Here is a 42,692-nt window from a genome sequence, read left to right as displayed (position 1 = left end):
CGTCGCGGCGCAGGGCGACCGCGGCTGGCGGGCACACGGTGTCAGACGAGCGAGACGCAACCGGCGCGCGTGGCCGCCGTCGCGGCGGCCACGTGGCGTCCCAACCGGAGAAAGCCGATGACCGAACGTCAGTCCCCCGACACGACGCCTCCGCACGCGGAGCCCAGCGCGCACGACGCGCTCGAACATTTGCTCGGCAGCCTGCACCGGCATGGATTCCTGCATCTGGCGACCGAGGTCGTCAGCGCGAACGCGCGGCTGGCCGACACGTTCGTCGATGCGCTCGACAAGCCGGGCATGCAGAGCGGCATGCAGAATCTCGCGGTGCTATTGATGGCGCTGTCGCGCATTCCGCCGGAGCAGTTCGGCAAGGCCGTGTTCGCAGCCGCCGACGCGCTGCACCACGTCGGCGCGTGGCAGCCCGCGCAGCACGAGCATGTCGCACCCGGCGTGCGTGGCGCGTACCGGCTGCTGCACGACGAAGCGCTGTGGGACGCGTTGACGCCGTTGCTCGAAGGGTTGAAGGTGTTCGCGCAAGGGCTTGCGCGCGATCCGGAGACGCCCGTTACCGCGCTCGGCGAGAAGACGACGGGTACGTGACGGTGTCCGGTTGTCGACCTGCACGAACCCGAATGGTCGCGGTCGCAGGGGCGGGTGGGCAGCCGATCAACGCGTGACGTTGTGTGCCACGACAGGTCGCACGCCATACAGCGCGTCACCGCGCATGCCGCATCAATCCCATGCGTGCTTGCTGAACTGATAGCCCTTGCCGCGGATCGTCTTGATTCGCTTCGGTTCTGTCAGGTCATCACGCAGCTTGCGGCGCAGCTTCGAGATGCGGCCGTCGATCGAGCGGTCGAAGCCGTCGAACTCGATGCCGCGTAGCAGCTGCGTCAGGTCTTCCCGGCTGACCACCTCGCCGGCTTGGCAGACGAGCGCCCACAGCAGGTCGAATTCGGTCGACGTCAGGCGAGGCGCGCTACCGTCGGGAAGGCGAACCTTGCGATCCGCCCGGTCGATCGAAAACTTGCCGAACTCGAAACGATGAGGCGATGCCGGTGCGGCATCGTCCGGGCGCATGCGTATCCGTCGAAGGTGGGCCTTGATCCGCGCGAGCAGGATGCGTGGCTCGATCGGCTTGTGGAGAAAGTCGTCCGCGCCGAATTCCAGGCCGAGCAACTCGTCGAACTGTTCGTCGCGGGCCGTCATCATGATGACGATGCCGTCGTATCGCATGCGTGCCTCGCGGCAAATCTCGAAGCCGTCCTTACCCGGCAGGTTGATGTCGAGAAGCACCAGGTCGGGGCGACACGCGACGATCGTGGACACGGCGTCGGTGCCGTCGACGAGTGTGTCCACCTCGTACTGATGCATGCGCAGATAGTCTGCGATCAGCGCGGACAGTTGGACGTCGTCTTCGACGAGCAGGATTCGGATGGGCATCGCTAAACGAGGGGATGAGACGGGAAAGTGGCGAGCGCTCAGGCCCAGTCCGAACATGAGGGAGCCGAAAAGACGCGCATGATACTGCGAAACATTCCGGTGGAATGTGGCGAAATCTGAATCGTTCGGCCCACCCGCCGGTACGCCAATCCATTCCCGCCGTGCAGCGAAGCGAACGGACGAAAGTGTGGAATCGTGTCGTCGTGGAACGGGGCGATGCTCGGGGGAGAAGGCTCGGCATGATGTCCGATGCATGGCTGGCAGCGATGCCGGACAAGGTGTCGTTTGCGCGAAAACGTTTGCGGAAAAATTGTGCGTGCAACGGACACCCGCCCGAGCCGCATTCCGGTAAAGATTGCTCGACATATCATTACAAAATATTACCAAAGGAGTGGGGTCCGGCTCCTTACAATTGTGGAAATTCAGTGGCGAGCGTGATCCACGCCGGCATCCGGTCGGTTGCCGACGAGAATGCACATGCGAAGGCGGGGCCGATGGCGTGCAGTTGCTCCCTGGGTCGCGACCATGCGACAAGCCACGGCACGGTGCTCAACGCGTGCAGATCGGTGTCGACGTTGCCCTGGCCTGCCAGGCGCCAACGTGCGGCCGGTACGATGTTCTGATAGGAATGCGAAATGACGCCGCTTCAAATCATCCGGAATCTCGATTCACTCACGAACGCGATCGAAGTCGCGGTCGCCCGCGCCGACTGGAGCGAGGCCGTCCGGGCCGCCGAAACACGTTCGATGTTCCTGATGACGCTGGTGCCCGATCAACCCGACGAAGTTCACGCGGCCATCGGGAAGATGCGGGAGATCGATATCCGGATCTCCACCGCCGCACGGGAAACGCTGGAAGCCCTCGTCGCCGAGGGCCGGCAGGCGTTGCACGACACCCGGCTGGCGGCACGGCAGCTGTCGCTCGGGGCCGACGCGATGACTTCCCGATCCTCTTCGTGGCTCTCGTGAGTATCACGGTCCCTCGCGACACCCATGCCCAATACGCGGACACGTCTTTGGAAGTGCCTGCCAGTTCTCAACGTTTCGGTGGCGGTATGCGATTTCGAAAACGCGTCAGTTATGTCGATGCAACACGGTGGTTCGTCGATGGCGACCATGATCGGGTGGAGGCCCGCGAAGGCGGCCGGGCGGTCGCTACGCCGGAAGGCTGGCGTTCGGTGAAGTCGGGTGACTGGATCTTGCTCGATGATTGCGGCAACTGCTGGCCGATGGACAACGGGCTCTTTACGAGCCTTTATGAGCTGGCGGTGGAATGAACAGCGAGGGCGCGCCGGCGCCCGCAAGTTGATGCGGCACGCCGGCGATAACCTGTCACTCGACAACAGCCTGTCGGCTCGCGCGCGAAAACAGTAATGACTCGGTGTCGTTGAACCGGATCTGCACCGGCTCCCCATAACCTGCCTTTTCGGCCACGCGGATCGACGCGACGTTGGTCGGCGCGATCAGGCACACGCTGCGCTCGAACCGTTGTTGCCCGTCGAGCCATGCGAGCGCAGCCGAGAGCGCCTCGGTCGCATAACCCTTGCCGTGCGCCCACGTCGCAAGTGCCCAGCCGGCTTCCGGCACGTCGCGAATCGACGGCTCGATGAGCCGGTGGAAATCGGCGAAACCGAGATCGCCGACATAGCGGCCCGATGCCTTCTCGCGAATCGCCCAGTAACCATAGCCGAGCAGCGGCCACAGCCCGCGATACGCGAGCATGCGCATCCACGAGTCGCGCGGCGCGGACGGCTCGCCGTTGAAGATGTGCTCGACGACCTTTGGCTCGGCCCACATCGTGGCGAGCGCGTCGAAGTCGCCGAGCGGATGGCCTTCGAGGATGAGACGCGGTGTGTCGAGAACGGGCGGGGACGAAATGACTGGCATCGGGGTTTCCGGAAAGGAGGGGGCATGGGACGGCCTGGCCGTCAGCACGTCGATGCCGCGCGGGTTGGGTCCCGTTCACGCACCCGCAGGCAGAGCGGGCGGCGATGTTTCTCGGCGAGCGGTGGCGTGCGATTGACGGCAGGCGATGGCGACACTCTGCGAGCGGGCATGTCCATTTCGGCAAGACGGGGAGCCGGAATGATAGCAAAACCCTTACCCGCACTGGTGACGCGGCAAGTGGTCGGAAGCGACGCCGTTGCATCAATGGCGCCGAACAGGAAGCGAGCGCGATGAGATCGACTTCCCGCGCGATAATCGGAACTTCACGCGATGCGCGCCGCACTTCCGATGTGTCTCCACCACCCGACATGACGCTCGAATCCGACTGGCTGAGCCGCTTCATGGCGCTCGTCACGGTCACCGGGAAGCTCGAAATCCGCTGCGCGTTCGGCGCGCCGTGGGCGATTACGTATGAGCGATCGCCTGCGTGCGAGATCCCGTATCACGCGGTGCTGCGCGGCCGCGCGATCCTCGAGAATCCCGACGACGGTACGGTGCGCGAACTCGGCGGCGGCGATCTCGTGCTGTTGCCGCACGGCTCCCCGCACGTGCTGCACGACGGCAGTGGGCTGTCGCCGGTGCCGGCGGTCAAGCGGCCCGGCGGGCACGTCTTCATCGGCGAGAACGCGGGCACCGGTGAGCGGCTGGACATGCTGTGCGGGCGCTTCGTAGTGGCGCCGCCGCACGACCGGCTGATCCGGCGCCACCTGCCGGCCGATCTCGTCGTGCGCGCGGCAACGGACAGCCGTACGCCGGACGCGCTGGCGGCCACCGAGCGGCTGACCGCCCTCGTCGAATTGATGCGCGCGGAATCGCTCGAGCAGCAGCTCGGCGGCCTCGCGATCCTGAACGCGCTGTCGGCGGCGCTGTTCGCGCTCGCGCTACGCGCGATCAGCGAATCGGGGCAGGCGCCGACCGGCTTGCTGGCGCTGGCCGGCCAGCCACGCCTCGCACCCGCGATCGTCGCGATGCTCGACGATCCGGCGAAGCCATGGACGCTGCCCGAACTCGCCGCACTGTGCAGCATGTCGCGCGCGACCTTCATGCGTCATTTCCAGTCGAAACTCGGGCACTCGGCCGCGGACCTGCTGACGGACATCCGGATGAGCCTCGCCGCGAATGCGCTGCGCCAGCCATCGGCCAGCGCGGAGGCCGTGTCGGCCGACGTCGGGTATCAGTCGGTGGCCGCGTTTCGCCGTGTGTTCACACGCTGGGCGGGCATGACACCCGGTGACTGGCGGCGCCAATCGCTCGGCGGCCCGCGCGACGCAACCGCATCGGATGACGGCGAGGCCGGCGACGTCGAGTAGGTGCGAAGACGGCGCCCGCGCCGGTTCCATGCAATACATATTGATCAGCCCGAGGCGCGATGCGCGGTTCGATGCCGGCCCCATCGCGACGATTGTCCAACGCGATCAACAGCGCGGCAGCCGCCAGCGCGTATTGCCCCGGATCCTCCCGAGCGGGTCTGCGACCGTGATCAACGAGGAACGCCCGTCGCGGCAACGAGGCCGGCGACGGGCGCGCTCGAAACACGGACGCCGGCCGGCAGCGGGACCGCATGCCGTCCCGCATACCGGCATTGCCGCGGGCTTTACTTCACAGGCGGGAAATCGACGACCGTGTCGTTGATACGGTTGAACGTGTTGGTGAAGATCGTCAGCGCGATCGCGAGCGAGATTTCCGCGAGTTGCGTGTCCGTGTAGCCGGCTTCGCGGATCGCCGCGAATTCGTCGTCGGTGATCGTGCCGCTCGTCCGTTGCAGGTTCAGCACGAAGCGGATCAGCGCGTCGCGCTTCGCGTCGCCGGTGTTCGGCTCGCTCGAACGGATCGCGCGCAGCGCGTCGGCCGACAGGCCCGTCATCTTGCCGAGCAGGTTGTGCGCGGCGACGCAGTAGTCACACCCGGTGTCGGCGCTGACGAGCAGCTTGATCGTTTCGAGATCCTGCTTGCTCAGCGTGCCGCCGGCGAGCACGCCTTCGGCGTTGAGCACGGCCGCGAGCGCGTTCGGCGCGAGATGGCCGACGGCGGCGAACAGGTTGGGGACGGTGCCGCCGGCGACCTTGCGGACTTGCGCGTACACGTCGGCGGTTGCGCCGGTGGCGGTTTCGATGGCGGGGATGGCGATGCGGCTCATGACTGGCTCCTGGATCGGAAAGTTGACGCCCGTTCGTTCGGGGTGACTCCACTTTAGAAGCGCAGAACGATCCTCATAAGACGCAAAATCGCCAATGTGATGCTCAAAAGGATCAAGCTGACGCGCCGCCGCTGGCGATCTACTTCCGGCTTTTCAGGAAAGTCCGCCCTTCGGCCGTGATCGACGCGCCTGAGCGGCCGTGTGCGGAATGACTGACGAAGCCCGCGCTGACGAGCTCACGCGCGATCGACCAGCCGAGCGCCGGCGCGTCGCGCCCGTAGCGGACATCGGCGAGGCGCTCGAGCGCCCAGATGGCGGAGGCCGACAGGTTCGGGGTGTGGGACGTGAAGTTGTCGCTCATCGCTTCCTCATGAAAAGGGGATTCGGGGTGGGCGGGATGCCGTGACATCGGGCGGCGCGCGGGTCAGCGCGCCTGCAGCACGGGCAGCAACGCCTGCAGTGCGGCCTCCTCGTCGGGGCCGGTGGCCAGCACTTGCGCGGACGTGCCGCCGTGCACCTGCAGCGCCACGATGGCGGCGCTGTCCTTCGCATCGCTGCTGATTCCGTTCGCGATCAGCAGGATGTCGCTTTCGAAACCGCGCGCCGCGTTGGCAGCGGCTTCTCGTGCGGCGTAGCCGCGGTTGCGGTTCCACGCGGGGCCGATTTCAACGTACACAACGGTTGCCACGATGTCGGAAAGCCTCTGGACGGAACGTCGAAATCGGTGTGCGGCGCCGGGCCGGCGGTGCGCCCGGCACGCTGGAAACGCGCTTTCCCGCACGACCCAGGGAAGCCGGCAGCGCGGCCGGGGTGTGCCATCCTGCGTGGATGTGTCGGCATTCTCGTTGAAACGGGCCGCAAGTCCGGCGAACGGCGCGAAAACGCTGATTATAATACAGCGTTCAAGATATGTGTATTGCATTATAATGTCGTGTGCGCCGAAGGCGGCCCGCCGACCCGTCGGCGGGCACCTGCAGGCCGGCCGGGCGACGCTGCCAGCGCGCCCGGCATTTTTATCGACGACCCAACTCCCCCTGAATGGAAGCTGCAATGAACGCCGCCCCCGCCTGCCCGCAATGCGCGATGGAAAACACTTACCCGGACGGCACGCTGACCGTATGCGCGGATTGCGGCCATGAATGGTCGGCCGGCGCCGGCGCCGAAACGGGCGACGAACCGGCGGGCGATGTCGTCAAGGACGCCAACGGCAACGTGCTGTCGGATGGCGACTCGGTCGTGCTGATCAAGGATTTGCGCGTGAAGGGCTCGTCGATCACGCTTAAGATGGGCACCAAGGTCAAGAGCATCCGGCTCGTCGGCGGCGATCACGAGGTCGACTGCAAGACCGACATGGGCGGCTTCATGCTGAAGGCCTGCTATCTGAAGAAAGTCTGAGCGCGCACGCTCCAATCGACCGTTTGCAATCGACTGCCCGTTCATGGCCGAGGATCGAATTTCCTACGATGCGTTCGTCAGGCTCCTGGCGACGCCGCTGAACGACGGCCGGCCGTTCGTGCTGGAGACGCAGCACGCGCTTTCGCTGCACTTCGACCATTTCGGCACGCAGAGCTTCATGTCGCTCCGGGATCCGGGGCGGCTCGAGCTCGGCTATACGCGCGTGATGATGGGCTTTCTGCTGCTGCAGCCCGAGCCCGCGCACATCTGCATGCTCGGGCTCGGCGGCGGGTCGCTGGCGAAGTACTGCTACCGGCACTTGCCCGGCACGGCGATCGACGCGGTCGAGATCAACCCGGACGTGATCGCGCTGCGAGACGTTTTCAGGATTCCCGCGGATGACGGCCGGTTCAGGGTGGTAAGCGCCGACGGCGCGGATCATCTGGAAAGGGCGGATGTCAGGACGGACGTGATCCTGCACGACGCGTTCGTCGCCGACGGCATGCGGGGCCGCTGTGCGGGCGCCGCATTCCTCGCTGCATGCCACGAGCGCCTGAGCGAAACCGGGGTGCTGGCAATCAACTTCATGGACGACGACCCGGCGCTGCCGGCGCATCTCGAGCAGTTGCGCTCGGTATTCGGTGCGTCATATACGCTGGTGCCGTGCGGCGACGACAACAACTTCATCGCGTTCGCATGGAAGGGCGGCAACCGGCTGCCGTCGCTGCGTGTCCTGCTCGAACGCGCACTCGCGTGTGCACGGGCCGGCGAGCTCAAGCTGGCGGCCACGGCGAGGCGAATGAAGGCCGGGGAGGGTGTCGACCCGCAACGGCTGGTGATGCGTGCGCAGCCGCACGGGCGATGGGAAATCGGCGGCGCAACCGCCACGTAGGCGCCGCCGGCGCCGCCGGCGCGGCCTGTACGGCCGCGCTTACTTCACGCGCTTGCCGAGCGCGCTCTTGGTCTTGTACGTCACGCCGTGGCGGTCGAGATACTCGCGGATCAGTTGCCGCACGACTTGCGAAGGCGTGAGATCCTGCTCCGAGCAGAGCATCTCGAAGGCTTCCTTTTTCGCGGGGTCGATCAGGACGGTCAGGCGGGCGGTTTTCGTTTCCATTGCGGGGCGAGGGTGGTCGGTATGTTAATCAAATTATAATCGATCCATCTTCGGCGCCACCGCCGAAAATACGCGCCTGGTGCGCGATCAGCGTCTGCTCCTGCTGCGGAGCAGCGCGAGCAGGTCGTCGATCACCGGCACGATCGCGAGCGTGACGAGCACCGCGGCAAGCGGCACGGTCGACACGTAGCCGACATGCTTGAAGCCGATCGCGCCGGCCAGGCCGCCGATGAAGAACGACGTGAGCATCGTCGCGTGAATCCGCAGTTTCGAGCGGTTGGCGACCACCGCATGCGCGTCGACGTCGACCGCCGACCGGTTCCAGTAGAACAGCTTCCCGAGCTCGATGCCGAGGTCGGTCACGATGCCGGTCATGTGCGTCGTGCGGATCTCCGCGCCCGACAGCTTCGTGATCGTCGCGTTCTGCAACCCCATGATGAAGCACAGCAGCGTCACGGTCACCGGCACGAAGAAGGTTTCCCACAGCGCGAGGTGGCTGCCGAGCAGCCCGAACAGGAGCAGCAGCGCGGCCTCGACCAGCAGCGGCAGCATGAACTGGCTGTGCAGGCCGCGGCGGCGGCCCCAGTTGACGAGGATCGCCGAGCAGCTGGCGCCGATCAGGAACGACCCCAGCGAGCTGATGCCGGCCAGCACGAGCCGCACGTCGCCGAGCGCCGTCTGGTCGGCGATCGCCGACACGATGCCGCTCATGTGCGACGTGTATTGCTTGACCGCAAGGAAGCCGCCGGCATTGGCCGCGCCGGCGACGAACGCCAGCGAAAACCCGAGCTGACGGTTCGCGGTCGCGCTGCGGTGTTTTCCCGTCAGGTTTCGAAAGTACTGCGCTGGCATAGGGGCTCGGGGCTTCGCTCAATCGCCGCGGATCGCGGGCGCGGACGTGCAGGCCGGCACCGGGCGGCAGGGCGGGCACGCCGCCTGCGCACAGGTGCCGGGTCTGTCGAATCATGTGACGAACATGATAATGCCATTATCATACTCTGTTAGCCGGATAGGGCTTTCAGTACAATGTCGTCCGACGCGGCCGGACTGCGGTTTCGCTGCCGCATGGCCGCGCCGCCCGCCTTCGCGATCCCTTCTGCCCACCGTTTCATGACCCCGATCAAGTTCATTCTTCGCTACACGGCGATCCCGTTCACGGCCATCGTGGCTGTGGTGATCTGGACTGTCATACCATCGTCGAAAGAGATCGATGCGAGACAATATGCGGCGCTGTCGCGCGCGTACGCGAGTTTCCCGCTGCCGTTCCGGCGCGAGATCTCGGAAACGATGGACCACGGCCGGATCAACGACCGGCGCTACCAGGCGCTCGTGCGCGATTCGCTGGGCAATGGCGTCGCGCTGGACTGGCCGGCGTCGGGCGTCGGCGGGCTCGCCGACGAGCGGCAAAAACTGGCCGAACTGATTCAGGCCGATTCCGATCTTCAAGGGCATCACCAATGAAAACTCTGCTGGTTTCCGTGGCATTCGCGATGATCATCGCGAGCCTGATCTTCGCGCTGTATTTCATGAATCACGATCGCGGCAAGTCCAAGCGGATGGCATGGTCGCTCGCGGCGCGCGTCGGGCTGTCGGTCACGCTGTTCCTGTCGCTGCTGATCGCTTACAAGCTGGGCTGGATCGAGCCGACCGGGTTGCCGATCGGGCGCTGAACGACGGACGCCCCGTTGCATGCGGGGCATTCGCGAAAACACGAGTTTGGTTCAATGATCGGGCTATTGTGATAAGAATACTTATCCTGACGTCGTGGATGTGTGATCAAAAATCAGGTTTCGTACAACGCGCGACAGAGGCTGCCAACGCTGCAACCACCGCAGGGGAGTTGCGCGGGTCTTCGCAAGACCACGGCCAGTGACAACGTGAGCTCGCGACGTGCAACCTCATGAATTCACGGGGATTTCGCACCTTCCGGCCAATGTGGGCCGGCGAGGTGACAACCTTGCTTCGCAAACGGCGACGAGTTTGTTTTGGCCTGCGCTACCCGGCGCCCGCGCGATCAACCATTCTGATGCGCGGAGGCGCCGCGGACAAACCCGCCGCGCTCGCCCGCCTGCCGCGGCGTGCTACTCTCGCAAATGGCACCGGCCAAGGCAGTTCAGTGGTGCGCGACCAGTGAACATGGTGGATTCACGCATATGTACTCGATCTTGCCCGCGTTTGTATCTGCGTTGTTTCTCGGGTTTGGCCTCTACGTGCTGGCCACCAAGGGTCTCACGCGGATATCCGTCCCGTTCGCCCTGATGTGCGCGACGACCTTCGTCTGGCAGGGAACGTGGGCCTTCCTGTTCCAGACGACCGACGCGGACGTCGCCAACGTGTTGGTCAAGGCCGGCTATCTGTTCATCCTTTTTCTGCCGACGACCTTCTATCATTTCGTGACGGAGGTCGTGTCGCGTCGGGACGAGCGGCCGATCATATTCGCCTCCTACGGACTCTGCGTCGTGCTGGCCGTGCTGCTGGTCACGAGCAATGCGGTCGTCGATGGATTCCGCCTGCATTTCTTTGGCCCGTATCCCAAGGCGGGCCCGCTGCATCCGGTGCACGTCGTGCAGACGGTATTACTGGTCGGCCGCAGCGCTTGGCTCCTGATCGAGGCGCGGCGGCAGGGGCTAGCGCGAGACGTCCGGCAGTTGCTCACTCAATGTCTCGTCAGCCTGGGCCTCTACTCGCTCGCGGCGACCGACTATGCGGTGAACTACGGCGTCGAGTTCTATCCGGTGGGCGTGCTGTTCATCGCGATCAGCCTCGGGATGCTCGCGACGTCGATCGTCCGCTATGGCCTGATGGGCCCCTATCTCCTGGCCGCGACGGTCGCGCACGAAGTGGCCACGCCGCTGGCGGCGATCGGCCTGCACGCGGACGAGCTGCGCAACGTCCTGCCGGTGCTGCTGCGCGGCTATCGGCTGGCGGTGGAGCACCGGCTGTGCGCCGACGGGTTGTATCCCGGACAGCTGGAGCGGCTACCGACGCTCGCGTCGTCGATCCGGCGCCAGGTCGACACCACGAGTACGGTGGTCGAGATGTCCCTGGCGTCCTTTACGCTGGACCGGCTCGATCGCCACAGCTTCGCGGCCTATCCGATACGGGCCTGTGTCGACGCCGCGGTGGATCGCTTTCCGTTCCGTCCGGGTGAGCGAGACCGTGTATCGGTCGACGCGATCGATACGGACATCCGGTTTTTCGGATCCGACTCGCTCGTGATCTTCGTCATCTTCAATCTGCTGAAAAACGCGCTGTACGCGATCCACGCAAGCGGCAGTGGGCAGATCGAGATCGACGCTCATCGCAGCGACGGTTACTGCGTGGTGCGTTTCAGCGATTCGGGCCCGGGCATTGCCCCCGATGTGCTCCCTCAAATCTTCGACGCCTTTTTCTCAACCAAGTCGCACGGTCGCGGCGCCGGCATGGGCTTGAGTTTTTGCCGCCGCGTATGTGAAGCGCTCGGTGGCACCATCACGTGTGAATCCGTCCCCGGCGTCCGGACCACGTTCACGATTCGGCTGCCGGAGCCCGGTTCGCCGGCGGATGACACATTGCGCGATCCGCCGGCGCTTCCCCGGCGCTATCGCATCGGGTAAGTCGGTCTCACATTCAGTTCGCGGTGGACGGCAGGATCAGTTCATACGCCTTGACCCGCTCGATGATGCCCGGCGGAAACCGGCGAATCCGCTTGTCGGAACCGGCAAACACGATTTGCTGATACCCCAGCGACACCGGTCGTCCGTCAACGTAGAAGCGAAACAGCAGATAGGCAGAACATTGCCGAACCTCGAACGTATTGAGAAAGCAATCGACACGCTGGAACGGAAACGTTTCCTGGACGTATTCCTGATGCGCGCGCTTCGTCACGAACGCCCCGCCGGCTGCCAGCAGGTTGTTGTGGATGCATTCGTGAAACCAGCGTTCACGGCACACGCCCTGCCATTCGAAGTAGCGTGCAAAATAGGTGTTCATGAAGGCATTGGAATCCTTGAGGTAAATGTCGACCACGTGGTGGAAGGTTTTCTCGGACTGATGTGCCGTTTCGTTGGAAAGGACGTGAAGAATCGCGTCTCGCGTCAACATGGATAACTCCTTGAATCGCTACTGGCGGTAGCTGCGCATTCCTTCAACGAGAAGGAATGGCCCGATTCTCCCCGTGCAAATCTGATGAGCGGCGCGTTTGAAACATGCCGAATTGGCAAATGACGAGCAGTTGATGTGCGTCCCACTTTCGCCGGATAATTGCCGCGATCGTCATTCGCGGTAAAGCGTCTCCCGTACCGCATCTTTTTCTGCTGATTTATCGAGATTCGTATGCAACCCTTCGTTAGGCAGCCGGTGCTTTATCCCGTGTCCGTGGTATTCGTCGACGACAATCCGGATTTCCTGCAGGCGCTGCGGGGCGCATTTCCGGACGAACGCCTGAACCGCTTTTTTTCGCACCCCCAGGCGGCGCTCGACTTCGTGTCGTCGCGTGATGCGGAGACGCCCCCCATGGCTGCGGACTATTTCGGTGCGGAGAAGACCGGCGGGAATGCGATCGGCGAGGATGCGCTGGCCGATCCCGCCCGGTTCGAGGCGGTGGGCGCGGTGGTCGTGGACTATTCGATGCCAGAGGTCGACGGCATCCAGTTTCTGACCTCCATCCGCAACGCGAACTGCACGAAAATCCTGCTCACCGGCATCGCCGACGAGCGCGAGGCGGTGGCCGCGTTCAACGCGGGGCTGATCGATTGCTATCTGAAGAAGACCGACGTCGAGATGGCGCGCAAGCTGGCAACCGCGCTGGACAACGCGAAACGCAAGTGCTGCGCGGCCCGCGGGCACATCAGCCTGCATGAAGCGGGGGCGACCTACCGGGATCCACGGATCGTCAAACTGATCGATGAGGTGGCCGCGCGGGAAGGCATCGTCGAATACTACTGGCGCCCCAATCAGGACGCGGTGCTGATGTTCGATGGCGCCGGCGCGCCAAGTGTATTTCTCGCCTGGAGCGAAGAGGACTGGTCGTTCCACTGCGATATCGTGTCCGACGCGGGCGGGCCGGCCGAATTGCGCCAAGGCATGGAAGCGCGCCGCATCATGCCGCTATTCTGGCCATCCCAGGCCTATCGGCCGGGCCGCGCGGACATTCGCTGCGCGGCCCCGCTACCCGTTCCGGAATGGCCCGGCACGTCTTATAGCTGGATCCGTCTGGATGATCCGGCCACCGAGCGCGAGTTGCCCACATGGGCAAAATGGCGTCATGCGTAAGCGATCATCCGCCCATTTTCAAACGAAAAGGATCGGCGCGGCGATGCTGTCGTCGACTCGGTAGCCATTCGAATTGAAATAATCCCTGTCAATGTTGACAGTTATCGGCGGCACGGGATTTTGTTCTAATTGCACCTTATTCCGAGGGCCGCCCATTTTTCCATTAGACGGCACATCCGTTCCGAGCAGACCGTTGACCAACGGTCTGCTCGCGCTCCCAATATCGATCGATTCTCGATCTGATGTTGTCATTGCGCTTCACGCAAGCCGCTGCGACAAACGATCCATAAATTTCAGACTGTTCGGCGTGAAACGCTGGATCGGGCCTGCATCCGACCGACAGGGTTTTCAACGCCCCGCTAATCACCCGACTCGCTCGCGAAGTCATGGCGATACGCGCGGGGAGAGCAACCTGCGATGCGCTTGAACGCATGTCCGAACGCGCTGTCCGAGTCGTAGCCCAGCCTCTGCGCGATCGCCGAGATCGACGCGTTCGAGCGCCGTAGCTCCCGCATTGCGAGCTGCACGCGCCAGCGCAGCACATATTCGAGCGGCCCGAATCCCAGCCGCCGCTTGAAATGCAGCGCGAACGTCGAACGCGATACATGGCAGCAGGTCGCGAGTTCGTCGACCGTCCAGCGTCGCGCAGGCTCCGCATGAATGGCGACGAGTGCCGTGCTCACCCGGGCGTCCGCGAACCCGGCAAGCCAGCCGACATCGCTGTTCGCGCCGTCATCCACGTAACGCCGCAGGATCTCGACCAGCATCATGTGACCGAGATGTCGAACCATCAACGACGCCCCCGGCGATGGCTTGCCGAATTCATGTGCGAGCCGCTGCAGCGCCCAGCGCAATACCGCCGCCTGCTCGGAGTCGCCGCTTACGATGACCACGGGCGGCAGGCTGCCCAGCAGCAGCGGCATGCCTTCCTCGTACGAGAAGCGGCCGCCGATCAGGAAGCAATTCACCGGTTCGCCATGGTGCGCGATACCGCGTTCGACGTTCCGGTACACGTCGGCGGCAGGCACTGGCGGAACCGATGGATCGCTCGCCAGCGAAAATGACCGCGGCGATGCGAGCAGGAAGCAGTCTCCCGTGCGCAGCTGGATCGGCGGCCCGGCGCCGTCGACGGTCAGCCAGCAACTTCCTTCGACGACCGCATTGAACTTGATTCCCTCGGGCGGCGGAATGGCCACCGCCCACTCGCCGCCTGCTCTCAGACCGGTGAAATACGAGTCGCGCGTTTCCAGCAGCGACAGCACTTCCGATAGCGGATCCACGCTCAAGCTCCGGACGATCTCGACGAAAAACCGGATTCTATTGCATTCACAGTCCGGGGGCATCGTCGGAGAATGACTTCGTGCAGTGACGCGGCCGACAGGCGGGCGCGTGCTTCACGCATCGTTCCAGGAGCCTTCAATGACGAGCAGGCAACACCCCCTTCATTCCGGATTCGGCGCCGCATCGACGGCAAGCGACGTACTGGTCGATCTCGACCTTCACGGCAAGACCGCGATCGTCACGGGCGGCCATTCGGGTCTCGGCCTGGAAACGACGCGCGCGCTGGCGCAGGCTGGCGCGACCGTCGTCGTCGGCGCACGGAGTGCCGATGCCGCACGCGAAGCAACGCGTGGCATCGCCGGTGTGGAGATCGCGGCGCTCGACCTAGCCGATCTGGCGAGCGTGGCGGCATTCGCCGCGCGGTTCGTCGACGCGCGCCGCGACGTGGACATCGTCATCAACAGCGCGGGCGTCATGGCGTGCCCGGAGACGCGTGTCGGCGACGGCCGGGAAGCGCAGATGGCCGTCAATCATCTTGGCCATTACGCGCTCGTCAACGGACTGTGGCCCGTGCTCGCGCAGGGCGACGGCGCCCGCGTGGTTGCGGTGTCGTCGCTCGGGCACCGGCTGTCACCGATTCGCTGGGATGACGTCCAGTTCGCGCACGGCTACGACAAATGGCTGGCGTACGGGCAGTCGAAGACCGCCAACGCGCTGTTCGCGGTGCAACTCGATGCGCTCGGCGCCCCGTTTGGCGTGCGCGCCTATTCGTTGCATCCGGGCAAGATCGCGACACCGCTGCAGCGCCATCTGACACGCGAAGAGATGATGGCGCAGGGCTGGGTGGACGAGCACGGCGAGCCAATCGATCCGACCTTCAAGACGCCTGCCCAGGGTGCGGCAACCCAGGTCTGGGCGGCAACGTCGCCGCGTCTTGCCGGGATCGGTGGTGTCTATTGCGAGGATTGTGACGTCGCGGTTGTCACGCAGGGAAACGAGGAATCGGGTGTGCGGCCGCATGCGATCGATCCGGAGGAGGCGGCGCGTCTGTGGGCATGGTCCGCGGAGTTGACCGGGATCGATGCCTTTGCGGCGCGGCGTTGACGCTCGAACGCTCACTGAAAAATGCACGGGTGCCGGCGGAGACAGGGGCATGCGGCCGGCGCAAGATCCGCGCGCGGCCGCTTATCCGCGCATCGGGCGAAGCGCGCGACTCGTCTCTGCGATCGGTAATCGCGGCAATCGAGTTCAGCAGGCGGATTTCGCCGGCGGCGGGGCCCGCGAGATCACGCACTTCGTCGATCGTCAGCGTTGGCGAGTGCGCTGATTGTGCCGACGAGCAGGATCTCCTGCATGACGTCGTCTGTGCTTCATACCTGATCGGGAACAGTCTTGCACAACTCGACAGTGCAGGCACTGATCTGATTTTTCGACTTGCCGCGCCGCGGCGACATGACGTTCGCGGCCCCATGCCCGTGCTGTGTTATCGGCTCGTGGTCACTACGTTCTGCCGACCTGCCTATGTTCGATCAAAGGTCGTGCCCGAAATTTAGGCTTGATCTTATGGTGCTGAACCGCCTCGGTTGAGATACTGCGTCCGCCTTTCAGCGAAAGGCAAATGAATGGTTCGCGTGGAGCGTGAGGCCTTGTATTTCAACAAAGGCGCCAATTTCATATGGCGTCCTACACACATTGATAAATCGATGAAAGCAAAAAAGATTCTCGCTGGTGCCGCAATGGTAGCGTTCTCTTCCGCCGCGATAGCCGCCGGTAGCGAAAGCGTCGACGGCATGATCAGCTTCCAGGGCACGATCGTCAACGATACCTGCAAGGTGAGTTCGGCCACAGGGGATGCACGTTCGATCATTGTGAACATGGGCACGATCGCCGCCGACGAGGTCGGTACCGTCGCGGCGCCGAGATTCTCCGCGAATGGTTCGAGTGCGGTCAAGTTCGCCATCATGTGTAAGAAGGGCGGAAAAGTCAGCATGAAGTTTGCTGCTCAAGGCGCCGAGCTGGACGCCGACAACAAGTCGATTCGCGTGAACAGCGGCTCGCCTGCCCCAGGTTATGCACAAAACGTCAGTATCGCAGTGTACAAAGACACGAGTGCCGGCGAACCGGCGTTCGACCTGAGTAATGGCGATCTGCTTGCTGAAACCAAACTGCCGGACGAAGGCGGCTCGGTCAACGTGAGTTTTGCTGCCGCTTACGTTGCGCAAGATCCGTCGAAAGTCACTGCCGGTATCGCGAACGCAAGCCTGCCGTTCACGCTGAGCTACGAGTAACTCGGATATCGGCCTTCTGGTCGCCGTCAATGAGCAGCGGAGATCCTCGCTGCTCCTCTCCGCATTATTTCCCGCTATGAAAACACGATACCTCGCCGCCGGCGTGGCGCTCGCGTGCGCGTTGATCATGCCTGCGAGTCACGCCTCCATTTCCCTGAGCGCTACGCGCGTTATTTTTGACGGCAAGAACAAGGAGGCGTCCATTGTCGTCAATAACGACGGTTCGGAAGTCCTTATCCAGTCCTGGCTCGATCCGCTCGACGACGCTAATAGCAAAGCGCCGCCTTTCGCGGTGACCCCGCCGCTTGCCAAAGTGCCCGCGAAACGGCAGCAACTGCTCCGCGTGCTTTATGAGGGTGTCGGCGTGCCGCCCGATCGGGAGTCCGCGTTGTGGTTGAACGTTCAGGAAATTCCACAGGATGCTGCTGCCGAAAACGTCCTGCAACTGGCGGTGCGTCAGCGAATCAAGGTCTTCTACCGGCCGGCCGGCCTGAAAGCCGATCCGCAACAAGCGCCTTCGAGCCTGCAGTGGCGCCTCGAACGCGAATCGGGCAACGCCGTGCTCCATGTGACGAATTCGAGTCTGTACCACGTTACCGTGGTTGACGCGAAATGGCGCTCAGGCGGTTCAGACACATCCGTCATCGAAGCAAGAATGGTTGCGCCGGGCGGTACAGCGAGCATCCCGGTCAAACTGCCGGCCACTGCCACTGCTCCCGAATTGCGCTACGAAATCGTCAACGATTTCGGCGGACGGGAGCATTTCCGCGTCACGTTGCCTACCGGTCAGTCCGCCGCACCGGTAGCCGTCGAAAAGTGAAAGTTGATATGCCCGCAAGGCCGTCGAATATCGCCTCCGAATGATTCATCCGCGTTAGCTCCGATTCTTCCGCCTGACTCAAGAACGACCAAAGTGTAACCCCGATGCTCGACCGATCGCCCCAATCGCTGCACCGTAACCCCGCCGGATCGCTTGCGTTCGCCGGGATGCCGCGCGCAACGCCGCTCTATCTTGCGATGGGCCTCGTCGTTGTCAACAAGGCGCACGCGGGCACCGCGGATATGGTCGTAGCTCAGGTGGCTCCGGTGACGCTCGCGTTCAATACGAACTTCCTGCACGACAGTGGCCGTCCAGCCGATCTGTCGTCGGTGCTGGCAACTAACAACAGCGTGCCGCCCGGCACCTATCGTGTCGAAATCCAGGTGAACGGCGATCTCGTCACGCGCCGCGATATCGTGTTTCGCTTCGATGAGGCGAAGGGCAAAGTCGAGCCGTGCCTGACCGCGCAAATGCTTCAGGAATTCGGCGTCAACCTGCACGCGCTCAAGCCCGTGCCCGATGTAGCCGACGCAGCATGCGTTGACGTGGCGGCGGTGATGGATCAGGCCGCGGTGGATTTCGACGCTGGCCGGTTGCGGCTCGACCTCAGCATTCCTCAGGCATTCCTGTCGCGCACGGCGCGCGGCTATGTCGATCCTGCGCTGTGGGATGCAGGGGTGGCCGCCGGATACGTCAACTACCAGTTCACCGGCAACTACAACCGCAGCGGATTCTCGGGCGACGGCCGCAACTACTTCCTTGGTCTTCAGAACGGCATCAACATCGGCCGCTGGCGCTTGCGCAATGAATCGACGCTGAGCGGTGGCACGGGCGGCAAGCCGCAGTTTCACAGCAACCGCACGCTGATCGAACGCGACATCACGTCGCTGAAATCTCAACTCACGCTCGGCGAGCAATATACGGATTCGGCGCTGTTCGACAGCGTCCGCATTCGCGGCGTAGAGATCGGTTCAGACGACGCAATGCTACCGGACAGCGAACGCGGTTACGCCCCGGTCATTCGCGGGCAGGCGTTCAGCAACGCGGTGGTGGAGGTACGCCAGAGCGGCTACGTGCTGTATCGCGCCAACGTGCCGCCCGGCCCGTTCGAATTGACGGACATCTTCCCCTCGGGCTCGAACGGCGACCTGGAAATCACCGTGATCGAGGCCGACGGCAGCAGGCACGTCACGCGTCAGGCGTTCTCGAGCCTGCCGCTGATGTTGCGCAAGGGCCGCATGAAGTACAACTTCTCGGCCGGTCAGTATCAGGGCAGCCAGGATTCGGCGCCGATACTGGCGACCGGTTCGGTGGTCTACGGCGTGACGGACAACACGACGCTGGCTGGCGGCTTCCAGGCGTCGAAGGATTTTCAGGCATTCAACCTGGGTGTCGGCACCAACACACCGATCGGGGCGCTGTCGCTCGATATCACGCAGTCGATCAGCCGGGCGAAAGGCGTGCGTAACACGGGTCAGAGCGTGCGTGTGTTGTACGCGAAGACGTTCTCGCGCACCAACACGAACTTCACGCTGGCTGCATACCGCTATTCGACGGCCGGCTATCGGACGTTCAACGATCATGTCAGCGATGTCAACGACGCGAGCGGCTTTCAGGCCGCACGTAGCCGTTCGCGGATTGATCTGACCACGAGTCAGGATCTTGGCCCGCAGCGCAAATACGGCAGCGTTTATCTGAACGTCAGCCAGCAGACCTATTGGAATCAGCCTGGCTCGAGCCGAAGCGTCAGCATCGGCTACGGGAACAACTGGAAGCAGTTGAGCTACAACCTGAGCTTCACGCAATCGCGCGATACGCGAACCATCAACGCGGGAGCCAATACCCAGGTCATGGCGACATTGTCGATTCCGCTCGGTAACAAGGTGCGTTCGCCGCGCATATATTCGAACATCAGCCGCGATAGTTCCGGCGCGGCCAATGTGCAAACCGGTATGAGCGGCAGTTTCAACGAGCGCACGACGTACGCTGCGCAATCCGGATACGCAAATCAAGGTCGTGGCGTGACCGCCGGCGCGAGCGTGACGCACAACGCCGACATCGGTCAGCTGTCAGGCAGTTACAACTATGCGCGCGACTATCAATCCGCAAGCGTTGGGGCAACCGGCGCCCTCGTGATGCATCGTGGCGGCGTCAATCTGAGCCGCTCGCTCGGCGACACCTTCGCGTTGATGAAGGTGGAAGGGGCGAGGGGGGCGGACGTGAGAACGGAAGATGGCGTTCGGGTGGGCCGCAACGGCTACATGGTCGTGCCCTACGCACAGCCCTATCGCGTCAATACACTGCGTCCGGACACACGCAACCTCGGCGCGGACGTCGAATTGATCGATACGGCCAAACAGGTAGTGCCGCGCCGAGGCGCGGTGGTCGAGGCGGTGTTCAAGGCGAACGGCGGACGACGCGTGCAGTTCAATGTGACGCAGGCCGAAGGTCAGCCGGTGCCGTTCGGCGCGGGGCTCGAAGACGAGGCAACGGGCAAGCAACTCGGCATCGTCGATCCGAGCGGCAACGCGCTTGTGCTGCTGGAGCACGAGCAGGGGACACTGAAAGTCAAGTGGAAGGATGGACAGTGCGAGGCACCGTATGCGTTGCCGAAAGCCGAAGCTGGGAAATATTACGTTCGACAAACTTTACATTGCCGAGCATTTAGGTCTTCGTTGGGACGTGAATTTTGATAAAAATTAACTGCTGGCAATTACTTATGAAGAAGATATTTTATTTTCGAAGCCGGACTTGTCTGTTTGGTGATATTTTTATACTGGTATCATTAGTGATATTTTTCATAGCGCCGGCTTATTCTGAAAATTGCACCTTTCAACCCAACCAGGCCACAAAAGCACTAACGTTTACTGCACCGACTAACCTTCACGTACCGCGCGATGCATCGGTGGGAACAGTTGTGTGGGAAAGTCCGCGCCAGACAGTCTCGAATCCTGGGAACGACTACTCATGCGCGGCCAATCATATATGGGGATTGATCAACGCGGTTGGAGAAATTGCCAGTGCCGGCAGCGCCAGCTATTTACCTATCGGAAAAACGGGGCTCGCGTGGAGTATTCTGTACCGGTACCAGAATAATATAACCCTTCGGGATATCTCTTTGGGCGGGATTGAAAATTTCGCTGGGAAGTGGCAATTTGGAAACACTGCGTTTACTCTGAGGATAATAAAGATCGGATCAGTCGCCGCAGGGGCCAGTATTTCTGCGGGACTCCTGGGCTATGTTAGTATTAACAAAGAAATCAACGCTTTCACGATAAATGTAAGCAACCAGTCTAGTGTCGGTGCGCTCAGTTGCAAAACACCGGACGTTGTTGTGAAGATGGGCGATCAAAACCGTGTCGGGCAGTTCAAAGGCAGCGGCACCTCATTGGTGCCCGTCAACTTCTCGATCGGACTGAGGGAATGCCCCGAGGGCATCAGCAAGATTTCCTATTTGCTGAAAGCAAACACCAAAATCGTAGATACCGCTAAGTCAGTGGTCTCGCTCGACGCTGACTCGACAGCAAAGGGTGTTGGCATCCAAATTCTCGATGATGGCGGAAATCCCGCACCATTGAACAAGAATGTCGCATTTAATAACTATGATTCGGCTGGTGGGAATTTTAATATTCCACTCAGAGCGGCTTACCATCAAACGTCTTCGGCAGTGGAACCAGGCACGGCAAATAGTTCACTGAATTTCGTGATGAGCTACAACTAGTTCAACAAGAGCGTACATTTATTGGTAAGAATCCTACTCGAGCAACGCTATGCAATAAAACATCGCATCTGCTGCGGCCGATCACCCCACAGTGCGGCAGGCGCCGTCGACGAGTACTTAGATTGCGTGAGAGCGTGCAGTGCCACGCACGTGAGTGTGGCCATCGCGACACGAGCCGATGACGCGGCATGCCAGAAAAATAACTGATCGATATCAGGGATGTCACGGGTCAGCGGGAAGACGGATGGATATCGGCCGGAGCAAAGCTCGACCATCGATCGAATGATGAAGGCTATTATTAAAATACATTATGAAAACTACTATTGAAAATGACCGGGACGTGGGTATGGCTTTGCTCTCCACAATCACGATGCCGCTGGTCTCGTCGGTCGCCAGCGCCAACATATCCGATGGTTACATCGGTTCGGTCAGGAAGTGACTCAATACGTGAAGGCAACCGTAAAAATGTGCGACGTGAGCCTGACGTACGCCGGCAAGAAGATCGCGCTGCCGAACAACGAAACCGTGCGGCTTAAGGGCGTGAACAACAACGCCGGACGCTCGGTGTCGCTGCCTGGCATTTCGGTGCCGGTCATCTGCACGCCCACGCCGCTGATACTGGAAACACCCGAATTCCAGTCAGCATGGAAGCTCCCGGGCAAATACAGCAACAAGCTGACGATCACCTTCACGCCATCGGCGGCAAGCCTCTAGCACGACCATGGAAGCAGTGTTTCCCACACGCCCCCCAATCTGGCGCGGCCTTGTTCGAGCATGGATCGTCGTGCTGCTCACCGCATCGACCAGCGCGCACGCCGCGCACGTCTGCTGGAAGCCGATCTTCACCGGCGAGGAGCTTCGGTGGATTCGCGCCCATCCGGTCGTCCGTATCGCGGCCGAGGCGAACTGGCATCCGATCGATTACCTGCGCGACGGCAAACACGAGGGGCTCGTCGCCGGCTACCTGAACGCGATCTCGAAGATGACCGGGCTCACGTTCCAGGCGGTGCCTGGCACGGAATGGGGCCATGCGTTCGACGCGCTCGCGACCGGCAAGGTCGATCTGCTGCCCGGTGTGTGGCGCGAACTGGTTCCGGACCGCATCGGCGCCAGCTCGTTGATCAGTACCCCGTATCTGGTCGGGCGGCTCACTGCCGTGACACGCGACAACTCAGCGATGATCTTCAGCCTGCAACGGCTGAAGGGCCGGCGCATCGCGATCAAGGGGCGCGGTGCGGTCGAATACTTCATCCGTCATGGCGGTGTGCCGCTCGATGTGCTGACGTTCGACAGCGAGGCGCTCGCACTTGCCGCGGTCGCCCATGGCGACGCCGACGCCGCGCTCGGCGTCGATATCACGATCCTGCCGATCCTTCGTCGGCAGTTCCCGGGGCAGCTCTACATGTCCGGCATGCTGGTCGACCGTCCCGTCTCGCTGGCGATGCTCACGCGCGCCGATTTGCCGATCCTCGCGTCGATCATCGACAAATCGCTTGCCGCGATTCCGGTGAGCGAAACGGCAGCGATCACACGGGACCGCGTCGAGCTGGGCGACTACGGCAAACCGACGTTCCGCTCGATCCTGCATTACCGCGCGCCGCAGGTGGCCGCGATTGTCCTGGCGTTGCTGACGTTCGCGCTGCTCGCCGGCCTGTCCTGGAAATCGCGTGCCGCGGCGATTCGGAGCAAGCGCGACAAGGCGAAGTTCCTCGCCTTCGTCAGCCATGAGATCCGAATGCCGATGCATACGATCCTGTCGTCGCTGGAATTGCTGAAGCGTTCGCCGCTTTCCGGGCGGCAGGCCGACCGCGCGGAGGCGGCCACGTCCGCATCCGAAACACTGCTGACGCTGCTGGACGACATACTCGAGCATTCGCGTCTCGAGTCACGCAAGGTCACGCTTTTGCCGCAAGCGATCGAAATCGGGCCCTGGGTTCGGCAGACGGTCGACATGGTGCGCTGGCGGGCCGAGGAAAAGGCACTCGCGCTGGTACTGGATGTTGCCTGCCCGTCGCCATTGCACGTCGTGATCGATCCCGTCCGGGTACGCCAGGTCGTGCTGAACCTGCTCGCCAACGCAATCAATTTCACGTCGTGCGGTTCCGTCACGCTGAGCGTCGACTATCTGGCGTCTCGCCATGGCCGAAACGGAACACTGATCATCGCAGTGCACGACACCGGCATCGGCATTGCCCCCGACCGCGTTGCGCATATGTTCGACGCCTACTGGCAGGCGGACCGGTCGCCCAGTCAGCCGGCCAACGGCAGCGGGCTCGGCCTTGCGATATGCCGCGAACTAGTCGAGCTGATGCGCGGGACGCTCACGGTCGACAGCACGCAGCACGTCGAGACGACGATGACGGTGAGGTTGCCGGTCGCGACAGCAGAGCATGCGTCGCCGGTGCCGCCGGTCGAAGCGCTGCCGACACGGATCGATGCAACGATCGCGCACGACGATCGCGCGGCGCCGTGCATCCTGATCGTCGACGATCACGAGGCCGTGCGCTTTGCGTTGCAGGACCAATGCGAGGCGCTCGGTTGCGTCGGTATCGTGACCGGCACGGGCGGCGACGCGTTGCATCAGCTCGCGAGTGTGCACGTCGACATGGTGCTGCTCGACTGCAATCTGCCCGACATCGACGGCTACGCGCTCGCACGGATGATCCGCCAGGACGAGGCCGCGCGCAGGGCCAGGCACGTGCCGATCATCGCGATCTCGGCGGTCGCCGGCGACGCACACCAGATACGCTGCTTCGACAGCGGGATGGATGGCGTGCTCGGCAAGCCGCTGCGGCTGGCGGCGCTGCAGCAGATGATTGCGTTGTGGTGCCCGTCGTACGTGGGTGCGACTGTGGATGAATCGGCCGGATAGTCAGGCAATAGCAGGCCCGGCCTCCTGGCGTGCGACGGTCAAGCGCCGCCCGAGTCATGCTTAACTCAATCCGGCGCGGCCGTATCGGCGCGATGCAGGCGCAGCAATTCGTCATGAAGCGCCGCCGCATCGGGTGGCATCCCGTCGGACACGGTCAGCAGGCGGTGTTCGAGGTCGGCAGCCAACTCGCTCGTGGCGATATGGCCGGCGATGGCCGCGGCGCCCTTGACGCGGTGAGCCGCGCGGCGTGCGCGGTCGGCATCGCCATTCGACAACGCGGCGCCAAGCTCGGCCAGATCGGCGTCGACGCTTTGCCGGTAGATCGCGCGAAAGTCCGGTTTCTCCGGCGCCAGCGTTTCCGCAGGCGGCATGGCCGTGCCCGCTTCGACGCCCGGACACCACAGGTCGATCATCTGGCGCAGCGCGTCGAGCCGCAACGGCTTGCCGAGCACGCCGTCCATGCCGCTCGTAAAGCAGCGCTCGCGATGTGCATCGCCGGTCGACGCGGAGATCGCGATGATGGGCGTGCGCTTCTGCATCCGCCGCTGCTCGCTGTTGCGCATGCGCCGCGCGACCGTGTAGCCGTCGATGTCGGGAAGATCGCAGTCGAGCAGCACCATGTCGAACCGCGTGCGCTCGAACTGGTCGAGCGCACGCTCGCCGGTGCCGGCGACCGCCGATCGGCAGGCGAGCGCCTCGAACTGATGCGTGATCGCATGCTGAACCGCCTCGTGGTCGTCGACGACCAGAATCATTGCGCCTTCGCCGGTTCGAGGCGGCGTATCGGCTTCGAGCGGCGTGTCCGTGCGCAGCTGCGGCTGGGGCATCGGCGCTTGCGGTGGGTTCGAACCGGATGCCAACGCCCGCGTGGCGCGTCGCACCGGCAGAATGACGGTGAACACCGTGCCCTTGTCGGGGCTGCTGCTGACGGTAATCGCGCCTTTCATCAGGTCGACCAGTTCGCTGCAGATCGACAGCCCCAGGCCGCTGCCGCTCACACTGCGGCCCTTCGGCGCCTCGACGCGCTGGTAGGGCTCGAAGATGTTGCGCTGGGCTTCCGGTGGAATGCCGATGCCGGTATCGCGGACCTCGATCACGAGCGAGCCGGAGCGGCCCGGCCGGCTGTCGAGGTAATCAATGCGTAGCGCAATCGAACCGGCCGACGTGAACTTGATTGCGTTGACGAGCAGGTTCAGCACGATCTGGCGCGTACGTACCGGATCGATCAGCACGCACAACCCGGGCGGACACACGAGTTCGAGTGCGAGGTTCAGGCCTTTCTCGTCGATCCGCCAGCGCAACATGTCGGCGCTGCGCCGCGCCCATGGCTCGACGTGCGTCGGTTCGGGCGCGAGCGTCACGTTGTGCGATTCGAGACGGGAATACTCGAGCAGGTCGTCGAGCAGTGTCAGTAGCGACTCCGACGCGGCCAGCGCCGCGTTTGCACGTCCCGCCTGTTTCGGCGCCAGGTTCGAGCGCTGCAACAACTCGAGTGACGACAGGATCGTGTGCATCGGCGTGCGGATCTCGTGGCTGATGAACGCGACGAACATCGCCTTGTCGCGCTCGCTTCGGATGGCCGCGACGCGTGCGCGCCATGAAGCGAACGCAATGGCCGCCAGCGCGAGCAGGGTGGCGCCGGCCGCAGTAACCTGCCAGCGGCGATAGTAGAGGATCGACTGAATCGTCGGTTTGCCGTAGTCGGCAGATTCGGCCCATTCGTGCATGATCAGTCCGACTTCGCGCGCGGGGATCGCAGCAAGCGACTTGGCGACAATCGAGGCCAGTTCGGGCATGTCGGCGCGCGTTGCCATTCCAAGCGCGTACTGGTGATCCAGCAGGCCGCCCGACACGAACAATTCGTTCTGGAATTGGCGGTGTATGAGCGGAACAATCGACATGTCGGGGCCGACGGCGACGTCAGCGTCGCCATGGGCAACGGCGGCGAGCGCATTGTGTTCGTCGTCGAAAGTCTGCAACTTCAAGGGGACGCCACTCTGACGCATCGCGTTTTCGAGCCCGCCGCCACCCTTGATCGCGACGCGCTTGCCGGCAAGACTTCGGAGATCGGTGAACCGCTGGTTCAGCCGCCGGGACGTCACGACGAGCATCGTGCCCACGAAGTACGGCTGGCTCACGATGAAATCGTGGCCGTTTCGACGGCCGATGCGGTTCGTCCCGACATCGGGGGCGATGTCGATTATTCCGTCAGCCAGTGCGGTGTATTCGTTCGCCCAGGATACGTTGTCGACATATTCGAAATGCAATCCGCTGATCCGGGAGATTGCATCGAGGTACGACGGAATCATGCCGACGACCTGTCCATTCTCGCGAAACTCGAACGGGCGCCAACGCGTATCGGTAAAGGTGCGCACCACGGGATGGGCCGCAATCCATGCCTTCTCCCCGGGCGTGAACTGCGGCACGTCGTTCGCCCACCCGAGCACGGGCATGAGCAGGGCCATCAGGCAGGTCAGAACGGTGCGTCCCATTGAAGTCACCATGTTCACGTTCTTGCATCGCGAAAGCGGTCGGGGTTGATCGGAGCCGGTCGTGCCGCCTACGTGGCCGGGGCACGACCGTGCCGCTCCGGCAGCGGGGCGCCTCGTTGCGGCGCCGGCTTTGCATGCATTCGCGCAGACAGCCTGCGGCCGGGCTATCGCCGCGTCCCCCGTGCGGGGCATTCGATGGCGGACGGTGTGCAATGTCGGGCAAAGCGTAATGCGACCTCGGGGTTTCGGCGGTCGTCACTCGAGCGGCCGGGCGCAGCGACTTCGCTCGCCGAGGCGAGTACGACCCGCACCGGGCGGCGAACCCGTCATCATAGGGCGCGCCTTGCAGAGTCGCAATGCTGCGCCGGGCGGCAGTTCGTCACGCAACTGCGGGCCGTTCGCCTGCGATCGACGCCCGATTCCGGTCGCCTCGGCCGGACGGGTTAAAATTATCCAGAAAACCGGTAAGCTGTTTCCGGTAATCAATTGCATCGATGTCGGCGTGCGGGGCAAGCGCCGGTGCCAGTCCCGCATGGCCGCGTCGGAATAAAAAAGGGTAAGCAATGAGGCCAGAGCACCAGCCGATCCGTGTCGTGATTCTGGACGACCATGTTGTCGTCCAGCACGGGATCGCCAGTTACCTGACAGAGAAGGCCGGCATCGAGGTGGTGGCGAGCTTCGCGAAATCGCGCGACTTGATCCGCTGGCTCGAGGCGAATCATGCGGACGTCGTGTTGCTCGACTACACGCTCGGTCCCGGCGAGATCGACGGGCTCAATCTCGTCAAGCTGGTCAGTACGCGCTTCCCGGATTGCAGGATCCTGATGACGTCAAGCAGCGATACACCGGCAACCGTCAACATGACGATGCGGGCGGGTGCGCTCGGCTTCTTCAGCAAGAGCGAGGATCTCGGCGAGCTGGCACAGGCGATCCGTGTCGTCGCGAACGGCCGTCAGTACATCAGCGCAGAACTGTCCGTCAAGATCATGACGAGCGCGATGCCCGATCCGCGCCTCGCGGAGCAAAAGCCCGCGAGCGATGAACGTGCAACGGCGCCGGATGCGGGACTGTCCGTGGATTTGCGTCTCAGCCCGCGCGAGCATGAAGTGCTGCGTTGTTATCTCGCGGGCATGTCCGTGTCCGACATCGCGTCAAAATTTTCCAGAAGCCCCAAGACGATCAGCGCGCAAAAGCAATCCGCGTTTCGCAAGCTAGGTATTCGCAGCGACGCCGAGTTGTTTGCGTCCCGCAAGCTGCTCGAGGAGCATTGAGCGCATCGATCGGTGAATGATGCCACGGCCTGCTTACTTTTGATGCAATGAGTTTGCATCTCGTCCTTTACGCGAGCAGGCCAAGAAAATTCGAACGTGACCGGTGCTCATGAGCTTACACGAACTCGAAAAACCGATGTAAAGCCTGTTCGAGGATGAGAGCCTCGAAATCGTCGCCGACACCGGCTATAGCCTTTCCTTCCTCGTGCCCGGCAAGGTCCGGGACGCAAAGACCGCGCTGCAGTCGCGCACGGGCCGGGCCGGGCCGGGTGGGACGGCGAGGCGGTGCACTGGTTCTACCGGTGCGACGACAAGGACTGGGCGCTGTACCTGCGCTCGGTTCCGCATTCGGTGTACTGCATCGCGTCCGTGCAGTCGCTGCACGCGCTCCACATGCAGCAATATGAGGACGCTTCTCGGGTCACGCCGGAGCAGCAGGCGATCTACGACGCTGAGGAGGCGCAGCGCCGTGAGGAGGTGGAAGCGCAGCGCCGGCGCGACACGCGCAACGAGTCGCATCGCGCCCGATGCGCGTGCCGTCAGAACTTCACGCGCAGCCCGCTGACGAACGCGACCTGGCGATTCGTCGACGACGCGCTGCCGATGTTCGAGATCGCCGCGATCGAGCGATAGCCGCCCGCGGTTGCCGTGCTCGGATCGCCGGCCGCGAGCTGGTAGATGCCGGACAGGTAGAGATCGGTGCGCTTCGACAACGCATAGTCGAAACCGAGCGTGAACTGGTGCCAGCGCGGCTTCAGCGTCTGGCCGCCGGTGCCCGGCAGGCCGCTCGCGCGCCCGTCGGTGAACGTATAGACGCCAATCAGCGTGGCCGCCGGCGTGATCTGGTAACGCGCGTTCACGTCGTAGTTGTTGAACTTGCGCGACGAGCCGTCGAGATAGTCGAGTTGCGTGTGGCTCCACGCGAAGCCGAGCGTCGCGCGGCCGAGCGCGTAGTTCGCGCCCACCACGCCGATCTGCTGCTTGAGCACGCCGCCGTTCAGCCCGTAGAAGAATCCACCGCCGTAGTCGTTGCCGGTCGTGGAGGTCGCACCGCCCACCGCGCCGCTCGTATTCGACGTCGAATTCGGATGATTGATGCGCACATAGCCGGCGCCCACCGACAACGGGCCGTTCACGTAGTTTGCCGACGCGCCCCATGCGTTGTTGTTCGAGAACCCGGTGCCTGCGCCACCGTTGGCCTGGTTGCTGAATGCATAGAGCAGGTCGGCCGTGAAGCCGGCGATCGTGTCGCTGCGGAACTTCACCGCGTTGTTCAGCCGGAAGCTCTGGTTCATGTTGTCGTTGTCGCCCACGTGCGTGGCCGGCGACCAGAAGCCGGACCCCGAGTACTGCGCGACGAGGTCGGTGATCGGCTCGTACTGGCGGCCGAAGGTCAGCGTGCCGAGCCCCTTGCTCGCGAGGCCGACGTACGCCGAGCGGCCGAACAGGCGGCCGCCCTGGCCGAGCCCGCCGTCGCTCGGCCGGAACCCGCTTTCGAGCGTGAAGACCGCCTGCAGGCCGCCGCCGAGATCTTCCACGCCTTTCAGGCCCCAGCGGCTGCCGCTCAGCTTGCCGCTCGTCTGCTGGATGTTGCTCCCGCCACCCTGGTTGTTCGTATAAGCGAAGCCGGCATCGACGACGCCGTACAACGTGACCGAACTCTGCGCATGCGCGCTGACCGAACCGATCGAAACCAAACCCAGGACTACCGTTTTTTTGATCATGACTATCCTCTGTTTTTATGGGTACCTCAGTGAGGATCACGATGCTATTGACGACGATCGTGCCGACGAACGGTCGATCCGTGGTATGCAAATCGCTGCGCGGCCGATTTGCAATGTGTGTTGCCGCAAGCCCGGCATGTGCGCCGCGATCGCGTCCGCGACCCATGCTGCGGCGACCGCATCGAGTGAACGGCGTACGTCGAGCGCCGGATACGTGCGGACGCCGTCATATCGATCGATGAAATCGTTCGATGTGCGCAATACAGGCGGCCCGGCGCGCGATGTTTTTACGCAACGCCCGCTGTGCGACGAGCGGCCGATACGCTACGTGCGCCCGCATATCGATTCCGCAAAACGTTGGTAGGGCCGTGCGGCGCAGGACGGTAGAGTCGGGCATCCGGCCTTGGGCCGGCATGCTCCGGGAGCAGAAGGGCGTGCAAGCGCGCGTTCGCCCCGGCTGAACAACGAACACGGGAGCCGTTAGTCATGAGTCGCGATGTGCTGTTTTTGCTGGAACCGGGCTTTGCCGATCCGAAGCATCCGGGCCAGCGCTTCGTCTGTCCGCATGGACTGTCGATCGAGGGGCTGCTGGCGAGCGCGCCCGATCGTGCGGATCGAATCGATGTGAAACGCATCGGCTTCGAGCGGCCGCGGCACGCGGTGATCGACGCGCTCGACGATGCGCACCAGGGGCTGCCGGTTCTCGTGCTCGGCCGTGACCAGCCGGCGCCGGACGACGCACGGACGCTCGGCGACGTACGCTTCGTCACCGACGCGCGCCGCATCCTCGACCTGCTGGCCGAGCGCCACGGATTTCCGGTGCTGCATTGACGCGGCGGCTCTCACTTCCCGTTTGATCGACCGACAGGAGCACCCGATGTCGTCAATCTCGGCGGCGCGCCGCCGTTTGCTGCTTGCCGGCGCCGCGGTCGTGGCGGCGCCATGGGCCGCGAAGGCTGCATTCGCAGCGCCGGACGTCAACGCCGATCTCGCCGGCACCACGTTGCGCGTCGCGACCTACAAGGGCGGCTGGCGCGCGCTGTTGCAGGCAGCCGGGCTGGCCGACACACCGTACCGGATCGACTGGCGCGAGCTGAACAACGGCGTGCTGCACATCGAGGCGCTCAACGCGGATGCGCTCGACATCGGCTCGGGCAGCGAAATTCCGGCCGTGTTCGCCGCGCGCCAGAAGGCCAACGTGCGGCTCATCACCCGCGTGCGCGAAGACCTGAACAACCAGGTCACGCTCGCGCGCAAGGACACGCCGATCCGCAGCATCGCGGACCTGAAGGGCAAGCGCGTGGGGTACGTGCGTGCGACGACGTCGCACTACTTCCTGTATCGCCAGCTCGCGGAGGCGGGCCTGAGCTTCGACGACATCCAGCCGATCAACCTGTCGCCGACCGATGGCTTGTCTGCCTACGATCGCGGCGACATCGACGCGTGGGCGATCTACGGCTACAACGGCCAGCTCGCGCGCAATCGCTACGGTGCGCGCGTGCTGAAGACGGGGAAGGGCTATCTGTCGGGCAACTTTCCGGTCTATGCGAACCCGCGCACGCTCGACGATGTGCGCCGTCGCGCGGCGACGGGCGATCTGCTGCTGCGATTCCGGCGCGCGTATGCGTGGGCGAACGGGCATTTCCGCGACTATGCGCTCGTGCAGAACCGCGAGACGCGCGTGCCGGTCGCCGACCTCGTCGCGATGTTCGACCAGCGCAGCGAAGACTACGCGCTGCTGCCGGTGACCCCCGACGTGGTGGCGCAGCATCAGCAGGTCGCGGATGTGTTCGCGCGGATCGGTGTGCTGGATGGGCCGGCCAGGGTCGCGCCGCTCTGGGATACGTCGTTCAACGCGCTGGTCGAGGCGACGTGATCGGGGGCAATGAGAAGATCCCCAGGTGAGAGGGGGATTCAGGGTTCACGCGCATGTTGAAAGCGCGGTGTTCCCTGCGTGAGCGAGGCTTCACGCGCGGCGTGGGCCTCGTCGAAAGGTCTTGTGTGACCGGATCAGGCGAACGTCGTCGCGACCATGATGCCGAACACGACGCCGATCGCAATTCCGCAGAGCCGGCCGTAAATCGATGCGCGCACATTGTCGTCGAGCACGAACGGCGAGCGTTTGTGCTTCCATACCGTGCTGAATGCCACCGGGCGGGTCAGCAGGGCGATACACGCGAGCAGGACCGGCGTGGCGATGAGCATCGCGATGCGCTGTCCGTTCCAGTCGACGCCATGCATCGCCAGCGAAACGATCGCGGCAAGCGGAACCTCGACGCACAGGCCCAGCAACGAACCGTTGACGAATGAATCTCCGGGGGACTGAAACATGATCGGTCCTAGCGTTCGAATGATATCGGCGCCCGGCTCGAGCTCCCGAAGATAAAAACCATGGCCGTTGCCCACGGTCGGTCGACCGCGTTCGACATGAGCCAGGATGACGGCCGGATAGTACGGCAAATCATTGGCCCGTTGACGGTCATTCAAGCTATTTAACAAATGTCCCGGGCTGGAGCGCATTTTTATGCTGCATCGGGATATCGCGCCGTGATAAAAATCGGGCACCTGGTCGTTGTTGGCGCGAGTAGAGGCTGCGCGACCGACATGGCTGCAGCGCATTGCCGTTCCGGCACGAAATATGACCCTGGTCGGTTTCCGGATCGACCGGGCTTGTTCCGGAGCAGGGCACGGGTGGAATGAACCGATGGCAATGGCGAAGCGTCACCCCTCCAGTCGAACATGAGCGAATACAACGTTACGGGCAGTGACGCACCACGCGTCGGCGCGGCAAACGCGGAATTTTCAGCCGGCGTCGCCGCGCATCACGCCGGGCAGGCGGCGGATGCCGCACGGCATTACCGGACGGCGCTTTCGCTTTACCCCGATCACACCGAGGCGCTGAACAATCTCGGCATCCTGCTCGAAGCGGAAGGGAATGCCGGCGAGGCGGAACATTGCTACCGGCGGGCCCTCGAGATTCACGCCGGTAACGTGGACGCCTGTTTCAATCTCGGCCTGTTGCTTCACGACGGACAACGTTTCGCCGAAGCGGAAGCCTGTTACCGGCGCGTCCTGGCATCCAGTCCCGACCATGGTCCGGTGCTGCGCAGGCTCGGCCTGCTCCTGCAGCTCATGGGCCGTTACGCCGAAGCCGAACGCACGTTGCGCGATGCCGTGATCGCCCGTCCGGGCGACGCCGTGATTCATGCCGATCTGGCGACGCTGCTCCAGGCACTCGGGCAACTCGACGAAGCGGAGCGGCATTATCGGGAATCGCTCTCGTACGAGCCGAACGGCGTAGCGACGCACAATCTTCTCGGCACGTTGCTTCACAAGCGCGGACGATTGCCGGAGGCCGAGACGTGTTTCCGGCGTGCGGTGTCGCTGCAACCCGACGCTCGTGAAGCGCGAGGCAATCTCGGCAACGTGCTGTTCGAACAGCAGCGGTACGGTGAAGCCGAGGCGTGTTACCGCGAGGTGCTTGCGCACGATCCGTCGTTCGCGGAAGTATGGAGCAACCTGGGCCGTCTGCTGCATGACGCCGGCCGGCTGGACGAGGCCGCAACCGCCTTGAGACACGCGCTGACGCTCGATCACGATTGCGCGCCGACCCTGTTCAACCTGAGCCTGGTGTTGCTGGCGATGGGGCAGTACGAAGAAGGATGGCGCAACTACGAAGCGCGCTTTCAGCCTTCCTCGCACTGGGGCGACACTTCGGCGTATCGCGTGCTGGCAAGCTTGCCGGCGCCGCTCTGGCAGGGCGAACCACTCGACGGAAAATCGCTGGTCGTCTGGCCCGAGCAGGGGTTCGGCGATGTCGTGCAGTTCGCGCGCTATCTGCCGCTGCTCAAGCAGCGCGGATTGTCGACGCTGACGGTGGTGTGTCCGGCCGCGTTGACGAGCCTGATCGCGACGGTCGACGGCGTGGATCATTGTGTCGGGCTTGACGAGGCGGCGGCGCTTCCGGCGCACGATTACGCGATCCCGATCATGAGCCTGCCGTTGCACTGCGGAACGACGCTCGACTCGATACCCGCGACGGTGCCCTATCTGCACGTTCCTGCACCGCTCGTCGAGCGCTGGCGGAGCAGCGTGCCGGCGGCCGGCTTGAAGGTCGGGCTGGTCTGGGCAGGCGACCCCCGCCCCGACCAGGCGCAGGCACACGCGACGGACCGCCGCCGCTCGCTTCCGGCCCGCGCGTATCTGCCCCTGCTGCAGATTCCGGGCGTGAGTTTCGTGAGCTTGCAGAAGGGCGAAACGACCCGTCGGCAGATCGACACGATTCCGTCGTCGCTTCGTCCTGTCGATCCGATGGAGCACGTGCGCGACTTCGCGGACACGGCGGCGATCATCGCCCATCTGGATCTCGTGATTACCGTCGATACGTCGGTGGCGCATGTGGCAGGGGCATTGGGCAAGCCGGTCTGGATCCTGTCGCGCTTCGACGGCTGCTGGCGCTGGTTGGCGGATCGGGACGATTCGCCGTGGTATCCGCGGGCTCGGCTGTTTCGCCAATCGGAGCCGGGGCGGTGGAGCGATGTCGTCGAGCGCGTTGCGGGTGCCCTGGAGCATCTTTGTGCCGAACGGGACGCATTGCGCGTAACGGCGGTATCTCAGGAAGACCTGGATCGGCGGTTCTCGGCGGGCCTGCAGTTGTTTCCACAGCGCCGTCTGGCGGAGGCCGTCGCCTTTTATGATGCAGCGCTCTCGACGGAAACGGATCCGTTTGTGCGAGCGTACCTGCTGGGCTATCGGGCGCAGTCGCTCAACGGCCTCGGCCGGGTGGACGAGGCACTCGAACAGACCGATCTGGCGTTGCAACTCGATCCTGCGCAGTTGAGCGCGCTATGTACCCGGGCGTACGCATTGTTGCTGAAGCAACAATTTCAGTTGTGTCTCGAATGCTGCGACCGAGGGCTCGCATTCCATCCCGACCGGATCGAACTGCTGCACAATCGTACCGCCGCGTTGGCAGGACTCGTGCGCAATGACGCGGCGCTGGAGACGAGCGAACGCATCCTGGCGCTGAATCCGCACGATGCGCGGGCGCTCAACAACAGTGCCGTCATGCTCGACCGATTGGCGCGTTACGACGAGGCAGCTCAGCGTTACAAACGCGCGGTTGCGGTCAACCCGGACGAGCCCTGGGTGCTGGGCGCGTTGTTGACCGCGCAACTGCGCACGTTCGACTGGGACGGTCTCGACGGGTTGCGGGAGCGCATCGCATCTCGTGTGGCCGACGGGCGCCCGACCATCGAGCCGTTTCGCTACCTGGCCGTATGTGCCGATCCGCAGCAGCAATTGGATGCGGCCCGAATCTATGTCGCCCACCGCATCCCGAGGCCCGCAACGCCTTCGGCCTTTCGGTCGGCAGGCATGCCGCGCGGAAAGATCCGCATCGGCTATTTCTCATCGGACTTCCGCACGCACCCGATGATGGAGCTGATGGCTGACGTGTTCGAGCTGCACGACCGCGAGCAGTTCGAGATCCATGCATTCTCGTTCTTCGACGACCCGAATGATCCTGCGCAGAGGCGGGCGCGAGCGGCGTTCGATCGCTTCCACGATGTCGACGGCATGACGTCCGACGAGATCGTCGCCACCGCGCTGAACGAGACGCTGGATATCGCCATCGACCTGAACGGGCACACGATGGGTGCGCGGCCGATGGTGTTCGCGACGCGCATCGCGCCGGTGCAGATCGCCTACCTGGGATATCCCGCCAGTACCGGCGCAGACTATATCGACTACATCTTCGCCGACGAGGTCGTGATTCCGCGCACGCACCAGCCCTTTTATTCAGAAAAGGTCATTTACCTGCCTGGCTCGTTTCAGCCCAACGATCGACACCGCGAGCCGCCCGGCAGGCAGCTGGATCGTTCGGCCTACGGGTTGCCGGAGCACGGATTCGTCTATAGCTGCTTCAACGACCCCGTGAAGCTTCTGCCGTTAATGTTCGAACGTTGGGCCAACATACTCAAGGCTGTCGAGGGCAGCGTGCTGTGGCTCCACTCTCGAAACAGCGAAATCGCACGAGGCAATTTGCGACGCGAAGCCGCAGCGCGCGGGCTCGATCCCGGGCGGATCGTCTTTGCGCCACGCGTGCCGCTGGCCGACCACTTCGCGCGACAAGCGTGCGCCGATCTCTTCCTCGATACCGTTCCATTCAACGCCGGGGCCACCGCAAGCTGCGCGCTTTGGTGCGGGTTGCCGGTCCTGACGGTTCCGGGCGATACGTTTGCGAGCCGCTATGGCGCGAGTCTTCTGGCGGCGGTTGGCTTGCCGGAGTTGATTGCGCCGGATATCGATGCGTATGAGGCCATCGCAGTGGATCTTGCACGCTCGCCCGGCAGGCTCGGCGCAATCAGGCAAAAGCTGCGCGAGGCGAGGGACCAGTCACCGCTTTTCGACACGCGTCGATTCGTGCGGCATCTGGAGCAGGCATACCGCCTCGTATTGCAGCGATATGCCAGCGGTTTGCCGCCGGACACCTTCGATCTGGCGGTCGCGGATTGACAACGCCAAACGCGCCGGCGCGACGGATATCGGGGAAAAAGAAGCTGCTGGATAACGCGCAACAAAGATGATGGACAGATGGGTACTGTCTCATTGCATCACTTACGATCGGGGAATGGGATGTCGTTTGATGAGGAATTCAATGGCGTCGCGGCACAGGTGCGCGAGGCGGAGGCTGCCGGACAGTTCGACCGGGCGGCCGATTTTTTCCAGGCCCTGTTTGAAAAATATCCTCGTCGCGACGTCGTTCTAAAACCCTATCTGGACGCACTGTTGCGTCAGGGCCACGCAGGCAAAGCGCTCGAGGCTTGCGACCGCGCCATTGCCGCGACACCCGAGTCGACCGTTCCGTGGCGCGAAAGGGCGCTTCTCTGCTTCAATCACCTGAACGATCCCGCCGCCGCGATCGCCAGCTTGAAAGATGGACTGGCTGCGTTTCCGTTCAATGCCGAGTTGCATCTGATGCTTGCCGACGCGAGTTTCCAGATGCTCGACTTCGAGACGTCACGCCGGCATGGTTTGAAGGCGGCTGAATTCGGCGATCTGACCATCGCGTTGCGAGCGCGCCATCGATTCATTGAGGATCACGAAGGTGCCGTGAACATCGCGCGCGCCATTCTGGAAAGATACCCGCCCCCTGTGATTCTTTGGTGTGGATGAATGCGGTATGACCTGCTTCGAAATCGCAAGCATCCGGAATCAATTCACTTCGAGTCGTTCGATTTCGCGCTATCGAGAAGCAATTCGGGCGATGAATGGCAAACGTCAGGCAGTGTAGCAAACCGGTTGAGTGCTCGAGCGTGCTGCGTTGACAACACACACAAGCAGGATCGGCGTCCCGAGGACCTGCACGGCGTCAACGCCTCGCTTGACCAGGGCATGGCGGGCAGGGAAGGGGGACTGGATCCGCAGACGGGCGAGCTCGTCGCGGCGCCGATCGCCCGGTACGACGATCGGCTGCGCGTGACGCCCGTGGGCGTTTTTGCCGAGGCTGTCGAGCATCTTGAACGGATGCGCGAAGGCCGTTCATACGATCGGCATCCGGATCGGCGCGGGGGTGCCGCGGCCCCGCCAAGCAATTGATGCACATAGCGGACGACTCGTCGCCGGTCAGGAGATCTTGCGCACTTTCATCGCCATCATCTAAGCGCTGCGAGAATTGCCTTGTCTGATTCCAGCGCGCGCGGAATCTGCGCACGCAGTGCTTCGACGAAGGTCTTGATCTTCGCATCAAGGTATTGTCGCGACGCATATAACACATGCACGGTCAGCGGCTGCAGCGTAAAGTTGGGCAGGACGCGCACAAGCGCGCCGCGGCGCAGCTCAGGCAAGGCCGTCGACATCGGGACCGCCCCAATACCCGCACCGTGGCGCAATGCGATCGCGAGAGGTTCGGCGCCGTTGACCAGGAATGATGCTGGCGGCAGATGGAACTTCTCGTCGCCGTGCGGTCCATCGAATAGCCACACATCGGGCGGAAACAACGACGACACGATCGGCACACACTGATGTCCGACCAGGTCGGCAACTTCTCGCGGCGTACCGCTTTGCACCAGGTAAGACGGCGACGCGCACAACACGCTGTGCATCTCCCCGAGAGGGCGTGAAATCAGTGCCGAATTGGGGAGCATGGTTGCGCTCAGCTGCAGCGACACGTCGTAACCTTCGTCGATCATGTCCGGCACCTGCTGCGACAACGTGAGATCGACCGTCACCGCCGGATACTGTTTCCGGAACGCCACGATGGCCGGCACGATGTATGTCTGGCCAAAGCTCGTCGGGCTGTGAACGCGCAGGCGACCTGACGGCCGCGCCTGCGCGTCGGCCGCCTCGGCCTCTGCTTCGTCGATCGATGCGAGTAGCTGCTCGCAACGCCGCAGATAGCGCTCACCGACTTCCGTCAGCGCGACATGACGAGTCGAACGATTAAAAAGGCGTGCACGCAGATGCGTTTCGAGCGCACCGATCGAGCGCGACACGGATGACGTCGACGCTTTCATGTGCGACGCCGCGCCCGTGAAGCTACCAGCCTCCGCGACGCGTACAAATATCTTCATGTTCTGCAGAATATCCACGTTTCCCTTATAGTCGACTGGACGTGCTGGGGCATCCGGGTGGTACCGACATCAGTCCCGCTGGCGCAGACACGTGCGCCCAAAAATGCAATCGGATTGTCGTCATTGAATCCGCCGCCGAATATTACGCATTCCTATACAAGTGACTCACTCAATCGTGGTTAGATGATCATCTGGAACTCGACCGATGACGTTCGGGATCGAGCGCCGGCGGAACGATATCTCGAACGGCGCGATGGACTCCAACGGATCAGCGATGCGGTGGCACATAGCGAAGGGTCCGGCGGCGGCTGTCATGAAGGCGCGGTACACCACTGCCAGAAGTTGTGATCGGCGGATTCGCAGGGTTCCAGCGGAAGCCATTGCCGGCGCATGTCGAGATGCGACTGGAGCATCAAGCTGGCCGGCGCGACGGCGAAGTCGAGCACACATCGGGGCGTGGACAAAACGGCGGCCGCAACGTGCCATCGACAACCGTTCTTCCAGGGCATCGTTCCAGATCGGCAATGACGACCCGACCTGCGTATGCGAGGGGAATTCAGCCTTCGCGGGTATGCTGCAGGTTGTTTTGCAGCGAACGAATACTCCGCGATCGCTCCATTCGGATCAAGGGTTAACGTGCATCATTTCCGTACTTCGAAATTAAGTCATGTCGCCGCCTGACGGTGTCGCGACAACGTCGACTTCAACTGGCAGTTGTCCTGGGGGATGGCGGGCAGAGAAGGGGTACTGGATCCGCAAACGGACGAACTCGTCGCAGCGCCGATCGTCTGGTACGACGATCAACTGCGTGTGACGCCCGTGGGAGTTTTTGCCGAGGCTGTCGAGCGGCTCGAGTGGCTCGAGCGGACGTGCGACGGCCGTTCATACGGTCGGTCACCGACACGTCTGGGCAGTACCTGAGACATATTTGGTTGAGTCCGCTGAAACGACGCGACGCTTGCGACGAGACGTTTTGTCGAGGGCAAGGAGCGTGGCTGACCTGCATTGGTTTGTTCGGATGAAAGCCATCCCGATACTCGATCGACGATAACCAGAAGATCGGCTTTAATCATCCGACATCATTCTTCGACGAAATTCCTGTCCTTTCGAATCAGTTCGCCCTCTATCGAGCGCTTGTCGATTGGAGTCTGACAAGGTGGCCGAAGCCAGCTAGACAAGGCGTTGTTGTCCAGCAGCACGACGTCTCAGGCTCGAAACGTTCGGGCACGCAGTCGAATCTTGGCTGAAAATTCGTGATCCATATCATTTTTCACTTCACCTGTCAGCGTAACGAACGCCAGGTGTCGATGAATTCCCTCGTTTCGCTGCTGGCACTGATGAACCTTGGAGCAGGTGCCACCGCGCACCGTCACCTTACGTTTCGTCGACGTAACGTTTTCATATCTTTCAACGCTCTCCCGTTTGCATTGTTACCGGGCCGCTTCGGTGGAACGGAGACTGGCACCGTTAATGCATGCGTGACCGACGTAGCGATCAGCGAGCCTGCGGCTGCACTTTCGACATCCGTCTCAGTGGTCGGCTGTTTCGAGGTGTAGCGGTGGTCTTCACACTCGGGCCGATGTGACCGATGACACGGACGGTTCATTCGTCAGCCGAGCGACGATGCGTGGAGCTATTCGTATGAGGTTGTATCAGGCACGCATACCGCTGCGGTGCGCGTCTGCCTGACACTCAAGGTGCACACGAGGCGTCTTTCCCAATCGCACACCCCGGTTCTCAGTCAGAGGTCAGTGAAAGGAGTTCTCCAATGAAAGCCTCGCTCAAGGTTACTGCGGCGTGTGCCGCGATTTCGTCCGTGATTGCATTGACGGGCACCGTCTGGAGCGCCGGAATCCCGAGTGCTTCCGTCCCGCACGCGCGCGTTACGCCTCCACCACGCACGGTTGTAGCGACCGAGATTATGCCCGGCGTGCCGGAGGAAGGGAAACGCCATGCCGAGCGCGAGCATGGCAGGGGACCGAACTTCAAGGAAGGCAAACATCGCCTGAGCAACGGCAACTTTCAGCGCGACTAGGCGCGCAGGAGATCACCATGAAGAAGCTCATTCTCGCGTGGGTGCTGGTACTCGGGCTCGCCTTTGCCCAGATGCCGTCGCCCATGTTCGCGCAGACCACCACGGCGAAAGTCCTGGTGCTCTATGATGCCCCACCAAACGACGCGTACTCGAAACTCGGTCTGGCGTACGCGATCATGCTGCGCAACCTGCTTGGCCATTTCAACACCAATGTCACGCTTGCGCCCGTCGACAGCTATACGGCCGGAACTGTCGAAAAGTATCAGGCGACTTTCTATCTCGGGGACTATTACAACAACACGATTCCGTCCGCTTTTCTCGCTGACGTCGTCAAGACGTCAAAGACGGTGGTGTGGTTCAAGAACAACCTGTGGGAGGTCGCATGGGATCCCTCGTACAACTTCACGGCCCGCTATGGATTCACTTTCACCGGGATAAGTGGACTGGCCAACACGCCAACGAGCAGCAACCCGAACCCGAACTTCTTCGACACGGTGCTTTACAAGAACATGAGCATGGTCAAGTACTATGCGTTCAACGCCAGCACCGGCGTGGTTAGCGCGGATCCGGACATTGGCGTCACTGCGGTGTCCGATGCGACAAAGGCCAATGTCCTTGTCACCATCAAGAACAGTCAGACGGGTGCGCAGGCGCCGTACGTCATGCGCGCGGGCAATTTCTGGTACTTCGCCGACGTGCCGTTCTCGTACATCGGGCCACGCGACCGGTACCTGGTGATTTGTGATCTGCTGCATGACATTCTCGGGACCAACCAGCCGGTGCTGCATCGCGCGATGGTGCGTCTTGAAGACGTCAACGCGTTCACGACCACGTCGTCGATGAAGACGCTGACCGACTACATGTATTCAAAGCGCATACCGTTTTCTATCGCGACCATTCCGCGGTACGAAGACCCGCTTGGCGCCTATAACAACGGCGTGCCGCTGACGGTACACCTCGCGCAGGCGACCGGTCTCAAGCAATCCCTCAATTACGCGCTGGCCCGAGGCGGCAAGGTCCTGATGCACGGCTACACGCATCAGTACAATTCAACGCCGAATATTGTCAACGCGGTGAGCGGCAATGACTACGAGTTCTGGCTTGCCACGCAGAACCGCCCCGTGGACGAAGATTCGACACAGTGGGCTTCGGCTCGTCTGAGCGCGGGCCTGCAGGAATTTTCGTCGAATGGCTATGTTCCCTTTGCATGGGAGGCGCCGCACTACCAGTCTTCGCCCCTTTCCATCAAGGCCGTTCCGCCGCTATTCAAGACAACCTATCAGCGGGCCGTCTACTACACGTCAGATCAGCCGAACCTGAATTCGACCGCACCGAATCACGACTTTTCGGTCGGTCAGTTCTTCCCGTATATCATCAACAGCGACTATTACGGGCAACGGGTGCTGCCCGAGAACCTCGGGAACATCGAATACAACATTTGCAACATTGATCCGTCCTCGTGTCTGGCATACACGTGGCAGGATCTCTACACCAATGCGCAGTACGCACTGACGGTCCGGGATGGTTTCGCATCCTTCTTCTTCCATCCATTCTGGCTTGAGCCCGATCTCGGCACGCCCGGCCTGCAGGATTTGCAGAGCCTCGTGAGCGGGATAACCGGTCTCGGCTTCCAGTGGGTTGCTGCGTACGACGCCAAGTAGTGTTGATGTTCAGCCAGAATTGACCGTAAGCGGTGCAGTACTGGCGTCCATCCAATGATGTTCTGAGCGAGGAGCATAGGTGTCGACCTCATTTTGTGAGGTCGACACCTGTATCCACGACGAACGCCACCGAGAACATCGACTCGCAGTTGCGCAGGATCATCGCGACCCGAGGACACTTCCGGACCGACGAGACAGCCGCGAACCTCATCTGACTGGCGCTGCGCAACATCACTTCCGATTGAGGGCGTGCGGCTCATGACTGGAAGGCGGCTGTGAATCAGGTCGCCATCTTCTAAGACGATCGATTCGTTCGACCGGCCGTGTAGCGCTCACAGCGGACACGGCATATTCAGACGGACGAGCTCGTACGGCGCTGCACTCGGCAGATGCTGCAAATAGCCCATACCCAAGAGAGGTGGAGAACTTTCAACCAGGAATTGCGGACGCGATTGTTTTACGGCGCTTCTACTACTTTACATAATGCGTATGATCAACATTTTTGGTTGTAGTGGCTAGATTGAAATGTCCGCTTTGGGGGTGCGGCTAAAATCTTGGACTGGTTTATGCCGCGAGTCCGAGGCTCTCCCGGTATTCGAGCGGGCTCAGTGAGCCAAGCGAGATCTTAATCCGCTTGGCGTTGTACCAGCGGATGTAAGAGTC

41 protein-coding genes and 2 pseudogenes are annotated in these 42,692 nt (G+C 62.7%); 29 read left to right on the top strand and 14 right to left on the bottom strand.

Annotated features, from left to right (window positions below; genetic code table 11):
• The first annotated feature begins 117 nt into the window (after positions 1-117).
• On the top strand, positions 118-600 hold the full coding sequence (locus tag G3N93_RS05775; protein WP_174940544.1) for a DUF1641 domain-containing protein: 483 nt from the start codon (positions 118-120) through the stop codon (positions 598-600).
• 132 nt (positions 601-732) lie between these two features.
• Here G3N93_RS05775 and G3N93_RS05770 read toward each other — a convergent pair whose 3' ends face one another.
• On the bottom strand, positions 733-1,443 hold the full coding sequence (locus tag G3N93_RS05770; protein ID WP_206121572.1) for a response regulator: 711 nt from the start codon (positions 1,441-1,443) through the stop codon (positions 733-735).
• 635 nt (positions 1,444-2,078) lie between these two features.
• Here G3N93_RS05770 and G3N93_RS05765 point away from each other — a divergent pair.
• Together G3N93_RS05765 and G3N93_RS05760 are read left to right on the top strand one after the other, a co-directional pair.
• Positions 2,079-2,411 carry a hypothetical protein gene (locus G3N93_RS05765; RefSeq protein ID WP_241026417.1) on the top strand — a complete coding sequence of 111 codons (333 nt, stop codon included), beginning with the start codon at positions 2,079-2,081 and terminating at the stop codon, positions 2,409-2,411.
• 53 nt (positions 2,412-2,464) lie between these two features.
• Positions 2,465-2,719 (top strand): hypothetical protein, encoded by a 255-nt coding sequence (locus G3N93_RS05760; RefSeq protein ID WP_307873393.1) that lies wholly within the window; start codon positions 2,465-2,467, stop codon positions 2,717-2,719.
• 55 nt (positions 2,720-2,774) lie between these two features.
• Here the strand turns inward: G3N93_RS05760 and G3N93_RS05755 are convergent, their stop codons facing one another.
• Positions 2,775-3,329, bottom strand: a complete 555-nt coding sequence (locus G3N93_RS05755) for a GNAT family N-acetyltransferase (protein ID WP_206132484.1) — start codon at positions 3,327-3,329, stop codon at positions 2,775-2,777.
• Between the two features lie 368 nt (positions 3,330-3,697).
• Here G3N93_RS05755 and G3N93_RS05750 point away from each other — a divergent pair, with 368 nt between their 5' ends.
• The gene (locus tag G3N93_RS05750) at positions 3,698-4,699 is read left to right on the top strand and encodes an AraC family transcriptional regulator (protein ID WP_174932903.1); all 1,002 of its coding nucleotides are present in this window, start codon (positions 3,698-3,700) and stop codon (positions 4,697-4,699) included.
• A 284-nt stretch (positions 4,700-4,983) separates the two neighbouring features.
• Here G3N93_RS05750 and G3N93_RS05745 read toward each other — a convergent pair whose 3' ends face one another.
• From G3N93_RS05745 to G3N93_RS41455, 3 genes are all read right to left on the bottom strand, one after another.
• Entirely contained in the window at positions 4,984-5,526 is a 543-nt protein-coding gene (locus G3N93_RS05745) for a carboxymuconolactone decarboxylase family protein (RefSeq protein ID WP_174932905.1), read from the bottom strand.
• A 139-nt stretch (positions 5,527-5,665) separates the two neighbouring features.
• On the bottom strand, positions 5,666-5,887 hold the full coding sequence (locus tag G3N93_RS05740) for a hypothetical protein (protein WP_011349748.1): 222 nt from the start codon (positions 5,885-5,887) through the stop codon (positions 5,666-5,668).
• A 63-nt stretch (positions 5,888-5,950) separates the two neighbouring features.
• Positions 5,951-6,448 (bottom strand): HPr family phosphocarrier protein, encoded by a 498-nt coding sequence (locus tag G3N93_RS41455; protein WP_241026415.1) that lies wholly within the window; start codon positions 6,446-6,448, stop codon positions 5,951-5,953.
• Positions 6,449-6,576: 128 nt separating this feature from the next.
• Here G3N93_RS41455 and G3N93_RS05730 point away from each other — a divergent pair, with 128 nt between their 5' ends.
• A complete protein-coding gene (locus tag G3N93_RS05730; RefSeq protein WP_021158207.1) occupies positions 6,577-6,921 on the top strand; it encodes a zinc ribbon domain-containing protein YjdM in 345 nt (114 codons plus the stop codon).
• 43 nt (positions 6,922-6,964) lie between these two features.
• Positions 6,965-7,813, top strand: a complete 849-nt coding sequence (locus tag G3N93_RS05725; protein WP_206132483.1) for a spermidine synthase — start codon at positions 6,965-6,967, stop codon at positions 7,811-7,813.
• Between the two features lie 39 nt (positions 7,814-7,852).
• Here G3N93_RS05725 and G3N93_RS05720 read toward each other — a convergent pair whose 3' ends face one another.
• Both G3N93_RS05720 and G3N93_RS05715 read right to left on the bottom strand, forming a co-directional pair.
• Positions 7,853-8,038: a CopG family transcriptional regulator gene (locus tag G3N93_RS05720; protein ID WP_174940540.1), complete on the bottom strand. Its 186-nt coding sequence runs from the start codon at positions 8,036-8,038 to the stop codon at positions 7,853-7,855.
• A gap of 87 nt (positions 8,039-8,125) precedes the next feature.
• On the bottom strand, positions 8,126-8,890 hold the full coding sequence (locus G3N93_RS05715) for a YoaK family protein (protein ID WP_174932910.1): 765 nt from the start codon (positions 8,888-8,890) through the stop codon (positions 8,126-8,128).
• Positions 8,891-9,148: 258 nt separating this feature from the next.
• On the opposite strand from G3N93_RS05715, the gene G3N93_RS05710 reads away from it, so the two are divergent.
• The 3 genes from G3N93_RS05710 to G3N93_RS05700 all read left to right on the top strand — a co-directional run bounded on the left by G3N93_RS05710 (position 9,149) and on the right by G3N93_RS05700 (position 11,634).
• Positions 9,149-9,499: a hypothetical protein gene (locus tag G3N93_RS05710; protein ID WP_174957450.1), complete on the top strand. Its 351-nt coding sequence runs from the start codon at positions 9,149-9,151 to the stop codon at positions 9,497-9,499.
• Positions 9,496-9,708 carry a twin transmembrane helix small protein gene (locus G3N93_RS05705; RefSeq protein ID WP_006489184.1) on the top strand — a complete coding sequence of 71 codons (213 nt, stop codon included), beginning with the start codon at positions 9,496-9,498 and terminating at the stop codon, positions 9,706-9,708. Before G3N93_RS05710 ends, G3N93_RS05705 begins: the two co-directional genes overlap by 4 nt.
• A 483-nt stretch (positions 9,709-10,191) precedes the next feature.
• Positions 10,192-11,634, top strand: coding sequence for a sensor histidine kinase (locus G3N93_RS05700; protein WP_206132482.1), 1,443 nt, complete (start codon positions 10,192-10,194; stop codon positions 11,632-11,634).
• A 13-nt stretch (positions 11,635-11,647) separates the two neighbouring features.
• On the opposite strand, the gene G3N93_RS05695 is transcribed toward G3N93_RS05700, so the two are convergent.
• Positions 11,648-12,121, bottom strand: a complete 474-nt coding sequence (locus G3N93_RS05695; protein WP_174932914.1) for a thioesterase family protein — start codon at positions 12,119-12,121, stop codon at positions 11,648-11,650.
• Positions 12,122-12,352: 231 nt separating this feature from the next.
• Between G3N93_RS05695 and G3N93_RS05690 the strand changes: the two genes are divergently transcribed.
• Positions 12,353-13,291 carry a response regulator gene (locus tag G3N93_RS05690; protein ID WP_206132481.1) on the top strand — a complete coding sequence of 313 codons (939 nt, stop codon included), beginning with the start codon at positions 12,353-12,355 and terminating at the stop codon, positions 13,289-13,291.
• A 359-nt stretch (positions 13,292-13,650) separates the two neighbouring features.
• On the opposite strand, the gene G3N93_RS05685 is transcribed toward G3N93_RS05690, so the two are convergent.
• A complete protein-coding gene (locus G3N93_RS05685) occupies positions 13,651-14,571 on the bottom strand; it encodes an AraC family transcriptional regulator (protein ID WP_174932918.1) in 921 nt (306 codons plus the stop codon).
• 139 nt (positions 14,572-14,710) lie between these two features.
• Here G3N93_RS05685 and G3N93_RS05680 point away from each other — a divergent pair, with 139 nt between their 5' ends.
• The 8 genes and pseudogenes from G3N93_RS05680 (at position 14,711) to G3N93_RS05645 (ending at position 24,273) form a co-directional block, all read left to right on the top strand.
• Entirely contained in the window at positions 14,711-15,676 is a 966-nt protein-coding gene (locus tag G3N93_RS05680; protein ID WP_206132480.1) for an SDR family NAD(P)-dependent oxidoreductase, read from the top strand.
• Positions 15,677-15,725: 49 nt separating this feature from the next.
• Positions 15,726-15,899, top strand: coding sequence for a hypothetical protein (locus G3N93_RS05675; RefSeq protein WP_206132479.1), 174 nt, complete (start codon positions 15,726-15,728; stop codon positions 15,897-15,899).
• A gap of 295 nt (positions 15,900-16,194) precedes the next feature.
• Positions 16,195-16,860 (top strand): fimbrial protein, encoded by a 666-nt coding sequence (locus tag G3N93_RS05670; RefSeq protein ID WP_241026413.1) that lies wholly within the window; start codon positions 16,195-16,197, stop codon positions 16,858-16,860.
• Between the two features lie 76 nt (positions 16,861-16,936).
• On the top strand, positions 16,937-17,680 hold the full coding sequence (locus G3N93_RS05665) for a molecular chaperone (protein WP_206132478.1): 744 nt from the start codon (positions 16,937-16,939) through the stop codon (positions 17,678-17,680).
• A 104-nt stretch (positions 17,681-17,784) separates the two neighbouring features.
• Entirely contained in the window at positions 17,785-20,373 is a 2,589-nt protein-coding gene (locus G3N93_RS05660) for a fimbria/pilus outer membrane usher protein (protein ID WP_206132477.1), read from the top strand.
• Between the two features lie 26 nt (positions 20,374-20,399).
• On the top strand, positions 20,400-21,401 hold the full coding sequence (locus tag G3N93_RS05655; RefSeq protein WP_206132476.1) for a fimbrial protein: 1,002 nt from the start codon (positions 20,400-20,402) through the stop codon (positions 21,399-21,401).
• Positions 21,402-21,878: 477 nt separating this feature from the next.
• Positions 21,879-22,115, top strand: a pseudogene (locus G3N93_RS05650) (CfaE/CblD family pilus tip adhesin); the annotation flags it as partial.
• A 70-nt stretch (positions 22,116-22,185) separates the two neighbouring features.
• Positions 22,186-24,273, top strand: coding sequence for an ATP-binding protein (locus G3N93_RS05645; RefSeq protein WP_307873392.1), 2,088 nt, complete (start codon positions 22,186-22,188; stop codon positions 24,271-24,273).
• A 65-nt stretch (positions 24,274-24,338) separates the two neighbouring features.
• Here G3N93_RS05645 and G3N93_RS05640 read toward each other — a convergent pair whose 3' ends face one another.
• Positions 24,339-26,765, bottom strand: coding sequence for an ATP-binding protein (locus G3N93_RS05640; RefSeq protein WP_277396521.1), 2,427 nt, complete (start codon positions 26,763-26,765; stop codon positions 24,339-24,341).
• Positions 26,766-27,328: 563 nt separating this feature from the next.
• Here G3N93_RS05640 and cblR point away from each other — a divergent pair.
• On the top strand, positions 27,329-28,036 hold the full coding sequence (gene cblR / locus G3N93_RS05635; RefSeq protein ID WP_206132473.1) for a cable pilus system response regulator transcription factor CblR: 708 nt from the start codon (positions 27,329-27,331) through the stop codon (positions 28,034-28,036).
• Between the two features lie 285 nt (positions 28,037-28,321).
• Positions 28,322-28,669, top strand: coding sequence for a hypothetical protein (locus G3N93_RS05630; RefSeq protein WP_206132472.1), 348 nt, complete (start codon positions 28,322-28,324; stop codon positions 28,667-28,669).
• Here G3N93_RS05630 and G3N93_RS05625 read toward each other — a convergent pair.
• Complete coding sequence (locus G3N93_RS05625; RefSeq protein ID WP_206132471.1) at positions 28,576-29,760, bottom strand: porin; 1,185 nt, start codon at positions 29,758-29,760, stop codon at positions 28,576-28,578. The two genes, G3N93_RS05630 and G3N93_RS05625, sit on opposite strands and share 94 nt — an antisense overlap.
• On the opposite strand from G3N93_RS05625, the gene G3N93_RS05620 reads away from it, so the two are divergent.
• From G3N93_RS05620 to G3N93_RS05610, 3 genes are all read left to right on the top strand, one after another.
• Positions 29,759-30,124 carry a hypothetical protein gene (locus G3N93_RS05620; RefSeq protein WP_206132470.1) on the top strand — a complete coding sequence of 122 codons (366 nt, stop codon included), beginning with the start codon at positions 29,759-29,761 and terminating at the stop codon, positions 30,122-30,124. The genes G3N93_RS05625 and G3N93_RS05620 overlap by 2 nt on opposite strands.
• Positions 30,125-30,246: 122 nt before the next feature.
• Complete coding sequence (locus G3N93_RS05615; protein ID WP_206132469.1) at positions 30,247-30,591, top strand: DUF3088 domain-containing protein; 345 nt, start codon at positions 30,247-30,249, stop codon at positions 30,589-30,591.
• 46 nt (positions 30,592-30,637) lie between these two features.
• On the top strand, positions 30,638-31,636 hold the full coding sequence (locus tag G3N93_RS05610) for an ABC transporter substrate-binding protein (protein ID WP_206132468.1): 999 nt from the start codon (positions 30,638-30,640) through the stop codon (positions 31,634-31,636).
• A 134-nt stretch (positions 31,637-31,770) separates the two neighbouring features.
• Here G3N93_RS05610 and G3N93_RS41450 read toward each other — a convergent pair whose 3' ends face one another.
• Positions 31,771-32,379 (bottom strand): hypothetical protein, encoded by a 609-nt coding sequence (locus tag G3N93_RS41450; RefSeq protein WP_241026412.1) that lies wholly within the window; start codon positions 32,377-32,379, stop codon positions 31,771-31,773.
• A gap of 120 nt (positions 32,380-32,499) precedes the next feature.
• Here G3N93_RS41450 and G3N93_RS05600 point away from each other — a divergent pair, with 120 nt between their 5' ends.
• From G3N93_RS05600 to G3N93_RS05590, 3 genes are all read left to right on the top strand, one after another.
• Positions 32,500-36,276, top strand: coding sequence for a tetratricopeptide repeat protein (locus tag G3N93_RS05600; RefSeq protein WP_206132467.1), 3,777 nt, complete (start codon positions 32,500-32,502; stop codon positions 36,274-36,276).
• A 120-nt stretch (positions 36,277-36,396) separates the two neighbouring features.
• Positions 36,397-36,936 (top strand): tetratricopeptide repeat protein, encoded by a 540-nt coding sequence (locus G3N93_RS05595; RefSeq protein ID WP_241026411.1) that lies wholly within the window; start codon positions 36,397-36,399, stop codon positions 36,934-36,936.
• Entirely contained in the window at positions 36,937-37,359 is a 423-nt protein-coding gene (locus tag G3N93_RS05590) for a hypothetical protein (protein WP_206132466.1), read from the top strand.
• Between the two features lie 56 nt (positions 37,360-37,415).
• Here the strand turns inward: G3N93_RS05590 and G3N93_RS05585 are convergent, their stop codons facing one another.
• Positions 37,416-38,351 carry a LysR family transcriptional regulator gene (locus G3N93_RS05585; RefSeq protein WP_206132465.1) on the bottom strand — a complete coding sequence of 312 codons (936 nt, stop codon included), beginning with the start codon at positions 38,349-38,351 and terminating at the stop codon, positions 37,416-37,418.
• A 1,750-nt stretch (positions 38,352-40,101) separates the two neighbouring features.
• Between G3N93_RS05585 and G3N93_RS05580 the strand changes: the two genes are divergently transcribed.
• The 3 genes and pseudogenes from G3N93_RS05580 to G3N93_RS05570 form a co-directional block, all read left to right on the top strand.
• Positions 40,102-40,368, top strand: coding sequence for a hypothetical protein (locus G3N93_RS05580; RefSeq protein WP_174932940.1), 267 nt, complete (start codon positions 40,102-40,104; stop codon positions 40,366-40,368).
• A gap of 17 nt (positions 40,369-40,385) precedes the next feature.
• A complete protein-coding gene (locus G3N93_RS05575; protein WP_206132464.1) occupies positions 40,386-42,029 on the top strand; it encodes a DUF2334 domain-containing protein in 1,644 nt (547 codons plus the stop codon).
• 110 nt (positions 42,030-42,139) lie between these two features.
• Positions 42,140-42,328 (top strand): annotated as a pseudogene (locus G3N93_RS05570) (IS256 family transposase); the annotation flags it as partial.
• A 265-nt stretch (positions 42,329-42,593) separates the two neighbouring features.
• Here the strand turns inward: G3N93_RS05570 and G3N93_RS05565 are convergent.
• Positions 42,594-42,692 (bottom strand): IS3 family transposase (locus G3N93_RS05565; protein ID WP_206132485.1); only part of this gene is annotated, 99 nt, incomplete at its 5' end.

The sequence above is a fragment of the Burkholderia sp. Se-20378 genome (assembly GCF_017104665.1).
Taxonomy (GTDB): Bacteria; Pseudomonadota; Gammaproteobacteria; order Burkholderiales; family Burkholderiaceae; genus Burkholderia; species Burkholderia lata.
The sequence above is the reverse complement of the archived record's forward strand: the minus strand, read 5'-3'. Positions and strand labels throughout refer to the sequence as shown.

Bases quoted from the DNA above. Each gene is read 5' to 3' on its own strand.
- G3N93_RS05775 (WP_174940544.1), top strand. From the start codon at position 118: ATGACCGAACGTCAGTCCCCCGACACGACGCCTCCGCACGCGGAGCCC.
- G3N93_RS05770 (WP_206121572.1), bottom strand. From the start codon at position 1,443: ATGCCCATCCGAATCCTGCTCGTCGAAGACGACGTCCAACTGTCCGCG.
- G3N93_RS05765 (WP_241026417.1), top strand. From the start codon at position 2,079: ATGACGCCGCTTCAAATCATCCGGAATCTCGATTCACTCACGAACGCG.
- G3N93_RS05755 (WP_206132484.1), bottom strand. From the start codon at position 3,329: ATGCCAGTCATTTCGTCCCCGCCCGTTCTCGACACACCGCGTCTCATC.
- G3N93_RS05750 (WP_174932903.1), top strand. From the start codon at position 3,698: ATGACGCTCGAATCCGACTGGCTGAGCCGCTTCATGGCGCTCGTCACG.
- G3N93_RS05745 (WP_174932905.1), bottom strand. From the start codon at position 5,526: ATGAGCCGCATCGCCATCCCCGCCATCGAAACCGCCACCGGCGCAACC.
- G3N93_RS05740 (WP_011349748.1), bottom strand. From the start codon at position 5,887: ATGAGCGACAACTTCACGTCCCACACCCCGAACCTGTCGGCCTCCGCC.
- G3N93_RS41455 (WP_241026415.1), bottom strand. From the start codon at position 6,448: ATGCAATACACATATCTTGAACGCTGTATTATAATCAGCGTTTTCGCG.
- G3N93_RS05730 (WP_021158207.1), top strand. From the start codon at position 6,577: ATGAACGCCGCCCCCGCCTGCCCGCAATGCGCGATGGAAAACACTTAC.
- G3N93_RS05725 (WP_206132483.1), top strand. From the start codon at position 6,965: ATGGCCGAGGATCGAATTTCCTACGATGCGTTCGTCAGGCTCCTGGCG.
- G3N93_RS05720 (WP_174940540.1), bottom strand. From the start codon at position 8,038: ATGGAAACGAAAACCGCCCGCCTGACCGTCCTGATCGACCCCGCGAAA.
- G3N93_RS05715 (WP_174932910.1), bottom strand. From the start codon at position 8,890: ATGCCAGCGCAGTACTTTCGAAACCTGACGGGAAAACACCGCAGCGCG.
- G3N93_RS05710 (WP_174957450.1), top strand. From the start codon at position 9,149: ATGACCCCGATCAAGTTCATTCTTCGCTACACGGCGATCCCGTTCACG.
- G3N93_RS05705 (WP_006489184.1), top strand. From the start codon at position 9,496: ATGAAAACTCTGCTGGTTTCCGTGGCATTCGCGATGATCATCGCGAGC.
- G3N93_RS05700 (WP_206132482.1), top strand. From the start codon at position 10,192: ATGTACTCGATCTTGCCCGCGTTTGTATCTGCGTTGTTTCTCGGGTTT.
- G3N93_RS05695 (WP_174932914.1), bottom strand. From the start codon at position 12,121: ATGTTGACGCGAGACGCGATTCTTCACGTCCTTTCCAACGAAACGGCA.
- G3N93_RS05690 (WP_206132481.1), top strand. From the start codon at position 12,353: ATGCAACCCTTCGTTAGGCAGCCGGTGCTTTATCCCGTGTCCGTGGTA.
- G3N93_RS05680 (WP_206132480.1), top strand. From the start codon at position 14,711: ATGACGAGCAGGCAACACCCCCTTCATTCCGGATTCGGCGCCGCATCG.
- G3N93_RS05675 (WP_206132479.1), top strand. From the start codon at position 15,726: ATGCGGCCGGCGCAAGATCCGCGCGCGGCCGCTTATCCGCGCATCGGG.
- G3N93_RS05670 (WP_241026413.1), top strand. From the start codon at position 16,195: ATGGTTCGCGTGGAGCGTGAGGCCTTGTATTTCAACAAAGGCGCCAAT.
- G3N93_RS05665 (WP_206132478.1), top strand. From the start codon at position 16,937: ATGAAAACACGATACCTCGCCGCCGGCGTGGCGCTCGCGTGCGCGTTG.
- G3N93_RS05660 (WP_206132477.1), top strand. From the start codon at position 17,785: ATGCTCGACCGATCGCCCCAATCGCTGCACCGTAACCCCGCCGGATCG.
- G3N93_RS05655 (WP_206132476.1), top strand. From the start codon at position 20,400: ATGAAGAAGATATTTTATTTTCGAAGCCGGACTTGTCTGTTTGGTGAT.
- G3N93_RS05640 (WP_277396521.1), bottom strand. From the start codon at position 26,765: ATGGGACGCACCGTTCTGACCTGCCTGATGGCCCTGCTCATGCCCGTG.
- cblR (WP_206132473.1), top strand. From the start codon at position 27,329: ATGAGGCCAGAGCACCAGCCGATCCGTGTCGTGATTCTGGACGACCAT.
- G3N93_RS05620 (WP_206132470.1), top strand. From the start codon at position 29,759: ATGACTATCCTCTGTTTTTATGGGTACCTCAGTGAGGATCACGATGCT.
- G3N93_RS05625 (WP_206132471.1), bottom strand. From the start codon at position 29,760: ATGATCAAAAAAACGGTAGTCCTGGGTTTGGTTTCGATCGGTTCGGTC.
- G3N93_RS05615 (WP_206132469.1), top strand. From the start codon at position 30,247: ATGAGTCGCGATGTGCTGTTTTTGCTGGAACCGGGCTTTGCCGATCCG.
- G3N93_RS05610 (WP_206132468.1), top strand. From the start codon at position 30,638: ATGTCGTCAATCTCGGCGGCGCGCCGCCGTTTGCTGCTTGCCGGCGCC.
- G3N93_RS41450 (WP_241026412.1), bottom strand. From the start codon at position 32,379: ATGCGCTGCAGCCATGTCGGTCGCGCAGCCTCTACTCGCGCCAACAAC.
- G3N93_RS05600 (WP_206132467.1), top strand. From the start codon at position 32,500: ATGAGCGAATACAACGTTACGGGCAGTGACGCACCACGCGTCGGCGCG.
- G3N93_RS05595 (WP_241026411.1), top strand. From the start codon at position 36,397: ATGTCGTTTGATGAGGAATTCAATGGCGTCGCGGCACAGGTGCGCGAG.
- G3N93_RS05590 (WP_206132466.1), top strand. From the start codon at position 36,937: ATGCGGTATGACCTGCTTCGAAATCGCAAGCATCCGGAATCAATTCAC.
- G3N93_RS05580 (WP_174932940.1), top strand. From the start codon at position 40,102: ATGAAAGCCTCGCTCAAGGTTACTGCGGCGTGTGCCGCGATTTCGTCC.
- G3N93_RS05575 (WP_206132464.1), top strand. From the start codon at position 40,386: ATGAAGAAGCTCATTCTCGCGTGGGTGCTGGTACTCGGGCTCGCCTTT.